At 73.2% G+C, this 44557-nt stretch carries 41 protein-coding genes (1 of these 41 cut by a window edge); 18 read left to right on the top strand and 23 right to left on the bottom strand.

Features of this window, described 5'->3' with window-relative positions:
- The 3 genes from PV364_RS41235 to PV364_RS14840 all read right to left on the bottom strand — a co-directional run.
- A partial coding sequence (locus PV364_RS41235; protein WP_415924555.1) for a wax ester/triacylglycerol synthase domain-containing protein occupies window positions 1–605 on the bottom strand: 605 nt, incomplete at its 3' end.
- 162 nt (window positions 606–767) lie between these two features.
- A complete protein-coding gene (locus PV364_RS14845) occupies window positions 768–2366 on the bottom strand; it encodes a threonine/serine exporter family protein (protein ID WP_319660385.1) in 1599 nt (532 codons plus the stop codon).
- Window positions 2367–2511: 145 nt separating this feature from the next.
- Window positions 2512–3243: a DedA family protein gene (locus tag PV364_RS14840; RefSeq protein ID WP_319660384.1), complete on the bottom strand. Its 732-nt coding sequence runs from the start codon at window positions 3241–3243 to the stop codon at window positions 2512–2514.
- 214 nt (window positions 3244–3457) lie between these two features.
- On the opposite strand from PV364_RS14840, the gene PV364_RS14835 reads away from it, so the two are divergent.
- Window positions 3458–3829 (top strand): YbjQ family protein, encoded by a 372-nt coding sequence (locus PV364_RS14835; RefSeq protein ID WP_319660383.1) that lies wholly within the window; start codon window positions 3458–3460, stop codon window positions 3827–3829.
- Here PV364_RS14835 and PV364_RS14830 read toward each other — a convergent pair.
- Window positions 3810–4583: a MerR family transcriptional regulator gene (locus PV364_RS14830; protein ID WP_319660382.1), complete on the bottom strand. Its 774-nt coding sequence runs from the start codon at window positions 4581–4583 to the stop codon at window positions 3810–3812. The two genes, PV364_RS14835 and PV364_RS14830, sit on opposite strands and share 20 nt — an antisense overlap.
- Before the next feature lie 54 nt (window positions 4584–4637).
- On the opposite strand from PV364_RS14830, the gene leuE reads away from it, so the two are divergent.
- From leuE to PV364_RS14815, 3 genes are read left to right on the top strand one after another with little or no spacing between them, the layout of a single operon-like run.
- A complete protein-coding gene (leuE, locus tag PV364_RS14825; protein ID WP_319660381.1) occupies window positions 4638–5312 on the top strand; it encodes a leucine efflux protein LeuE in 675 nt (224 codons plus the stop codon).
- A gap of 45 nt (window positions 5313–5357) precedes the next feature.
- Window positions 5358–6761 (top strand): glutamate decarboxylase, encoded by a 1404-nt coding sequence (locus tag PV364_RS14820; protein WP_319660380.1) that lies wholly within the window; start codon window positions 5358–5360, stop codon window positions 6759–6761.
- Between the two features lie 28 nt (window positions 6762–6789).
- Window positions 6790–7788 (top strand): cation diffusion facilitator family transporter, encoded by a 999-nt coding sequence (locus PV364_RS14815; protein WP_319660379.1) that lies wholly within the window; start codon window positions 6790–6792, stop codon window positions 7786–7788.
- Between the two features lie 50 nt (window positions 7789–7838).
- Here the strand turns inward: PV364_RS14815 and PV364_RS14810 are convergent, their stop codons facing one another.
- The 3 genes from PV364_RS14810 to PV364_RS14800 all read right to left on the bottom strand — a co-directional run bounded on the left by PV364_RS14810 (window position 7839) and on the right by PV364_RS14800 (window position 12357).
- Entirely contained in the window at window positions 7839–9494 is a 1656-nt protein-coding gene (locus PV364_RS14810) for a carboxypeptidase-like regulatory domain-containing protein (protein ID WP_319660378.1), read from the bottom strand.
- Window positions 9484–11163, bottom strand: a complete 1680-nt coding sequence (locus tag PV364_RS14805) for a hypothetical protein (RefSeq protein WP_319660377.1) — start codon at window positions 11161–11163, stop codon at window positions 9484–9486. Before PV364_RS14805 ends, PV364_RS14810 begins: the two co-directional genes overlap by 11 nt.
- A gap of 114 nt (window positions 11164–11277) precedes the next feature.
- Window positions 11278–12357 carry a M23 family metallopeptidase gene (locus PV364_RS14800; protein WP_319660376.1) on the bottom strand — a complete coding sequence of 360 codons (1080 nt, stop codon included), beginning with the start codon at window positions 12355–12357 and terminating at the stop codon, window positions 11278–11280.
- A gap of 91 nt (window positions 12358–12448) precedes the next feature.
- Between PV364_RS14800 and PV364_RS14795 the strand changes: the two genes are divergently transcribed.
- Together PV364_RS14795 and PV364_RS14790 are read left to right on the top strand one after the other, a co-directional pair.
- The gene (locus PV364_RS14795; protein ID WP_319660375.1) at window positions 12449–13009 is read left to right on the top strand and encodes a SpoIIE family protein phosphatase; all 561 of its coding nucleotides are present in this window, start codon (window positions 12449–12451) and stop codon (window positions 13007–13009) included.
- A 59-nt stretch (window positions 13010–13068) separates the two neighbouring features.
- Window positions 13069–14097, top strand: coding sequence for a rod shape-determining protein (locus PV364_RS14790; RefSeq protein ID WP_319660374.1), 1029 nt, complete (start codon window positions 13069–13071; stop codon window positions 14095–14097).
- A 14-nt stretch (window positions 14098–14111) separates the two neighbouring features.
- Here PV364_RS14790 and PV364_RS14785 read toward each other — a convergent pair whose 3' ends face one another.
- The 3 genes from PV364_RS14785 to PV364_RS14775 all read right to left on the bottom strand — a co-directional run bounded on the left by PV364_RS14785 (window position 14112) and on the right by PV364_RS14775 (window position 16568).
- On the bottom strand, window positions 14112–14333 hold the full coding sequence (locus PV364_RS14785) for a 2Fe-2S iron-sulfur cluster binding domain-containing protein (RefSeq protein ID WP_319660373.1): 222 nt from the start codon (window positions 14331–14333) through the stop codon (window positions 14112–14114).
- Between the two features lie 401 nt (window positions 14334–14734).
- Window positions 14735–15538 (bottom strand): metal-dependent hydrolase, encoded by an 804-nt coding sequence (locus PV364_RS14780; RefSeq protein ID WP_415924554.1) that lies wholly within the window; start codon window positions 15536–15538, stop codon window positions 14735–14737.
- A 130-nt stretch (window positions 15539–15668) separates the two neighbouring features.
- A complete protein-coding gene (locus PV364_RS14775; RefSeq protein WP_319660371.1) occupies window positions 15669–16568 on the bottom strand; it encodes an alpha/beta fold hydrolase in 900 nt (299 codons plus the stop codon).
- An 830-nt stretch (window positions 16569–17398) separates the two neighbouring features.
- On the opposite strand from PV364_RS14775, the gene PV364_RS14770 reads away from it, so the two are divergent.
- Window positions 17399–18925, top strand: coding sequence for a vWA domain-containing protein (locus PV364_RS14770; RefSeq protein ID WP_319660370.1), 1527 nt, complete (start codon window positions 17399–17401; stop codon window positions 18923–18925).
- An 18-nt stretch (window positions 18926–18943) separates the two neighbouring features.
- Window positions 18944–19459: a pyridoxamine 5'-phosphate oxidase family protein gene (locus PV364_RS14765; RefSeq protein ID WP_319660369.1), complete on the top strand. Its 516-nt coding sequence runs from the start codon at window positions 18944–18946 to the stop codon at window positions 19457–19459.
- On the opposite strand, the gene PV364_RS14760 is transcribed toward PV364_RS14765, so the two are convergent.
- Window positions 19456–20199 (bottom strand): class I SAM-dependent methyltransferase, encoded by a 744-nt coding sequence (locus PV364_RS14760; protein ID WP_319660368.1) that lies wholly within the window; start codon window positions 20197–20199, stop codon window positions 19456–19458. The genes PV364_RS14765 and PV364_RS14760 overlap by 4 nt on opposite strands.
- 214 nt (window positions 20200–20413) lie before the next feature.
- Window positions 20414–21535: a DUF2786 domain-containing protein gene (locus tag PV364_RS14755; protein ID WP_415924558.1), complete on the bottom strand. Its 1122-nt coding sequence runs from the start codon at window positions 21533–21535 to the stop codon at window positions 20414–20416.
- A 95-nt stretch (window positions 21536–21630) separates the two neighbouring features.
- Between PV364_RS14755 and PV364_RS14750 the strand changes: the two genes are divergently transcribed.
- From PV364_RS14750 to PV364_RS14730, 5 genes are all read left to right on the top strand, one after another.
- Window positions 21631–22437, top strand: coding sequence for an alpha/beta hydrolase (locus PV364_RS14750; protein WP_319660366.1), 807 nt, complete (start codon window positions 21631–21633; stop codon window positions 22435–22437).
- 203 nt (window positions 22438–22640) lie between these two features.
- Window positions 22641–23975 carry a polyprenol phosphomannose-dependent alpha 1,6 mannosyltransferase MptB gene (gene mptB, locus PV364_RS14745; RefSeq protein WP_319660365.1) on the top strand — a complete coding sequence of 445 codons (1335 nt, stop codon included), beginning with the start codon at window positions 22641–22643 and terminating at the stop codon, window positions 23973–23975.
- A gap of 14 nt (window positions 23976–23989) precedes the next feature.
- Window positions 23990–25195: a glycosyltransferase 87 family protein gene (locus PV364_RS14740; RefSeq protein ID WP_319660364.1), complete on the top strand. Its 1206-nt coding sequence runs from the start codon at window positions 23990–23992 to the stop codon at window positions 25193–25195.
- A 47-nt stretch (window positions 25196–25242) separates the two neighbouring features.
- Entirely contained in the window at window positions 25243–26529 is a 1287-nt protein-coding gene (locus tag PV364_RS14735; protein WP_319660363.1) for a S8 family peptidase, read from the top strand.
- Window positions 26530–26607: 78 nt separating this feature from the next.
- Window positions 26608–27099: an RrF2 family transcriptional regulator gene (locus PV364_RS14730; protein WP_401973226.1), complete on the top strand. Its 492-nt coding sequence runs from the start codon at window positions 26608–26610 to the stop codon at window positions 27097–27099.
- Between the two features lie 126 nt (window positions 27100–27225).
- Here PV364_RS14730 and PV364_RS14725 read toward each other — a convergent pair whose 3' ends face one another.
- The 8 genes from PV364_RS14725 to PV364_RS14690 form a co-directional block, all read right to left on the bottom strand.
- Complete coding sequence (locus PV364_RS14725) at window positions 27226–27660, bottom strand: GNAT family N-acetyltransferase (protein ID WP_319660362.1); 435 nt, start codon at window positions 27658–27660, stop codon at window positions 27226–27228.
- 53 nt (window positions 27661–27713) lie between these two features.
- Window positions 27714–29066, bottom strand: coding sequence for a cytochrome P450 (locus PV364_RS14720; protein WP_319660361.1), 1353 nt, complete (start codon window positions 29064–29066; stop codon window positions 27714–27716).
- 28 nt (window positions 29067–29094) lie between these two features.
- Window positions 29095–30228, bottom strand: a complete 1134-nt coding sequence (locus PV364_RS14715; RefSeq protein ID WP_319660360.1) for a selina-4(15),7(11)-diene synthase — start codon at window positions 30226–30228, stop codon at window positions 29095–29097.
- Window positions 30229–30550: 322 nt separating this feature from the next.
- Window positions 30551–31978, bottom strand: coding sequence for a cytochrome P450 (locus tag PV364_RS14710; protein WP_319660359.1), 1428 nt, complete (start codon window positions 31976–31978; stop codon window positions 30551–30553).
- Window positions 31975–32601 carry a GTP-binding protein gene (locus PV364_RS14705; protein WP_319660358.1) on the bottom strand — a complete coding sequence of 209 codons (627 nt, stop codon included), beginning with the start codon at window positions 32599–32601 and terminating at the stop codon, window positions 31975–31977. The genes PV364_RS14710 and PV364_RS14705 overlap by 4 nt, the downstream gene beginning before the upstream one ends.
- Complete coding sequence (locus tag PV364_RS14700; RefSeq protein ID WP_319660357.1) at window positions 32582–32941, bottom strand: DUF742 domain-containing protein; 360 nt, start codon at window positions 32939–32941, stop codon at window positions 32582–32584. Before PV364_RS14700 ends, PV364_RS14705 begins: the two co-directional genes overlap by 20 nt.
- Window positions 32938–33324 carry a roadblock/LC7 domain-containing protein gene (locus PV364_RS14695; RefSeq protein WP_319660405.1) on the bottom strand — a complete coding sequence of 129 codons (387 nt, stop codon included), beginning with the start codon at window positions 33322–33324 and terminating at the stop codon, window positions 32938–32940. Before PV364_RS14695 ends, PV364_RS14700 begins: the two co-directional genes overlap by 4 nt.
- Before the next feature lie 23 nt (window positions 33325–33347).
- The gene (locus tag PV364_RS14690; protein WP_319660404.1) at window positions 33348–34913 is read right to left on the bottom strand and encodes a sensor histidine kinase; all 1566 of its coding nucleotides are present in this window, start codon (window positions 34911–34913) and stop codon (window positions 33348–33350) included.
- A 945-nt stretch (window positions 34914–35858) separates the two neighbouring features.
- On the opposite strand from PV364_RS14690, the gene PV364_RS14685 reads away from it, so the two are divergent.
- Together PV364_RS14685 and PV364_RS14680 are read left to right on the top strand one after the other, a co-directional pair.
- Window positions 35859–38306 (top strand): SpoIIE family protein phosphatase, encoded by a 2448-nt coding sequence (locus PV364_RS14685; RefSeq protein WP_415924557.1) that lies wholly within the window; start codon window positions 35859–35861, stop codon window positions 38304–38306.
- A gap of 117 nt (window positions 38307–38423) precedes the next feature.
- Window positions 38424–39410, top strand: a complete 987-nt coding sequence (locus PV364_RS14680) for a sigma-70 family RNA polymerase sigma factor (protein WP_319660355.1) — start codon at window positions 38424–38426, stop codon at window positions 39408–39410.
- Here the strand turns inward: PV364_RS14680 and PV364_RS14675 are convergent.
- The 3 genes from PV364_RS14675 to rho all read right to left on the bottom strand — a co-directional run bounded on the left by PV364_RS14675 (window position 39312) and on the right by rho (window position 41672).
- Window positions 39312–39710, bottom strand: a complete 399-nt coding sequence (locus PV364_RS14675) for an STAS domain-containing protein (protein WP_319660354.1) — start codon at window positions 39708–39710, stop codon at window positions 39312–39314. The two genes, PV364_RS14680 and PV364_RS14675, sit on opposite strands and share 99 nt — an antisense overlap.
- 109 nt (window positions 39711–39819) lie before the next feature.
- Entirely contained in the window at window positions 39820–40488 is a 669-nt protein-coding gene (locus PV364_RS14670; protein ID WP_415924553.1) for a histone deacetylase, read from the bottom strand.
- A gap of 20 nt (window positions 40489–40508) precedes the next feature.
- Window positions 40509–41672 carry a transcription termination factor Rho gene (gene rho / locus PV364_RS14665; protein WP_319660353.1) on the bottom strand — a complete coding sequence of 388 codons (1164 nt, stop codon included), beginning with the start codon at window positions 41670–41672 and terminating at the stop codon, window positions 40509–40511.
- A gap of 376 nt (window positions 41673–42048) precedes the next feature.
- Here rho and PV364_RS14660 point away from each other — a divergent pair, with 376 nt between their 5' ends.
- The 3 genes in view from PV364_RS14660 to PV364_RS14650 are tightly spaced (at most 3 nt apart) and all read left to right on the top strand, a layout consistent with a single transcriptional unit that may run on beyond the window.
- On the top strand, window positions 42049–42342 hold the full coding sequence (locus PV364_RS14660; protein WP_319660352.1) for a CU044_2847 family protein: 294 nt from the start codon (window positions 42049–42051) through the stop codon (window positions 42340–42342).
- Between the two features lie 3 nt (window positions 42343–42345).
- Entirely contained in the window at window positions 42346–43140 is a 795-nt protein-coding gene (locus tag PV364_RS14655) for a serine protease (protein WP_319660351.1), read from the top strand.
- On the top strand, window positions 43137–44557 hold the 5' portion of the coding sequence (locus PV364_RS14650; RefSeq protein ID WP_319660350.1) for a hypothetical protein. Its footprint extends 331 nt past the window's final position; the window shows 1421 of its 1752 coding nt (coding positions 1–1421); the start codon lies at window positions 43137–43139; its stop codon lies off the right edge, out of view. The genes PV364_RS14655 and PV364_RS14650 overlap by 4 nt, the downstream gene beginning before the upstream one ends.

The raw sequence follows: 44557 nt of genomic DNA, 5'->3' as shown, positions 1-44557 counted from the left end.
GCCCTCCGAGACAAGCCGTAGGACTTCGACCTCCCCGCCAGACAGCGGCCAGTAACCCGACCCGTGGCCGATGGCGCCGGGGGGCCGACGCTGAACGGGGCGGCCGGGGCCGCCGCGGCGCGCGGCGCCGGGGCGGCCGGCCGTGCGCCCTGGTCGAGCAGGACCGCCCCGAACTCCACGGCGCGCAGACCGTCGGCGAGCGCATGGTGGAGTTTGACGAGTACGCAGACGGGCGCGTCGGGCGCCCCCTCGATGACGTACACCTCCCACGGCGGGCGCTCGCGGTCCATCGGACGGGACATCAGCTCCGCGACGGCCGCGGAGGTGTCGGCGCGCCGGACGGCGTGCACGTGCCGCCGGGCGTCGAAGTGCTCGTCGGGGGCCCAGGCGGCGCCGCCGACGCCGTACCAGACGTCGCGCACGCGCTGGCGCATGCGCGGCGCGTTCTCGGCGCGCGCGGTGATCAGGGCCGCGAGGCCCTCGGCGTCGACCGGGTGCCCCGGGTCGCGTTCGAAGACGGCGACGGCGCCCAGGTACATGGGGTGGCCGGGTGAGTCGAGATTCCAGAAGGCGAGATCCAGCGGGCTCAACAGCTCGTCAGCCAAGGCTCCTCGCCTCCGAAAGTTCGGTTTTGCCCCGGATCGGACACCCACGTACGCAGTGAAACGCCTGGGAATGATTACAGTCAACTACGACCACGATACGGACAGTTAACATCAGATTTCCCGACGCATCATCAGGAACGGCCGTCCGGGGGTCCGCAGAGCTCAGAATCCGCGCGTGCGCTTCGCCGCCGCGCGGCGTCGTGCCTGGTCAGCGCCCCCGGGCAGCCTCAGGAAGAGCCGCGCGATCTCGCCGCCGAGGTTCACTCCGATGGCCACCGCGAGCGCCAGCGCGGCGGCCTTGGTGAGCGAGGCGAAACCCTGGTCCAAATGGCCCCGGGTGAGCCCGAGGAGTCCGTAGTACGTCGCCGAACCAGGCAGCAGCGGCCCGATCGCGGCCGTCACGTACGGCAGCGCGGAGGCGAAGCGGTAGCGGGAGAGCATCTGCCCGAAAAGGCCCACCAGGCCGGCGGCGACGGCGGTCGCGGCCACCGGCGACATCCCGATGCCGACGGACTCCTGGTGCAGCGCCGCGTAGACCGTCCAGGCGACACCGCCGTTGAGCGCGGCCAGCGCCAGCACTCCGCGCTCGCACTGCAGCAGCACCGCGAAGGCCAGGCTCAGCACCATCGCCGCCACCAGTTGCAGCGGAGGGTTCTCGTACGCGCGCAGCGCCTGGTCCGGGTCCAGCTGCGCGCCCAGGCTGACCCCGGCGTACAGGATCAGGGTCACACCGATGACGATGCCGGTGAAGAGGTACATCACCTCCAGCAGCCGGGCCGAGGCGGTGATGTAGAAGCCGGTCAGGCCGTCCTGCACGGCGGCCACCAGGGCCCTCCCCGGGATCAGCGCGAACAGGCCACCGGTGATGACGGAGGAGGCCTGCAGCGTGCTCGTGCCGGGCAGCACATGGCCGAAGCGGGCGATGAGCACACCCAGCGCGGCGGCCGGCATGGCCGCCGCGACGAACTGGTAGAACTCCGGCAGGCCGCGTCCCGCGCACAGCCAGGCCAGCCGGTCGCCCAGCACGGCCCCGAGGGCGGCGACCGCGAAGACCACCGGGCCGCCGCCGCCCACCAGGAGGCTCGCCGCGCCGGCGAGCATCCCCGCGGCGGCCGTCAGCAGCCAGCCGGGGTAGGGGTGGCGGTTGCGCCGGATCAGCCCGAGACGTCGGTAGGCGTCCTCGAGGGTCAGGTCGGCCGCGGTGATGTCGTTGATCAGCCGGAAGACGGCCGCGAGGCGCGTGTAGTCGGTGGCCCGGCGGCGCACCGTGCGGTTGGCCGTGGCCGGCGGGTCCACCAGCGAGGGCTGGTACGAGATGCTCAGCAGCGTGAAGGTCACGGTCGGCTCCACCCGGCCGAGCCCGTACGCGTGGGCCACGCCCAGCATCGCGGCCTCGACGTCCTCCGCACCCTCGCCGCCGGCGAGCAGCAGTTCCCCGATGCGCAGTGTCAGGTCGAGCACGCGCGGCACGGCGGGCCCCGTGCCTGCCTCCGGCTGCACGGTGGGCTGCTCCGGCGCCGGGCGCTCGCCGAGCGGCATGCGCAGCATCGTCCGCATCCGGTCCGGCCAGGGGGCCTCCTTGGAGAGGCTGACCACCGGGACCCCCTCGGGGGGCGTGAACGCAGGGTGCGACAGCTGCGGGGAGGTCCTGGGGCGCGTGAAGGCGGAACCCCGCGGTTCCGGCTTGGGCAGCTCGACCCCGAGCGGCGGGGTGAATTCCGAGCCGCCGGTCGGCTGCTCGGGCTCCTCCGGGTGCGCCACGGCGTTCCTCCTCTCGGCTTTCGGCTCTCGGCTCTCGGCTCTCGGCTCTCGGCGTGGTCCCGGGCCGGGCGTGGCTGGGGGAGGGTGTCGCCACCCTCCCCCAGGCACAGTGGTTCGACTGCTTGACTGCCCCTGACCCCGGACGTTAACGCCGGTTCGCACGGTGGCGCCCGCCGCCGGAGGCGGTGGGGTTCTGGACGGGCGGCTGCATCGGCCCGGCGCCGTCGGCCGGGGACTCCGGCCGCGGCGGGGCCTTCTTCGCCGCGGAGCGGGCCCGCAGGAACTCGATGGCGATCGGGACGACCGAGACCAGGACGATCGCGACCAGGATCAGCTCGATGTGCCCGCGCACGAACGCGATCTGCCCGAGCCAGTAGCCGAGCAGCGTCACCCCCGCGCCCCACAGGGTGCCGCCGACGATGTTGTAGGTGACGAAGGTGCGGTAGTTCATCCGGCTGACGCCGGCCACGATGGGCGTGAACGTACGCACGATCGGCACGAAACGGGCCAGGACGATCGACTTCGCGCCGTATTTCTCGAAGAACTCGTGCGCCTTCTCGATGTTCTCCTGCTTGAACAGCTTGGAGTTCGGGCGGCGGAAGAGCGAGGGGCCGACTTTGCGGCCGAAGAGGTAGCCGACCTGGTCACCGGCGATGGCGGCGAGCACGACGAGCAGGCAGACGGCCCAGATCGGCCAGTCCAGCTTGCCGCCGGCCACCAGCAGGCCACCGGTGAACAGCAGGGAGTCACCGGGCAGGAAGAACCCGATGAGCAGACCCGACTCGGCGAACACGATCGCCAGCAGGCCGATGAGGCCCGCGGACGAGATGAGGTAATCGGGGTCGAGCCATTGCGGGCCCAGGGCGATAGTCGTCACGCGCCAAAAGTATCAACGCGGTCGCGACCGAACCGTTCCCCGTACGCGAACGGCCGGCCACGGTCACCCCACGCGTTCCGCGGTGCGGCACCGCACATCGCCCGCCGCCGACGGAATCACCGCCTTCGGGGGGAACCGGCGGGAAGCATCCCCTTTCCGCGGCGGCCCGGCGTGCGTCCCGCGCGGGACGGCGATCGCCGCGCACGATGCCCCCATGGATATCGACGAGTACGGCGGCGGACAGCGGCAGGGGTCCGACGTCCTGGTGGTCACCACGAACGACGTCCCCGGCTTCCGGGTGGAGCGGGTGATCGGTGAGGTCTTCGGCCTCACCGTCCGCTCCCGCCATCTGGGCAGCCAGATCGGCGCGGGCCTGAAGTCCCTGGTCGGCGGCGAGCTGAAGGGGCTCACCAAGACCCTGGCGCAGACCCGCACCCAGGCGATGGAGCGGCTGGTCGAGCAGGCGCGGGCACGCGGCGCGAACGCCGTGCTGACGATGCGCTTCGACGTCAGCGAGGCTGCCGACGTCGGCACCGAGGTGTGCGCCTACGGCACGGCGGCGGTCATCACCCCCGAACCCGCCTAGCGTTGGCGACGATCGCGTCGTGCACGTACTGGGCGGTGCCCGGCGCGATCGCCTCGTAGAAGGCGTTGAAGCGCGGGTCGGCCAGGTACATCCCGGCGAGACCGGTGTGGATCTCGTACGTGCAGTCGTAGTAGTGGTCCACGATGAAGCGCCGGTGCTCCTCGGCCAGGTCCATCGCGGCCTCGCCGTCGGCCGGGGCGCCGGACTCGCGGAGCGCCACGAGCCTGCCGCCCCAGTCGTCCTGCTCGGCCTTGATCCGCAGCCAGTCGTCCTTGGTGTACGAGGCGGCGCGGCGCTGCGACTGCTCGTACGCCGCGGTGTTCCCCCAGCGCTGCCGGGTCTCCTCGGCGTGCTGGTCGGGGTCGTAGTCGCCGAAGACCTCGAACTTCTCCTCGGGCGTGAGGTTGATGCCCATCGTGCGTGCCTCCATGGCTCGTTGGACGGCGTCGGCCATCTCCGTCAGCTTCCCGATCCGCTCGGTCAGCAGGGTGTGCTGCCGCCGCAGGTGCTCCCGCGGGTCCGCGGCCGGGTCGTCGAGGAGGACCGCCACCTGGTCCAGGGGAAAGCCGAGCTCCCGGTAGAAGAGGATCTGCTGCAGCCGGTCGAGGTCGGCGTCGCCGTAGCGGCGGTGGCCCGCGTGGCTGCGGTCGCCGGGCGACAGCAGCCCGATCTCGTCGTAATGGTGCAGCGTGCGGACGGTCACGCCGGCGAAATCCGCCACCTGCCCGACCGAGTAGCCCGTGCTCGTGTTCATGACCACACCCTCCGGCCTCACGCCACGTGAGGTGCAAGTGCCATATTGGTGCCCATGCTGGGTATCACCGACCTGTCGACCTACGTGCTGGGCACCGTACTGATCGTGCTGCTGCCGGGGCCCAACTCCCTCTACACCCTCTCCGTCGCGGCGCGGCGCGGGGTCCGTACCGCCTACCGCGCGGCGCTGGGCGTCTTCCTCGGCGACACGGTGCTGATGACCGCCTCGGCGGCCGGGGTGGCGGGCCTGCTCACCACCAACCCGGTGCTCTTCGGCGTCGTGAAGTACGCGGGCGCCGGCTACCTGGCGTGGATCGCGTTCGGCATGGCGCGGGCCGCCTGGGGGATGTGGCGGGCGCGTCCCGGCGAGCCGGAGCAGGAGCCGGTGCCGGTGGCCGCCGTCGTGGTCGAGGGGCCCGCGCAGACCGAGCAGCCGTTCCGGCGGGCGCTGGTGATCAGCCTGCTCAACCCGAAGGCGATCCTGTTCTTCATCTCCTTCTTCGTGCAGTTCGTCGACCCCGGGTACGCCCATCCGGCGCTGTCCTTCCTGGCGCTGGGCGCGATCGCCCAGGTCTTCAGCTTCAGCTACCTGACCCTGCTGATATTCGGCGGCACCCACCTGGCCGCCCAGTTCCGCCGCCGCAGGCGGCTCGCGGCCGGGCTGACCTCGGGCGCGGCGGCGCTGTTCCTGGGCTTCGCGGCGAAGCTCTCGATGGCCTCCTCGGTCTGACGGCTCGACCTGCCGAGGCGCCGCGTCGCGCTTAGTGTGAGCGCTATGTCGCTGCACAAGGGTGCCGAGGGTCTGCCGAAACTCGCCGTCAACCCCTTCTACGCGGGGGCCGATCCGGTCGCGGGCATGCGCACCGCGCCGCCCAAGCACCAGCTCCCGGACGGCCCCATGCCGCCCGCGACGGCGTACCAGCTGGTCCACGACGAGCTGATGCTCGACGGGAACGCCCGGCTCAACCTGGCCACCTTCGTCACCACCTGGATGGAGCGCGAGGCCCAGGTGCTGATGGCCGAGTGCTTCGACAAAAACATGATCGACAAGGACGAGTACCCGCGCACGGCCGAACTGGAGCGGCGCTGCGTGTCGATGCTCGCCAACCTGTGGAACGCGCCCGACCCGGAGAAGGCCGTCGGCTGCTCCACCACCGGCTCCTCCGAGGCCTGCATGCTCGCCGGGATGGCGCTCAAGCGGCGCTGGATGAAGCGCCAGGGCGACCGCTATCCGGCGCAGGCCCGGCCCAACCTGGTCATGGGCGTCAACGTGCAGGTCTGCTGGGAGAAGTTCTGCAACTTCTGGGAGATCGAGGCGCGCACGGTGCCCGTCGAGGGCGACCGGCTCCACCTGGACGCGGAATCGGCCCTGGCACGGTGCGACGAGAACACCATCGGCGTCGTCGCCGTCCTGGGCTCCACCTTCGACGGCTCCTACGAACCGGTGGCGGAGATCTGCGCGGCCCTGGACGGCCTCCAGGAGCGCACCGGCCTGGACATCCCCGTGCACGTCGACGGGGCCTCCGGCGCCATGGTCGCGCCGTTCCTCGACGAGGACCTGGTCTGGGACTTCCGGCTGCCGCGGGTGGCGTCGATCAACACCTCCGGCCACAAGTACGGGCTGGTCTACCCGGGCGTGGGCTGGGCGCTGTGGCGGGACACCGAGGCACTCCCCGAGGAGCTGGTCTTCCGGGTCAACTACCTCGGCGGCGACATGCCGACCTTCGCCCTGAACTTCTCCCGGCCCGGATCGCAGGTCGCCGCGCAGTACTACACCTTCCTGCGGCTGGGCCGCGACGGCTACCGCGTCGTCCAGCAGACCGCCCGCGACGTGGCCACGTACCTGGCCTCGCGGATCGAGGAGTACGGCGACTTCCGGCTGATCACCCGGGGCGACCAGCTGCCGGTGTTCGCCCTCACCACCGCCGACCACGTCACCGCCTTCGACGTCTTCGACGTCTCCCGGCGGATGCGGGAACGCGGCTGGCAGGTGCCCGCCTACACCTTCCCCGCCGACCGCGAGGACCTGGCGGTGCTGAGGATCGTGGTCCGCAACGGCTTCTCCGAGGACCTCGCGGACCTCTTCCTCGCCGACCTGGAGCGCTACCTGCCCCAGCTGCGCGAGCAGGAGCACCCCCTGCACCCGCCCGGCACGGCGCCCACGGCCTTCCACCACTGAGTCGCCCCGCCCCGGGCAGACGCACCCCATGGGCAAGGACACTCAGACCAAGGGCACCGTCTTCGTCGCGCTCGCCGCGAACCTGGTGATCGCCGCGGCGAAGGCGGTCGGAGGCCTCCTCAGCACATCGCCGGCACTGCTGTCCGAGGCGGCGCACTCGGTCGCCGACACCCTCAACGAGATCTTCCTGCTCGCCGCGCTGCGCCGCAGCCGGCGCGAGCCCGACGCGCAGCACCCCTTCGGCTACGGCAAGGAGCGCTGGTTCTGGTCGCTGCTCGCCGCCGTCGGCATCTTCGTCATGGGCGGTTGCTTCTCCTTCTACCAGGGCATCACCGCCTTCCACGAACACGAGCCGCACACCCTCAAGGCCTTCCTGATCGCCACCACCGTGCTCGTGGTCTCCCTCATCGCCGAGGGGTCGTCCCTGGTCAAGGCGCTGCTCCAAGTACGGGGCGGGGCACGCGAGCACGGTCGCGCCTTCCGCACCGAGCTGCGCGAGGGCGACGACCCCACCTTGCGCACGGTGATCGCCGAGGACAGCGCGGCGGTGCTCGGCGTCCTGCTGGCCCTGGCGGGCGTGGGGCTGCACTGGGCCACCGGCGGGCGGCAGTGGGAGGCGTGGGCGTCCCTGGCCATCGCCGTGCTGCTGATGTTCGTGGCCTACCGGCTCGGCAAGGACTGCCGCGACACCCTCATCGGCGAGGCCGCCGACCCGCGGCTGCGGCAGCGGGCGCACGAACTGCTCGGGCGGCAGCCGGAGATCGACACCGTGACCGCGCTGCTGACGATGCGGCTCGGCGTCGACTCGGTGCTGCTGGCCGCCCGGGTCGACCTGACCGGGGGCATCGACAGCGAGACGGTCGAGGAGGCCGCCGTCCGGATCAAGAAGACGCTCGCCGAGGAGTTCCCCGAGCTGGACCAGATCTTCCTGGACGTCACCGACGCCACCGCGGAGGACCGCCGCGAGGCGCACGAGCTGGGCCGGTCGCTGCGCACCGAGGCGTCACGGCACGAGGGCGGGGACTGACCGGTCGCCCGGCCGGTCCCCGCCCTCGTGCCCTCGTGGTGGTGCGGGCGTTACCGCACGTCGACGAAGACCGCGGTCCCGTCGCTGTCGAAGTGCTTCGCGTCACCGAAGTACTGGATCAGCCACTTGCCGTCGGAGGCCGGCTTGCCCTTGAGGGTGGCCTTGCCCGTCGAGTTCGTGGTGCCCGAGGAGATGTACGTCCACTTCGTCGAGCCCTTCTTCTGGAAGAACAGCTCGACGTGCCCGCTCCTGTACGGCCGCCAGGTGCCGGAGACGTACTCCTTCAGGGTGCCGGTGAAGGTGACCGCGGCCCCCTTCTTGACCTTGGTGGAGGACGCCTTCATCGAGTACAGCCGCGTGTTGGTGCGGGTCAGCCGGACCGGCTTGCTGGCGGTCTCGGCCAGCTGGTCCGAGGTGTAGTGGTGCAGACGGTAGTAGCCGTCGAGGTAGCCCCACTTGCTGATGGTGACCGTGCCGCCGTTGTTCGGCGCGTACCCGGTGCCGAGGTCCTTCCAGCCCGACTTGCCGTCCTTGGAGTACTCCAGGTGGACGAACTGGTGGTCGTAGATGCTCGTCACGCGGTCGTACGCCGCGAACAGCCGGGCCGACACGGTCACCTTGACGTCGGCGCCGATCCTCGAGGTCACCTCGGTGAAGACGGAATCCGCCGGGAGGAGGATCGAGCCACTGGCGGCCGCGGAGGCGGTCAGGTAGGGGTCGTCCTCGGCGGCGGACCAGCCGCCCCAGTCGTTCTGCCCGCGGGCCGCGACCACCTTGCCGCTGAAGGAACCCGTGGCGCCGGTGACGACCGTGACCGGCTGCGCCGCGCCGAGCGCCAGTCGCACGGACGCCCCGGCGACCGGGGTGCCCGCGGTGTCCTTGACGGTGCCGCTGATGGTCACCGTCTGGCCGGACACCGCGCGGGTGCGGTCGGCCTTGGCGGTGACGACCACGTTCGTCTGCTGCATCTGCGGGTTCCCGGCGGCCGACTGGGCGGTGCCGTGCACCTGCGCGTCGTCCGCGGAGAACGCGGCGGACAGCCCTGCCCAGGTGACGACGGGGAACTCCGGTGAGGCGAAGGAGCCGTCCGCCCCGGTGACGGCCTGCCAGGTGCTGTCGGGGCGTCCGTCCACGGAGTAGTAGGTGCGGGTCACACCGACCGTGGCGCCCTCCAGGGGCACCTCGTCGCCGCTGCCGGGCTGCACCCCGAGGAGGGTGCCGGTGACGCCCGCCGTGCGGTGGTCCCTGTCGAGCAGCGTCCGGGTCAGAGCGGTGGTGAGGACGGGCCGCAGGGTGAAGTCCAGGGTGCCGGCACCCGTGCGGACGAGGGTGTCGCCCTGGTCGTCGGTGGCGGTGACGTCGATCGCGTACCGGCCGAGGTGCGGCATGACGCCGCCGTCCTCGGTCAGCTTCAGCACGGCGTCGGAGGGCACGGACCACTGCTCACCGGAACCGGCGAGCCGCAGACCGTCCACCACGACCGCGTCACCGTCGCGCACGGTCGCCGTGACCGAGGTGACCGTGCCGCCGGGGGCGTCGGTCCACACCGGCACGGTGAAGGACCCGCGCTGCGTGTCGACCGTCCGCGCCACGCCGATGCCGAGCGGGCCGGCGTCGGCGGCGAGGGCAGGGGCGACGGCGAGCCCGCCGGAGAGCGCGGCCACCGAGGCGATCAGCGCGAGAAGGCGCCGGGACTCAACGGGCATTGATGTACTCCGTCTTCGACTCGCTGTAGAAGTGCGTGGAGTCCGCCTCCAGGTACGCGCCCCACGTGGCGTCGGCGTACGCCTTGGTGCCGAGGCTGAAGTGGCCCGCCGCGTCGGTCTTCCCCTTCACCGTCCAGTACCAGGAGCTTTCGCCCTTGGGCTTGAGGACGATGACGATCTTCCCGCCCTTGTACGCCCTCCACTTGCCGCCCGACAGGTACTGCAGCGTGCCCTTGGCCTTCAACGCCCCGCCCAGACGCGGGCTGTTCGGCGTCATGTCGAAGGACACGATCCGGGTCACCGTGCGGTGCAGGCGCTTGGTGGCCGACGCCACCGCGAGCATCCCGTCCGACTCGGAGTGGTAGACGCGGTAGTAACCGTCCGTGTAGCCCCAGGCGCCCATCGAGAAGGAGCACTTGCCCGTGCCGTTGTCGCTCGCCTGGACCGAGGTGAGGGACTTCCAGCCGGTCCGGCCGTCCTTGGAGTACTGCAGCCAGACCTTGGCGTTCCAGCAGGAGCCCTTCAGAGTGCCCTTGGCGGTGACCTTCCCGTAGGCGTCCAGCGACATGCTGACGCCCGAGTAGGTGCCGGCCGTGGGCACGTTCACAAAGTGCTCGGCGTACGCCACGTCGGCCAGGTACTCCGACGGCCTGACGTAGGTGTAGTGCCAGGTGCTCTTGGTCGCCGTCACCGGGAACGCGAAGTTCCCCGAGGCGTCCACGGTGCCCGTGCCCATCAGGCCGGGCACGCTGTAGCGGTACACGTCCGGGGGCTGCGGGGTGGTGACCAGGGGAGCACCGGCGAAGGGCTTCCACCCCTGGTCGGTCAGGCGCTGGACGGTACCCCGCATCGTGAACGTGCTGCCTTTGTGGACCCGCTTGGCCGACGGGTCGGCGCTGATCCGGTACTGCACGGCGCGGGCCGACAGTTCGGGCAGCGCGACCGCGGCCGCCGGGTCGGTGTCGGCCCTGCCGAGGACGACGGCGCTGCCGGAGGTGACCGCACCGCCGGGCGTCACGCTCACCGAGAAGGCGCCGTCGGTGCCGGAGGTGGCCGTCGCCGAGCCGGACTTGGCGTCCACCCCGACACGGGCGGTCCAGTTCACCCGTACCTGCGTGCCGGGCGCGGCCGGACCGGTCGTCCCGGTCGCCGGGTCGAAGGTGGTGACGGTGCCGCTGAGCACCGCCGTTCGGTGGTCGAAGTCGGTGCTGTCACGGTCGTAGCCGAGCTTGCCGACCCCGGTGTGCAGCCGGTAGTCGAACTGGCCCGCCGTACCGTGCTCGGCACCGGTCCAGTGCTGGACGGTGCCGCCGGGCAGGCGGTAGTCGACGTCCACCGGATAGTCCCCGTACGCCTTGCCCTCGGGCAGGGCGAGCGGCTTGACGGTGGACCAGCCGCGCTGCCAGGACCAGGTCAGGTCGTCGGTCGAGGCGAGCACCGCGGCGTCCGACGCGGCGGACTCCCGGACGCTCACCTTGACCCACAGTGCCTCGCTGGTGTCAAGGCCGACGGCGAGTGTGCCGTCGTCGCCAGTGGACAGACCGCGGACGGTCTCCCCCTCGGCGAAGGCCGGCGCGGCGGCCAGCGGTCCGGCCGCGAGGCCGGCGGTGAGAAGAAGTACGGCTCCGCTACGGATGACGGCAGGCCGATGTGCGCGGGATGTGCGCATGCAGGACCCCCCACAGGTCAGAAAGAACCGGCGGCGGCAAGATCGCACGCCGGAGGCCGAACAGTAACGGACCTGTGCGACAGCTGTGACGAGTGGGGGTGGGGTGCCGGGAGTTCAGCCGTCCGGGCCGGGCACCCGGACGCCGTGCCGGGCCAGCCAGGGGAGCGGGGGGACGGCCGAGCCCATCTGCGGGGTGACGCGGACCTCGAAGTGCAGGTGAGGGCCTGTGGAGTTGCCCGAACTGCCGGACAGCCCGATGAGCTGACCGGCGCGCACCCGGCGGCCCGGCGCGGTCTCGATGACGGACAGGTGGGCGTAGTGCGTGCAGTAGCCGTCGTCGTGCCGGACGACGATCTGGTTGCCGAAGCCGTCGCCGCAGCCGGCCGCCACCACGGTGCCGTCGCCGACCGCGCGGACCGGGGTGCCGGAGGCGACCGCGAAGTCCTGGCCGGTGTGCCGGTGCGCCCAGTGGGACCCGGCGTCGTCGAAACCGGCGGACAGCCGGTAGTGGGCCACCGGGCTCACCCAGCGCGCGACGCCGCGGCGGGCGGCGGCCTGGACCGGAACGTCACCGGGGTCGGTGTGCGGGCAGCGGTCAGGGACGTCGCCGCCCAGTAGGGCGAGGTAGCGGGCGGCGAGCCCGGCACCGGCGCGCACCAGCTTCTCCTGGATGCTCCGCCGGAGTTCGGCCTGCCGCCGGGCCTGGCGGTCCAGCGCCTCCAGCGCGGCGGTCACGGCCGCCGTGTCCTCGGCCAGCCGGCGCTGTGCGACCCGGTGCGCGGTCAGCAGCGCGGCCTCGGCGTGCTCGCCCTGGCGGACCAGGGTGACGTCCTCCAGCAGGCGGTCCGGGCTCCCCGACAGCAGCAGCCGCGCCGACGGGCTCAGTCCCGCGTTGCGGTACTCGGTACGGGCCATGGCCCCGACCCGGTCCCGCAGCAGCCGCAGCCGGCGGCGCTCCCCCCGGGTCGTCGCCCGCAGCCCGCGCAGCTCGGCGCGCTTGCGCTCGGTCGCCAGCTCCACCGCCTGGTACCGCTCCACGGCGCGTTCGGCCTCCGCGTACAGCCGGTGCACTCCGGGGCTGTCCGCGGGCCGGTCCGTCGCCGCCGGCGCTGTCGTCGCCACGGCCGTCCCCCGCAGCGCGAGGGGCATCGCCAGCAGCAGGCACAGCACCGCGGCCACCGCCTTGCATCGCATCGGGCCGATCGTGCGGCCGGCCGCGCGCGGCACTCCGGCGACACGCCCCGCCGGGGCCCATAGCCACCCGCCGGGGTGATCGCATCCGGGCGTGCGCCGAACGGCCGACCGCCGGATCACGGGTACGGGCGCACTCGGCGGACGGGAGGATGACCCGGGTGAGCGCGTGACAGGGGGCCCGGCGGCTGGTCACCACTGGACCTCGAGGTTCTGCGGCAGGTGCTGGACGGCACGCCGGCGGGCGTGGGCATCCGCCGGGCACCTGCCGCCCGCCCCGATCCGCCCGGACGGCTCAGTGGAGCTGATCCGGGTGCCGGTCGGCCCTCCGCTGGGCACCGGGCACGGCGGCTACGAGATCGTCTCGGGCCGGTGCGGGCGCGGCGACGTCCTGCTGCTCAACACCGACGGCCTGGTCGAGCGGCGTGGCGAGGACATCGACGTGTCCCTCGAACGGCTCGCCCGGTTGCGGTTGCCCCCGGACGGGGATCTGGGGCGGCCTGGTCGACCGGATCCTGTCCTTGTTGGTCTCCGAGCCCGCCGAGGACGACATCGCGGTCCTCGCGGCACGCATCGTTCGCTAGGCCGCAGGAGGGACGCGTCCTCCGGGCGGCGCAACACTACAGGCGAAATCGGGGCAATACCGTCACGATGATCATACGGGACTGCCACCGGGGCGGTCCCGGGAACCGGCTCCCTCGGGGAGGACCTGCCGTGACCGTCAGCCTCGCGCAGTTGCGCCGTTGCTCCGTAGCCGTCGATCTCGGCGCCTCACGGACCCGCGTCTACATCAAAGGACAGGGACTCGTCGTGGACGAGCCCAGCGTGGCCGCCGTCAACGCCCACAGCGGGGCCCTCATCGCCGTCGGATCGCTCGCCGAGCAGATGACCGGGCGCACCCCCGACCACATCCGCGTCGTCCGCCCCATCCAGGCCGGCATGGTCGTCGACATCGACATGGCCCAGCGCATGCTCCGGCACCTGCTCGGCGGCCGGCTGCGCAAGGCGTGGCGGCGCAAGCCGATGCTGCGCGCCGCGGTGTGCACCCCCAACAGCAGCAAGCCGCTGGCCCAGCGGGCGGCCATCGAGACGCTGTACGGGCTCGGTTCGCGACGGGTCGAACTCGTCGACTCCGTGATCGCCGCGGCGGTCGGCTGCGGGCTGCCGGTCGAGCAGCCCGAGGCGACGATGATCATGCTCAGCGGGGCCGGCACGACGCAGATCGCGGTCCTGTCGCTGGGCGCCATCGTCGCGGCCGAGACCATCCCGGTCGGCGGCGACGCGATCGACCACGTGGTGGTGCAGCACGTGCGCAACGCGCACGAACTGGTGCTGCCCACCCAGTCGGTGCGGCCGCTGCACGAGATCCTGTCCGCGCCGGGGCCGATCGCGCCGAGCACCGAGGTCCAGGGCCGGGACGTGGCCAGCGGCATCGCGCGCACGGTCACCGTCGACATCGAGAGCGTCCGCCGGGCCATCCGCATGCCCATGGCGGCCCTCGTCGACGGCATCGGCACCGTCCTGCGGCGCTGCCCGCCCGACCTGGTCGCCGACCTCACCGACCGCGGCATCATGCTCGCCGGGGGCAGCGCCCTGCTGCCGGGCCTGGACATGATGCTCCGTCAGGCCACCGGGATGCCTGTGACGATCGCGGACCGCCCGGACGTCTGCGCGGTGCGCGGGCTCGGGGCGATGATGGAGGGCGAGGTCCTGCCCATGCCGATGGACCCGCTGTCGGCCTAGCCGGCCCGGGCCCGTCACACGTCCAGCACCAGGCGCGCGCCCGCCTCGGCACGGGAGACGCAGACGAGCATCGCGTCCCGCGTACGGCGGGCCGTCGAGCTGCCGTGGTGCCGCACGCTGTCGCCGCCGGACAGGACACCCACCCGGCACGTGCCGCAGAAGCCCTGACGGCAGGAGTACGCCGTGTCCGGACGCGCGGCGCCGAGCACGGACAGCGCGGACCGGTCGGCCGTCACGGGCGCCCCGCCCCGGCCGAGCTGGATCTCGAACGCCGAGCCGTCGGTGATCGGTGGCGGCGAGAAGCGCTCCAGGTGCAGCGCCGGGACGAGCGCGGGCGGCCCGCAGAAGTAGACAGCGGTGTCCGGCCCGGCGCCCGCCAGCAGTCCGGCGGCGGTGGGGACCGCCGGCCTCCGCGTCGCTGCGCACCCGCACCCGGGCGGGGTCCGGCGCCGCCAGTTCCGCCACCTCGTCCAGGAACGGCAGGCGGGCCCGGTCCCGCCCTGCGTACACCAGCCGCCAGTCCGCGCACGCGGCGGCAGCGGCGCGCACCATGGGCAGGATCGGTGTGATGCCGATCCCGCCCTCGCCGTCCGGGACGAGCCGGACGGCCACCCGGTAGGCGTCCGGGTCGGCCGGGTCACCGGCACCGGGCCGCCAGCCGGGCAGCGGCGCGGTGCCGCCGTCCGCCCGCACCAGACGCAGGGCGACCACGCCCTCGGCCTCCACCGTGACGCCGGCGACGCGCAGCGAGAGCGAGCGGTCGACCACGACCGGCTTCCGCGGCGCGCTGCGCGCGCTGCCGCGCACCAGCAGCGGCGTGATCCGGGCCAGCAGCGCGAGCAGCGGCTCGGCGGGGCGGTGGGGCGGTGGGACACGCAGGTCGTACGGGGACACGGGCGGGAACCCCGTTAGTGGAGCGCGGCCCGCGCCGCGGGCGAGGCAGGCCGCGGCGGGCACCGCGGAACCAGTCCCGCCAGCGCGGCTTGCCCGCCCCCAGCGGGTCCTCGGCCATGAGGCAGCGCAGACCGCGCACCCACCAGTACAGGAGGACGGGGAAGGCGACGAGGTGGGCCCGCACGCGGTGCAGGTAGCGGCCGTCTAGGTGCGTGAAGAGGTCGAGGACCGCCTCGGCCTTCTCGTGCTTGTCCAGCGTGTCCAGTCCGCGGGCGCCCAGGATCCAGTCGCCGAGGAACGACGTGACGTGCTCGATCGCCGCGATGATCGCCACCCGCTCGATCAGCCAGCCGTGCGCGGCCTTCCCGCTCAGTCCGCGGTCCCCCAGCATCTCCTCGAAGAACCAGCGCAGTTGGGCGATGAAGCCGTCGGTGTCCAGTCCCTCCGCGCTGAAGTAGCCCAGCAGCGACTGGTGCGCCTGGGCGTGCATCGCCTCCTGCCCGATGAACCCGATGACGTCCTCGCGCAGCCGGTCGTCCGCGATCATCGGCACCGCCTGCCGGAAGACGGTCAGGAACCGTGAGGAAGGCGTCGTCGTCCAGGTAGCGCAGCGGCAGCCCCGTCCCACTCCCACCGCACGTCACGGGGCCTGAGGACGATGTGCTCGGGCTCGGCGGTCATGCGGCGGCCCCCTCCTCCTCGACGCGCTCGACCAGCCGCGCCACGAACTCGGCGACGAGGCCGGGGCGGTGGCTGGGCAGCCAGTGGCCGCCGTCCACGTGGTGGATCTCGGCACCGGGCGCCCAGTCGGTGATCTCCGTCTGCCACGGCGGCAGCACGAACACGTCCATGGACGGGGCCAGTACCTGCGCCGGCAGGACGGCGTGCCGGACCCGCGGACGGAGCACGCGGGGCAGCACATTGGCCCGGTAGAGCTTCAGCCCGGCCCGGTTGCGGGCGGCCGGCCCCGGCCCGTACCCCTGCGGGGGCTCACCGGTCTCCAGGCGGCGCAGCCTCTTGGTGACACCGTCCAGGATGCCGCTGCGGCACGCCAGTTCGGCGACACCGGGCAGATGGAAGAAGCCCACGTACCACGAGGCCAGCGACTGCCGCACGAGCTTCCCCAGCCGCGCGGGGGTCGGGCGGCGCAACTGGGCCCGGTACCAGCGGCCGGTGTGGTCGAGGTCCGGGCCCGAGATGGACGTCATCGAGGCGTAGCGGTGCGCCAGTTCGGGCGTGCTGACGGCGTGCCAGCTCTGCACGGAGCCCCAGTCGTGCGTCAGCAGGTGCACCGGCGCAAGCGGGCTCACCGCGTCCGCCACGGCGGTGGTGTCGGCGGCGAGCTGCGGCAGCCGGTACGCGCGGGTGCGGCGCGGCACGCCGGACGCGCCGGAGCCGCGCACGTCGTAGGTGACGACGTGAAAACCGCGGGCGGCCAGGCGTGTTGCGACGCCGTCCCACACCCCGTGGTCGTCGGGAAACCCGTGCACGCACAGGACGGTGGTCCCGGCGGGGTCGCCCTGCTCGTACACCGCCAGACGTACGCCGTCGGAGGCCGTGACCCAGCGCTGCGCCATGCTTGCCGCCCTTCGGTCGGTGCGCCGGCCTCACGATGGCAGCTTGTTGACGCCCTGTCTACCAGTGCGCTGCGCTTGCGGTCCGGGTAGGTTTTCTCCCCGCCCGCCCGCCCTCCCCCAACCTTCGGCCGGGGGTGCCCCCAGCCCTGTGAAGTCAGTGACCCCGGCGCGCGTTTCGTGGGGTGCCGGGGTCGGGGCCTCCGGGGCCGGCCATTCTGGACAGCACATTTAGGTGCCTCGGGTACCTGCTCATCTCGTCCCGGGTCATGCACCCAAATATGCTCCACAGTCCAGAACACCCACCCCTACGACCCCGCCCCCTCCGTTTCGTCATGCGCCTGATCCCCGGAGGGTGGTGATGGCGGCACCGTGCTCGGGCCACCGTTGGCGCGGCGCCGTCCAAGGGCCCAGCCGTCACCGCCCACACACCGGTGGGGGGATCCAGGCAACCGCAGCCGCCCCGGACCGCCTTCTCACCCCCCACCGGGGATCAGGCGCGATACGAGACGGAGGGGGCGGGGTCGTAGGGGTGGATGTTCTGGACGCTGCGGGATATTTGTGCGCACCATCCGGGCAGGGACGGGATGAGCAAGTGCTGGAAACGCGCGTAAATATCCCAGTCCAGGACGTGCAGCCCCGGAGGCCCCGCACCCGGCCCACCCCACACGCGCGCCGGGGCGCCCAGACCTTGCCGGGCACACGGGAGGGCGGGCGGGGAGAAAAACCAACGGCGCGTTGCGCGAACGAGACGGATCCGCAACGCCACCGAAGCCCCCCTGGGAAGGCCCCGTACGTCACAGTCACAGAAGCCGGACGGGGAGGGGACCCACATGAGGCGAACCGCGGGAACGGTCACGAAGGCGGTCACGGCGGCAATCGCGGTGACCGTCACGACAGCGACACTCGCCGGGTGCGGCGCCGTGGGCCCGCGTGGGAACAGCCACGACGCGGGGCCCCGCCCCGCCCCCGCGCGCGTCGCGCAGGGCACGCAGGCGCCGGACGGCGAACGCGCCCCCGCACGGGACGAGTTGTCGACGTTCGCACTGGACGTGGACACCGCCTCGTACGGCTACGCCAAGCGGCAGCTGGGCAACGGGGAGCTGCCGGAACCGTCGGCCGTGCGGTACGAGGAGTTCGTCAACAGCTTCCGCCAGGACTACCCGAGCCCGGACGGCGACGGCTTCTCCGTCACCGCGGACGGCGCCCGCACCCCCGGGGCCGGCTCGCGCTGGTCGCTGCTGCGGATCGGTCTGGCCACGCGCCCCGCCGACAAGGCGGCACGCAAGCCCGCCGCGCTGACCTTCGTGGTGGACGTCTCCGGTTCGATGGCCGAGCCGGGCCGGCTCGACCTCGTGCAGAAGGCGTTGCGTTCGGCGGTCGGTGAGCTGCGCGGGGACGACTCGCTGTCCGTGGTGACGTTCAGCGAGCGGGCGCGGGTGGCGCTGCCGATGACGCGGCTGGGCGCCGACGGCGCCCGCGCGCACGCGCGGGAGGTGATCGACGGGCTGCGGCCGGAGCAGTCCACCAATCTGGAGGCGGGTCTGCGGGCCGGCTACGACGTGGCGCTGGAGGGCGCCCGCGCGGGGGTCACGAACCGGGTCGTGCTGCTCTCGGACGCGCTGGCGAACACCGGCGAGACGGAGCCGGACGCCCTGCTGGAGCGGATCGACCGGGCCCGCAGGGAGCACGGCGTGACGCTGTACGGGGTCGGGGTCGGCAGCGAGTACGGCGACGCGCTGATGGAGGAGCTGGCCGACAAGGGCGACGGCCACACCTCGTACGTCTCGACCGAGGGCGAGGCCCGCGCGCTCTTCGTGGACCAGCTGCCGGCCAATGTGGAGCTGCGGGCCCGCGACGCCAAGGCCCAGGTCGCCTTCGACGAGCAGACGGTGGAGCGGTACCGCCTGATCGGCTTCGAGGACCGGGCCGTGGCCGACGAGGACTTCCGCGACGACGCGGTGGACGGCGGCGAGGTGGGACCCGGGCACACCGTGACCGCGTTGTACGCCGTGCGGCTCAGGCCCGGTGCCCGCGGTCACGTCGCCACCGCCACCGTGCGCTGGCTGGACCCCGCGAGCCGCGCTCCGCACGAGGAGTCGGCGGCGATCGAGGCGGACCGGCTGGCCGCTCCGCTGTGGGACCCCGCCACCTCGCCGCGGCTGCGGGTGGACGCGGTGGCCGCGTACTTCGCCGACGCGCTGCGGACGTACTCCACCGGTGACGAGCAGCTGCCCGGTGCTCCGGGGCTGGCCGAACTCGCCGACCGCGCTCGCGCCCTGGCCGACACCACCGAGGACCCGGCCGTGGCCGACCTGGCGGAGTCCGTCGACCGCGCGTACGCGCTCCGCGCGGCCTGATGGAGTATCAGTGGAGTCATGGCAGCAGAAAAGGAACCCGAGGCCGAACTCGACGCCCGCTACAGCAGTGACGGCGCCGACCCGACGACCTGGAGCCAGGCGCGCCGCTTCCTGGCCGATGCCGAGATCTACTGGCTGACCACCGTGCGCCCCGACGGGCGTCCGCACGTCACCCCGCTCATCGGGGTCTGGCACGAGGACGCCCTGCACTTCAGCACCGGTGCCGACGAGCGCAAGGCGCGCAACATCGCCCGCAACGCGAAGGTGGTGATCACCACCGGCAACAACGCGCTGCGCGAGGGCCTGGACGTGGTCGTCGAGGGCGAGGCGGCGCGAGTGCGCAGTGACACCCAGCTGCGCCGGATCGCCGCGGTGTACGAGGCCAAGTACGGGGAGGAGTGGCGCTTCGAGGTGCGAAACGAGATGTTCCGCGGGGAGAGCGGCAACGAGGCGCTCGTCTACGAGGTCGAGCCGAAGACGGCCTTCGCCTACGGACGGGGGACGACGTACAGCCAGACGCGCTGGCTGTTCTAGGGCGTGTTCCGGAACAGGGCGGTCCACAGGAAGGGCTCGCCGAAGTGCGGGGAGTCCGGCGGCTCGTCGCGCATGCGGCGCAGTTCGACCTCGGTGAGCCCGGAGAAGATCGCGCGCAGCGACTCGGGGGTGTAGGCGAGCCCGCCGTGCAGGCGGGCCTGCCGGTAGAAGTCGGTGTCCGGCAGCTCCGAGCCCATGCCGCCGGCGGCGAAGCAGGTGAGGGCGAGGTGGCCGCCGGGGGCGATGACCCGGTCGAGCAGGGCGAGGTAGCTGACGCGGCGGTGCGGCGGAAGGTGGTGGAAGCAGCCCGAGTCGTGGACCAGGTCGTACGGGCCCTCCAGCGGGCCGCCGGCCGCGGTCAGGGCGAAGGCGTCGCCGCGGTGGAAGCGCACGCCCCGCGTGCCGGTCTCGCGGGCCCGGTCCTCGCCCCAGGCGACGGCCGCGGGCGAGAGGTCGACGGCGTCCACGGCGAAGCCCCGGGCCGCCAGGTGCAGGGCGTTGCGGCCAGGGCCGCAGCCGAGGTCGAGGGCCCGGCCGCCGGGGGCGAGCAGGCCCCGGTCGAGGTAGGAGACCAGGTTCTCGTCCGGCTTCGGCACGAAGAACGGCACCGGCCTGGAGCGGTCGGCGTAGAAGCCGTCCCACCAGTCGGCCGCGCCGTCCGTCCAGCGGTCCGCCTCCGGCGCGAACAGGCCGTCCAGCAGCTCCAGCACATCCTCGACCGTACGGATATGGCGATCCATCAGACCCCTTCCGGCGATGTCCGCAGCCTAGCCGCGAGAGGCGCGAAAGCCCAGCTCAGGACGGGTATGGCGGGAGCCTGTGCGGGTGCCTGCGGGGCTGGCCCGGCCCCGGCCGGCGACTCCCTCAGGACCGGGTGCGCACGGCCGTCCGCGCCCCCGCCAGGGGGTGCCGCGGGCCCTTTCCCGGCGGCGCGCGGGCGGCTTTCCGGCCCGTTTACAACTGCGCGCCGTCCGCCGCGGCCGTGCCGTGCTCCCAGCCCTCGCGGTCGCGGCCCTTGAGCCGCTGCGAACGGGTCTGCGGGAACATCTGGTCGGCCGCCCGGCCCACCGCGACCTCGCGGGCCGCGAGCACGGGCAGCACCTCCGCTGCCGCGCCGCTCTCCTCGCCGGCCTCGCGCGTGGCGTCCCGGGTGGCCGTGGCGAGACGGTCCCCGATCCGGCCGGCGTAGGCGATCAGGAAGGACTCGCGGAAGTTCCGGGACAGGTTCTTGCGGCCCTTGGGACGTGTCGTGCCGCCGCCCGCCGCCGGGGCGCCGCCGCGGAGCATCGCGGCCTCGGCCTGGACCAGCAGCGAGGTGTACAGCACCTCCACGGCCTCCAGATCGGCCTCGTAGCCGACCACCGTCGAGAAGCCGAACTCCGCCGACCACACCGCCCGGCACCGGTTCGCCGCCGCGACGGCGTCCAGGAGCAGCGCCTTGGGGGCCTCGTACGGCCGGTCCACGCCGACGCGCCGCGCGCCGGGCCCGTCGCCGGGGGCGGTCCCCGCCACCAGGGCCTCGTCGACGCTGTAGCGGGCCATCAGATGCTGCGCCTTGGCGCTGAGCGCCTCGGCCTCCTCCGGGTACGGGGTCGACTCGGCCTTCGCCAGCAGCGCCCGGATGCGCCCCAGCTTGGAGCCCGCGCCGCCCCCCGCCGAGGGCCGCGGCGGCGCGGCGGTCAGCGGGGTGATCCGGGGGAGACGGCCGAGCAGGCGGACGAGTTCCAGCACGGCGGTCGCCGCCCCGAAGCGGTCCATCCGCTCCTCGCGGGCGTACCCCGTCAGCAGGGCGGCCGCCTCCGTCCGCGGCCCTCCGTCCGCGGCGAGCAGCCGCTCCGCGAGCCGCACGTGCTCGGGGCCCAGCTCCCGGCGGGCCATCCGCACCAGGTCCGGGTCCCCCCAGCCGCGGGCCCGGCAGCCGCTCAGCAGATCGTCCGCCGCGGCCACCACCGCCGGACCGGCCTGCTCCCAGCCCGCCGACGCCAGCGCCGACGCCCCCGCGTCCACCGCGAACTCGGCGTCCTCGCCGGCCGCCCCCACGGCGCCCGCGAACGCCTCCCGTACCACCGTCGTCACGTCCCGCACGCCGTCCAGGATCGCATCCCGGCGACACGCCGCGTACGGAGCACGGTGGTCGCGCGACCAGGGCGGCGGCACCAGGGTGGGGCCCCGTGAGCACCGAGACCCGCCCCGCGGACTGGGACATCCGGACCGCCGGACCGGCCGACGCCCGGCACAGGGCGCTGCTGCTGCCCGGCGGCATGTGCACCGCCGAGTTCTACGCCGACGTCATGGCCGAACCGGCGATCGCGGACGCGCGCCTCGGCATGACCGCCGTCACCCTCCCCGGCTTCGGGCGCACCCCGGCACCGGAGGACGTCTCCGTGGAGAACTACGCCCGCCTGCTCGGCCGGCTCGCCGCCGAACGGGACTGCGACCTCGTCGTCGGGCAGGGCCTCGGCTCCACGGTGGCCATCGAGATGGCGGTCACCGGCGCCTTCGCCGGGCCGCTCGTGCTGCTCTCCCCCAGCTTCTCGCGGGACGACGAGGCCCGGGAGTTCGCGCTGCTGGACCGCCTCGGCCGGGTCCCGGGACTGGGCGGGGCGGCCTGGGCGGTCGCGCTGCGGCTCTTCCCGCGGGCCGCGCGGGACGGCCTGCCGCCCGGACGCCGCGACACCCTCGCCGCGGTCCTGGCCGACAACGACCCCGCCTTCTGCCACCGCGCGCTGCGCCACTACTACGACCACCTGGACCGGCACGGCTCGCTCGTCCCCCGGCTGTGCGCCACCGCCCTGCCCGTCTGGGTCGTCCGCGGCGACGCGGACGACATCGGCCTCACCGACGGCGAGCGCCGTGACCTGGACGCCTGCCCCACCATCACCCTGGTCCCCGTCCCCCGCGCGGGCCACGGCGTCCTCGTCGAACAGCCCGCCCGCGTCGCGTCGATCATCGCGGAGGCCGCGGCGCGCCTCGGCTGACGCCGCGGTACCGGGCGCTCCGTGGGAAGCCCGGCGCCCTCGGGCGCGGGTCCGCGGAGGCCGATCGCGCCGTATCCCGCGCCCCCCAGGGCACACACCCGCACTCGGACCCACCGCATCCGCGACCGGCCCCGGGATGATCGGTCACTCGCCCGTCGCTCGCGCGTCGTTCGACGGTCACCCGGCGATGCGATCGTGCGGTGGTGACTCGCACCACGGCCCTCGGACTCGCCGGGACGGTCGCGCTGGCCGTCGGCGGAAGGGCCGCAGGGGCGCTGCCCGTTCGGGACGGGATCGCGCTGCCGCGAGGCGAGGCGGCGATCGGGCTGCTGGTGGCCTACTTCGGGCTCGGGCTGCTGATCGCGGCGTGGTGGCAGCTGGGCCGGCTGGTGCGCGGGCCGCGGCCGCCGACGACACGGAGCCTGCTGACGACGTTCGCCGTGTGGGCCGCGCCGCTGCTGCTGGCACCGCCGTTGTTCAGCAGGGACGTCTACAGCTACCTGGCGCAGGGCGCGATGGTCAGCAAGGGCATCGACGCCTACACGTACGGGCCGAGCGTGCTCGGCGGCGCGGCGGCGGCCGAGGTGCCGGCCATCTGGCGGGACACCCCCGCACCGTACGGTCCCGCCTTCCTGGCGCTCGCACGGCTGAGCGCGCACGCCGGCATCACCGGGATGCGGGCGCTGGCGCTGCTCGGAGTGGCGCTGCTGGCGACGCAGTTGCCGCGGCTCGCCCGGCGCTGCGGCGCCGACCCCGCGCAGGCGGTGTGGCTGGGGGCGCTCAACCCCCTGGTGCTGCTGCACCTCGTGGCCGGCGCGCACAACGACGCGGTGATGCTCGGCCTGCTGGGCGCCGGTCTCGGCGCCGCGCTGGCGCGGCGGCCGGTGGTCGCGGCGGTGCTGGTGACGCTGGCCGCGCTGGTGAAGGCCCCGGCCGCGCTGGGACTGCTGGTCGTGGCGACGCTGTGGGCGGAACACCTGGAAGGACGCTGGCGGTTGGCCCGCACGGGCGCCGGCGTGGCGGCGGTCGCCGGGGCCACGACGGTCGGCATCACGGCGGTGACCGGCGTGGGGTACGGCTGGATAGGCGCCCTGTCCACGCCCGCCTCCGCCTCCAACTGGTCGCTGGTCAACACGATGGCCCGCTTCATGGGCACCCCGCACACCTGGCGGGTGCTGAGCCTGGTCGCCGTCGCGCTGGCGATCGGGGCGGTGTGGCTGTTCCGCCGGCGGCTGGGCCCGGTGTACGCGCTCGGCCTGAGCCTGCTGGCGGTGGCCCTGCTCGGCCCCGCGATACGCCCCTGGTACCTGCTGTGGGGGCTCGTGCCGCTCGCCGTGGCCGCGCCTGACGGGCGGGTACGCCGGACGGCCGCCGTCGGCAGCGCGGTCCTGGCCCTGGCGGTGCTCCCCAACGGCTTCCCGGCCACCGTGCACCAGGTGGTCCTGGCGACCGCGGGAGCCGCCGCGGCCCTGCTGCCGATCGTCCTGCTCCATCTCGTGCGGCTGCTCCGGCCGACCCGCCCGGCCCCGGCCCCATGAACGTCAGGACCTCCATGCCCCGTCCCCCTCGCGCACTCGGCTCCCTCGGATCGCCCGGCACGCGACGCGTGGTGAGCGCCGTCCTGGCGGTGACCGCGACCGCCGTCTTCCTGGTCACGGTGCCGCTGCACCGGCACTGGTTCGACGTGGCCGTCTACCACGGGGCGGTCAACTCCTGGGTGCACGACGGCGGCGCGCTCTACGCCTACCTGCGGCCGGGTACCGTGTACGGCTTCACCTATCCGCCGTTCGCCGCGCTGTGCATGCTGCCGATGGCCTGGGTCGACTGGCCGACCACCGTGGTGCTGGCGGCCACCCTCAACATCGTCGCCGGGCTGCTGGTGCTGCAGTGGACGGCCGGACCGCTGATCCGCCGCCAGGGCTGGCCGTACTGGTACGCGATGGTGCTGGCGGGCTGCCTGCTGTCGCTGCTCGAACCGGTCCGGGACACCTTCACCTTCGGGCAGGTCAACCTCGCGCTGCTCGCGCTGGTGCTGCTCGACGCCGAACTGCTGCGCCGCGGCAGCCGTTGGGCCGGGTACGCCACGGGCCTGGCCGCCGCCGTCAAACTGACCCCGGCCCTGTTCATCGGCTGGCTGCTGCTCGCCGGGCACCGCCGGGCCGGTCTCACGGCGGCGGTCACGGCCGCCGCGGCGACCCTGTTCGCCGCGCTGACCGCGCCGGGCGCGTCCCGTACGTTCTGGACGAGGGCGCTGTGGGACACCGACCGCGTCGGCTCGCTCTCGTACGCCGGCAACCAGTCGCTGCGCGGCACCCTGGCCCGGCTCGACGCGCCGGAATGGGTGTGGGCGGTCGCGGTGGTGGCCGTGCTGGCGGTGTGGGCGTACAAGGTGCGGCGCGCCGACGTCACGCACGGCGTGGCGCTGACCGGTGTCGCGGCCTGCCTGGTCAGCCCGGTGACCTGGGTGCACCACCTGGTGTGGATGATCCCCGCGCTCGCCGTGCTGGCGGGCGAGGCGCTGCGGGTGCGGACCCGGGCCCGGGTGGCGGTGGCGGCCGGTGCGTACGTGATCCTGTGCAGCAGCATCGTGTGGCTCTGGCTGGACGACCCGGGCCGGGGCGGCGTGGGCTCGCTCGTCGGCGGCAGCGCGTACGTCTGGATCGCCATGGGACTGCTGCTGGCACCCCGGCACGGATGGCGTAGCCGGGCGCGCACCGGTCCGATCTTGGCTGACAGGGTGGGAGAGCGGGCCGGCTGACGGCCCGACGGCTCACGCGGCCCCCCTGACGACCGAGGAGTTCACGCATGCGTGTGTCCCTGCGCCGGACGTTGACCATGACCGCCGCGTGCGTGAGCGCCCTCAGTGCCGTGTGTGTGCTGCCCATGGCGGCCGCCGCACCCGTGCGGGCGCCGGCCCCGCTGCCCGTCCTCGCCCCGCTGCTGGGCGCGAGCGCGCCGAACGCCATCCCCGGCGCGTACATCGTCACCCTGGTCCCCGGCAGCGACCCCGCGGGCGTCGCGCGCGACGCCGGGATCACCCCGCACCACCTGTACCAGGACGCGATGGTCGGCTTCTCCGCGCCGCTGACCGAGCCGCAGTTGGCGCAGGTGCGGGCGCTCCCCCAGGTCCGCAAGGTCGAGCAGGACACCAAGGTCACCCTCGCCCCGGAGGACCGGGCCGGCTCGCCGCGGCGGCTGCTCCCGCGCCCGGGCGCGCACGACGGGCACGGGACCGACGGTCCGGGCGCCACGGACGCCGAACTCGCCGCGCCCGGCATCTTCTGGGGCCTGGAGCGCATCTCCCACCGCACCCCCCACACGCACGGCTTCACCGTGAGGGCCACCGGCTCCAAGGTGACGGCCTACATCATCGACAGCGGCATCGACTTCGCGCACGAGGAGTTCGGCGGCCGCGCCACACCCGGCATCGACGAGGTCGACGACGGCCTGGACGGCGAGGACTGCGCCGGTCACGGCACGCACGTCGCGGGCACGGTCGGCGGCGCGCACGCCGGCATCGCCCGCGCGGTCCACCTGGTCTCCGTCCGGGTCCTCGACTGCGACGCCGCGGGACCCAACTCGGGGATCATCGCGGGTATCAACTGGCTGGCGCGGAACGCGGTGAAGCCCGCCGTGGCCAACGTGTCGCTGGGCGGCATGTACTCGCCCGCGATGAACGACGCCCTGGACGGCCTGGCCCGTGCCGGGGTCTTCCCGGTCGTCGCGGCGGGCAACGACGACATCAACTCCTGCGTGATCTCCCCCGCCAGCGCGACCGAGGCGTTCACCGTGGCCGCCACCGACCGGGCCGACCACCTGGCGTCCTTCAGCAACTTCGGCAGCTGCGTCAACCTCACCGCGCCCGGCGTGGACATCGCCTCCGCCTGGCCCGACGGGTCGTACGCCCTGATGAGCGGCACGTCGATGGCCGCCCCCCACGTGACCGGGATCGCCGCGCTCTACAAGGACACGTACGGGGACGCGCCCTTCGACGTCGTGAAGAAGTGGCTCATCGCCCAGGCCACCCCCAACGCGTCGGCCGGTGCCCCCTGGGGGACGCCGACGCTGCTGGCCTTCACCGGCGATCTGTGAGCGAGGTCCGCCGAGGTCGCGGAATCCTGGACTCCATATGTCCGTGATCGTGGGTTCTGGACATGTAGCATCGAGAACATGCGGATGAACGAGGGCGTGGAGTGGGCACTGCACTGCTGCCTCAACCTGGCCTGGGCCGGTCCCGAGGAGGCCGTCACGGCGGCCCGGCTCGCCGCCTTCTACGAACTGCCCACGGCGTACCTCAACAAACAGCTCCAGGCGCTGGCCCGCGAGGGCATCGTCTCGTCCACCCCCGGGCCGCGCGGCGGCTTCCGGCTCGCCCGGCGGCCGGAGGAGATCACCGTCCTGGACGTGGTCACGGCCATCGAGGGACGCGACCCGGCCTTCCAGTGCACCGACATCCGCCGGCAAACCCCCGGCCACGGCCGGATGCTCGGTGACGACTTCCGCCAGCCGTGTCTGGTGCACCAGACCATGTCCCGCGCGGATCTCGCCTGGCGGCGGGAACTGGCCGGCCAGACCCTCGCCGACCTCAAGGTCTCCGTCGAGGCCGTCGCCCCCCAGGCCCCGGAACGCACTCGCGGCTGGCTGCGGGAGGCTCGGGCCTGACGCCCGCTCGCTGCGCCCGCCCTCCCGGGTGCCCGGCGCGGTCCGGCACCCCGGCGCGCGTTTCGTGGGGTGCCGGGGCCGTGGCCTCCGGGGCTCGCCGGCGGAGACGGGGTCGGGGGGCGAGGGTCAGGTCAGGTCGCGGGTGAAGTGCAGGGCGGTGATCGCCATCCGGCACGTGTGGAAGAAGCGGTGCGCGCCGTGGTTGGTCACGCCCGAGTGGAGCTCGATGCGCTCGCAGCCCGCCTTGCGGGCTCTGATCTCCAGATCCTCCAGCAGCCGGGCCCCCACCCCGGCCCGGCGTGCGTCGAGGGCGGTCACCAGGTCGTCCACGAAGAGAGTGCGGCCCCGGCTGGTGGCGAGCACGCGGTGCGTCGCGACGGCGAGGTACCGCCCCAGGTCGTCGCGTGCAGCGGTGAAGACCAGGCCCTGCGCATGCGCCTCACCGGCGAAGGCGGCGAAACCGTCGGCGGTCAGAGCGGGCCTCAACGTCCGTATGAGCGGGCCCACCTCGGCCGTCATGTCCGGATCGCCGGGCCGTACATCCACGAATGTCAGCTCCATGCGCAGATCCTAAGAGGGCCTGACGGACACCCGGCGGGCCACGAGCTTCTGTGCTAAGGCGCCTCCGTGGCGTGCCGTGCCTCGACGACCATCGGAAGGCGGTCGGGGTGGGGCACGGCGGCGGCCACCTCGCGGGCGAAGTGGCCGGTGGGGCGCAGGCGGCGGTGGGAGAGGAGCGTGGCCAGCGAGACGATCATCTGCATCCAGGCGAACGAGTCCCCGATGCACTTGCGGGTGCCGCTGCCGAACGGGACGAACGCGCCGCGCGGCCGGTCCGCGCTGCGCTCCGGCAGCCATCGGTCCGGGTCGAAGCGCTCCGGGTCCGGGAACGAACGCGGATCGCGGTGCAGCGCGTAGAGGCTGAACGCGATCTCGGTGCCCGCGGGAAGCAGCACCCCGCCGAGTTCCACCGGTTCGACGGAACGGCGCATGAGCAGGGTGACGCCGTGCAGCCGGACCACCTCGTTGATCACCCGCGGCAGGTACTCGTACTTCGCTACGGCGTCCACGGTGACGGGGCCGCCGCCCGACACAGCGGCGATCTCGTCCAGGAGGCGCTCCTCCACCTCGGGGTGCCGGGCTATCTCGTGGAAGGCCCAGGTGAGCGTCGTCGCGGTGTTCTCCGCGCCGGCGAACAAGATGGTGCTGAGCTCGTCCCGCACCTCCACGTCCGTGAGCGACTCCCCGGTGTCCGCGTCCCGCGCCGCGAGCAGCGTCGACAGCAGGTCGGGACGGTCGGTGTCGCCGGCGGTGCGGGCCGCGGCCACGACGTCGTCGATGACCCGCAGCAGCTGACCCGCCGCCGCGTCGAAGCGCCGGTTCGCGGGGATCGGCACCCGGTCGAGGAAGCTGGGCGAGGCGGTGCGCAGCAGCAGGGTGTTGACGATGACCGGCAGGTGCACGCGGATGGCGTCGACCGCCGGCTTGCCGATGTCGGTGGAGAACATCGTCCCCGAGAGGGTGTTGACCACGAGGGCGGCCATCTCCCGCTCCACCGCCACGGTCTCGCCCGGCCGCCACGACTCGGCGAGCGCCAGCGCCTGGGCGTTCATGATCTCGGCATAGCCGGCGATCCGGGACCGGTGGAACATCGGCTGCATCAGCTTGCGGTGCCTGCGATGGGTCTCGCCGCCCGCGGTGACCAGGCCGTCGCCCACCAGGATCTTCAGGCGGTCGAAGAAGCGGCCCTTCTCGAAGCTGCGCCCCTTGGTGACCAGGAGCTCGTTGACCAGCGCGGGGCTGTTGACGAAGTAGACCGACATGGTGCCGACGTCGACCCGGACCAGGTCGCCGGTGTCCCGGAGGGACTTGACGAAGCCGAGCGTGTCACGCGCCAGCGGCCACACATGGCCGAGCAGGGGTAGCCGCCCAGGGGCGCGCGGGACGGAGCGCAATTCAGCATTCACCCCGAAAACTCCTCTTCTTTCGTGGAATCTATGCCGTGCGCTGTGCGATCGGGTGTAGGAAAGAGTCGACGGATGCCTGTGCGATTCCCTGTGACGGACGGGACTCGTCCTGCTCCGGCAGCACGTCCCACCACCAGGAGATCGCGGGGATGTCCAGGGGCTCCGGGCTGTCGTCGCTCGGGGTGTCACGGAAGGTCGAGGGGAGGTTCGCCGGATCGTCGGGTGTGGTGTAGCGGATCGAGCTCACTCCCCAGTCCTCGGCCCCCCGGATGAAGTGACCGAGACTGTCGAGGAATTGGCGCAGTTGAGGGCTGCCGTAGGTCTGCAGGTACTCGGCGGTGCGCAGGAAGAGGTTCATCACGCGGTCGCGCTGGGCGATGGCCATGCTCAACGCCTGGTCCCGCGGGATGTCGTGCTCCACCTCCAGCACACGAACGGCGTTGAGGTAGAAGCCGCCCGCCCGCGCCTCCTTGTGGTGGGAGAAGACGTCGTTGTCCCAGCAGATGATGAAGTACGCCATCTCCGCCGCCGCTCGCACGGCCGTGAGGTCCCGCTCGTGCGCCTGGAGTTCGTAACCCTGCCCCATTTCCAGGAGCGGCATCATGACGGACGTGGCGCCGTCGTAGATCCGCATCAGGGTGTAGTCGTTGAGATCGGGCACGGTGCCGGCGCTCCGGAAGGACGCCTCCCAGACGACCGAGGAGAAGTACTCCCGCAGGGCGTCGATCCAGCGGGCGACCTGGCCCGGCGTGCCGTACAGGTCCATCCGGTACCGGAGGTCGCGCAGGCCCTGCGCCAGCGGGTCCTCGGCCAGCATGGGGACTTCGGGGTTCTGGGCGATGCGGAGCAGCCGGGAGAGCGCTCCCATGAGTTCGCCGGGACGGGTGCCGAGCTCGCCCTCCTCGCAGTAGCCGTCGTCCACGCCGAAGAGCCAGATGATGAAGTCCGCGGCGATGGCCACGACTTCCTCCCTGCCCTCGGGCAGGACCCGCGCGGCGAACGTCCCGATGTCGTGTTTCACCAGCCGGCCGCGCAGTTCCTCGGAGCCGATACGGAACTGCTCCGCCCAGGCTGCCGCCCGTGCGTCGATCGCCGCGTGGTGCGGGTGGATCGCCGGCTTGAGGGGAGAGTAGATCGGTGGAACTACCAGGTCAGGCCCCACTGACGATCACCTCTCAGTTGTCCGCGCACTGACCACCACGAAGGTCCGCACGGCACGTGGCCGCGCGGAGTGCGAGTGGATCAGCTTCAGCGACCATTACCCCGGCATATCGCCACCCCGTCAAGGCGCGAAATCTCGCCATGCGAACGGCAGTTGGCGCACCCCCTCCTTGCGCTGGGCGTGCGCTTCATGTGCGCCGGGCGCATGACCCGGTCACGACCAGGGGACATGGCCGCGCCGAGCACGGACAAGCGCACGGCGGGCGCACAGGCGCATTCGCCCGTGCGCCCACCGTGCGCGGGTCACAGAATGAGACGATCGCCTAGCGCCTCAGCCACCCCGTGAGAACCCGCCACCACGAGCGCCTCGGCGCGCGGGGCGGGAAGGCCGGCTGCGGCGGAAGCGTCTGCTGCGGCACCGGGGACGGAGCGGGCCGGGGGACGGCCTCCGGCTCGGCCACCGGGCGCGAGGCGGCGGCAGCGCCCTCGGCGTCCTCGTCCCGCTGCGGCCTCCGCGGGGTGAACTCCACCGGGAGCTCCAGCAGATGACGGGAGGTCCAGGACGGGACCCGGACCAGCGCGTCCTCCTCGACGGCCAGGTTCAGGTCCGGCAGCCGGCCGAGCAGCACATCGATGCCCGTCTCGGCGATGGCACGGCCGATGTCCTGACCCGGGCACTCGTGCGGACCGCCGCCGAAGGCCAGGTGGGACCGGTTGCCGTGCATGGAGGCGGCGAGGTCCGGGCGGATCGCCGGATCGGTGTTCCCGGCGGCGAGCCCGAGGAGGAGCATGTCGCCCTCCTCGATGTGCTGGCCGCCCAGCTCCATGGGGCCCGTCGCGTACCGGCCGGGCATCACCCACAGCGGGGGCTGGTCCCAGAGCACCTGCTCCAGGCCGTCCGGCAGCGTCATGTGGCCACCGGAGAGGTTCCCGCGGAAACGCGGGTCGGTGAGCACCAGCTTGATCATGTCGGAGATCAGATTGGCCGTGGTCTCGTTGGCCGCGACCAGCACCAGCCGCAGGTGCTGCACCACCTCGTCGTCGCTGAGCCCCGCCTCGTCCTCGATCAGCCAGGAGGCCAGGTCGTAGCCGGGCGAGGCGTGCTTCTCCGCCACCAGCTTGGTCAGCGCCTCCAGGATGTAGCCGTAACTGGCGAGCGAGGTCTCCGTGCCCTTCATGAGGTCACGGCACGCCTCGGCCAGGCGCGGGCCGTCCTGTTCGGGCAGGCCCAGCAGGTTGGTGAGCACCAGGACCGGGAGAAGCTCCGCGAACTGCCCGACCAGGTCCGCCCGGCCCTTCGCGCAGAACTCGTCGGCCAGTTGGTGCGTCACCCGGGTGACGTGGCGCCGGATGCCGTGCCGGTTGAACCGGCTCAGGCCCCGGCTGACCGCACCGCGCAGACGCTTCTGGGCGTCGCCGTCGTTGAAGTTGACCAGCGGCTGCCACATGACCGTCGGGGCGATCGGGTGCTCCGGCGGCACCTTGCCCTCCTGGAAGGCGTGCCAGCGCCGGGAGTCGGAGGAGAAGCGCGACGGTGTGCGCAGCACCTCCAGGTTCTCCCGGTAGCCGAGCACGAGCCAGGCGGGCAGGTCCCCGTGGACCAGGACCGGGGCGATCGCCCCGTGCTCGGCGCGCAGCTTCTCGTACACGCCCATCGGGTCGGCCTCGGCCTCGGCGCCGTACAGCCGCCGCGCGCCGCCGGCGCCGAATCCCGCGGCGTGGGCCGGGCATTCGGGGGGTGGAGTGGTCACGATGCCTCCGTGGTAACGGCAAGGGAGTGCAGGTATCGCATCAAGGTCATCAGCACATCGCGGCTGGACTCCCGCTTGCGGGCGTCGCAGTCGACTATCGGTACGTGCGCGGGCAGGTCGAGCGCGGCCCGCAGGTCGTCGACCGGATGGCGGGGCGCCTCGGGAAAGGTGTTGATCGCGACGACGAAGGGCACTCCGCGCTCCTCCAGCCGGCCGATCACGTCGAAGCTGACCTCCAGCCGGCGGGTGTCCACCAGCACCACCGCGCCCAGGGCCCCCTCGAACAGGCCGTTCCACAGGAACCAGAAACGCTGCTGGCCCGGCGTGCCGAAGAGGTAGAGCACCAGTTCCCTGTTGATGCTGATCCGGCCGAAGTCCATCGCGACGGTGGTCGCCGTCTTGCGTTCGACCCCGGCGATGTCGTCCACGCCGACACCCGCCTGGGTCATGGTCTCCTCGGTGGTCAGCGGACGGATCTCGCTGACCGAGCCGACCAGGGTCGTCTTGCCGACCCCGAAGCCTCCGACGATCACTATCTTGACCGCGGCGGCGGCGGATTCCGGGAGTACGTCCTCGCTTCGCGGTCCCGGGACCACCCGCGGGTCAGAGCTTCTCAAGTCCATGTATCACCGCCTCGATAAGAGCGACATCGGGAAGTTGGGCAGGGGGGATGGGCGACCGCGCCTCGACCCGCTTCTCGGCCAGGAGGTCGAGCAGGAGCACCGTGACCACGCTCACCGGCAGGCCCAGGTAGGCGGAGATCTCCGCGACCGAGAGCGGTGAGCTGCACAGCCGCACGATCGCCGCCTGTTCGGGGGGCATCCCCGGCGGTGGCCCGGTCCGCGACCGGACGAGCGTGACCAGGTCGAGGGCGGAACCGCCGGACGTCCCGCTGCGGCCCCGGGTGATCACGTAGAGCCGCTCGGGGCTGCCTTCCTCCCATCCCTGATCCGCTTCACTCATCCTGCCTGCCCGTCACTACGGGGAGGGCTGCTGAGGTGCTCGCCGATGCGGGCGACGAGGTCGCGCATACGCTGCCCCATCAGTCCGGCGTCGACGCCCTCGTCCGCCAGCACCGCGAGATACGCCCCCGCCCCGGCCGCCATCAGGTAGAAGAAGCCGCCCGACATCTCGATCACGACCAGGCGCATGCGCCCGTCACCGTGCGGGAACTCGGTGGCGACGGCCGCCGCAAGGCTCTGCAGTCCCGCGCAGGCGGCGGCGAGCCGGTCGGCCGTGTCCGTGTCCGCCCCCCACTGGGCCATGCGCAAACCGTCCGCCGAGAGCACCACCACATGGCGGGTCTGCGGAACGCTGGTCGCCAGGTCCTTGAGCATCCAGTCCATGTTGGCCCGCTGCTGAATCACGGCTACTCACCCTTATCTAACGACTCGTCACTCTTGACGGGAGCGGCAGGCGGCGTCTCACCGGACACGCCGCTCTGGAAGGCGGCCAGCCACATGCCCGGCTGCACCGGCTCATCGGCCGGCGGCTTGGCATGGGAAGCGGTGACGGAACCGGCGGCGGACCCGGACCCCGCACGAGCAGCCGGAGCCGGGGGAGTCGCGCGCCGGCGGCGTTGCGGCAGTCCGTTCGCGGTGCGCTCGTGCACGACGGGGATCTCGTCGGCCATCTCGGCCGACACGGTCCCGGTCTCCACCGTCTCCGACCGGCGGGGACCGGTGGCCGGGCGGGTCTCCGGAACGGTCCTCGAACCCCCGGGGCGGGGTGCCGGCACCGGACGAGGACCGGACGTGGCACCGATGCCGTGGGCCAGCCCCGTCGCGTTGGTCATCGTCGTGATCAGGTCCTGCGGTACGACCAGCACCGCGCGGACACCGCCGTACGCCGACGTCCGCAGGGAGACCTGGAAGCCGTACGCCTTGGACAGCCGGCCGACGACCGCGAGGCCGAGCCGCGGGGTCTCGCCCAGGCCGTTGAGGTCGATGCCCGCCTGGGCCTCGGCGAGCATCTGCTCGGCCCGCTGCCGGGCCTCCTCGCTGAGGCTGACGCCGCCGTCCTCGATCTCGATCGCGATACCGGACTGCACCTCGACCGCGGTGACGTGCACCCGGGTCTGGGGCGGGGAGTAGCGAGTGGCATTGTCCAGCAGCTCCGCGGCCGCGTGGATCAGCGGCTCCACGGCGGGGCCGACGATCGCCACCTCGGAGACCGAGTGCAGCTCGATGCGCTGGTAGTCGATGATCCGCGACATCGCGCCGCGCAGCACGCTGAACAGCGGTACGGCCTTGCTCCACTGGCGGCCGGGACGGGCACCGCCGAGGACCGCGATGCTGTCCGCGAGCCGGCCGATCAGCGCGGTGCCGTGGTCGAGCTTGAGCAGGTCGCCGAAGACCTCGGGGCTCTGCCCGTGCCGGTCCTCCATGTTCCGCAGGTCACTGGCCTGCTGGTGGACGATGGCCTGCACGCGGCGGGCGATGTTGACGAACGCGCGCTGCGAGGACTCGCGGATGTCCTCCTCCGCGGAGACCGCTCCGAGTGTGGCGCGGATCAGCGCCTGGTGCGCGCCCAGGAATTCGGGGGTGAGTCCCTCGGGCCGGGTCTCGATCTCCTTGAGCACGTCCTCCATGAAGTCGCCGCGCTGCAGGCGGGCCATCGCGGCGGGCACCTGCTCGCGGGCCAGCCGCAGCGTCTCGGCCTCCTGCTGGGAAAGCCGGTACTGCAACTCGGCGTTCTGCCGCGCGGCTTCCTCGCGCAGTTCCTCGTTGAGGGCTCCGCGGCGGGCGACTTCGACCGCCAGCACGGCGACGGCGACGGTGGCGGTCACACCGCACCAGAAGACCGCCTCCCTCGCCCCGGCCGGGACGGTCCATACGGCGACGGCCGTGACCGCCGCGACTACGACGGCCGGCAATAACCACGCGGACGTGGCGGCAGGCCGGCGGTCTCCGGGGGACGATCCAGCACGAACCATCAGCATCCTCAGGTGATCGCTTGACAGGGACGACAGCACGAGCACGAGCACGGATTCGGCAGCGGCGGTGCGCAAGCGCCGGACACATCGCCACAAGTGCCGTGACCAGGCGTAATTGCTACAACACGCTGAGCCGCAAGTAGCATAGCCACTTCCGATCGTGGCCGATGCCCCGTCAAGATGCCTATGACACATGCCGGTTGACGTATCGATACCGGCTGGGGAGCGCTCGCGCAAACCCCCCGCGGCGATCACGCCACACCCGGCCCCCGGACCCGCCGGTCCCGGCGGTGACGGATCCCGGCCGCGGCGCCCTACCGGCCGGACGGGACCGGGGACCGGACGTCGCGATGACCGGAGCCCCCCGCGGACCGCGGCCGCACACCCGCACGACCAGCACTTCCGCAGGTGACGCGCCCGCGACCGCGGCAGCCCGGCCAGGGAGCGGAACGCCGCGAGGGAGCCCCCGGGCGGCCGGTCCCGGCCGCCCGGCGCAGACCTGCGGACCCGCGGGCCCGGAGGTCCGGTCGTGGGGAGCCGACCGCTGGAGGCCGCCCCCGCCCCGCGCGCGGACGGACCGATCCGGGCCGACGCCGCCCATCCCACGCCCCCGCGCCGCCGCCGGGCCCGCCACGCGGGCATTCCCCCGCTTCATCCGTAAGAGTGATGGGGACTTGCGCCCGGCCGGAATCAGTGGGATGCGGACCCCGGACGACCGCGCGGCGACCGCCAACGCCACACGTGATCATTACGTCGTCCGGTGAGCGACGCGCACGGCGACCACTCGGCCTACGCCACCCCGCCCGCCCGGGCTCCCCTCCGCGACCACCCCGCCGTACGCCTGGCGCGGCGGACCGCCGCGACACCGCCCCACGCCCCGGCAGGCCCCGTCCGCCGCGAAGACCTAGCATGAAAGACACGTTTCCGCAGAAATGGGGCACCGTGATGGTCACCCCGAAGGAAGGTGGGCCGGACCCGGCGACGGCGCCGTTCGACATGGGGTTCGCCGCGTCCATGGTGGTCGACGCCGACGGCGCGGTGGCCGCCTGGACGCCCGCGGCGGAACGCCTGCTGGGCTGGCCGGCGGCCGAGGTGGTGGGCCGGCCTGCCGAGACGCTGCTGGCCGACCCCCTGCACGCCGACGGGGCCACGGACATCGCCCGGCAGTGCCGGGTCCGCGACGGCTGGGGCGGTCTGGTGGCCGCCCGACACCGCGACGGACGGCGGCTGGAACTGGGCGTACGCGTGTCGGCGCTGTCCGGCACCGACGGCGGCGAACGCTGGCTGCTGTCCGGCATCGACCTGGCCCACAGCCCCTCCTGGGCGGTCAGCGGCACCGTGCTGGAGGCCTTCCTGACCCAGTCCCCGCTCGGCATGGCCGTCCTGACCCCGGAACTGCGCCTCGTGTGGATGAACGAGACCCTGGAGCGCTTCAGCGGTGTTCCCGTCGAGCAGCGCATCGGCGGCCGGATGGGGGACGCGCTGCCCGGCATCGACACCGCCCCCATCGAGAAGATCATGCGCAAGGTGCTGGCCACCGGCAGGCCGGTGGTCGACTACGAGTACCGGGGCTGGACCCTGGCCGCGCCCCACCAGGAGCACGTGTACTCGACCTCGTTCTGCCGCCTGGAGGACTCCGAGGGCCGTGTGACGGGCGTCTGCTACATGGCCATGGACGTCACCGACCGGTCGAAGGCGCACGAGCGCCTCGCTCTCCTCAACACGGCGGGCGCCTGCATCGGCACCACCCTCGACATCGGCCGGACCGCGCAGGAACTGGCCGACGTGGCGGTGCCCCGGCTCGCCGACTTCGTCACCGTGGACCTGCTGGAGGGGGTCCTGCGCGGCGACGAGCCGCCGCGCGGCCTCGCGCTGCGGGCGACCGCCCTGCGCCGCGCCGGGCTGAGCTCGGTGCGCAAGGGCGCCCCGGAGGCCGTGGCCCGGATCGGGGAGCCGATCCGGGCGCCGGAGGACTCGCCGTACGTACGCTGCATGACCGAGGCCCGGTCCCTGCTGCGACACGACTTCGACGTGGACCAGGCGACCTGGCTGACCGCGGACCCGGCCCGGCGGACCAGGATCCGCGAGTTCGGGATGTGCACGGCGATGTGGGTGCCGCTGCGGGCGCGCGGCAACGTCCTGGGCGTGGTCACCTTCTTCCGTGCCCGGCGGCCCGAACCCTTCGAGCAGGACGACCTGCTGCTGGCCGAGGAACTGGCGGCGCGCGCATCGGTGTGCGTGGACAACGCCCGCCGCTGGACCCGCGAGCACGAGGCCGCCCTCGCGCTGCAGCGCAGTCTGCTGCCCCACGCGCTCACCGGCGGCACCGCCGTGGAGGTCGCCTCCCGCTATCTGCCCACCGACGTCCAGGACGGCGTCGGGGGCGACTGGTTCGACGTCATCCCGCTCTCCGGGGCCCGGGTGGCCCTCGTCGTGGGGGACGTCGTCGGGCACGGCCTCAACGCGGCGGCGACCATGGGGCGGCTGCGCACGGCCGTGCACACCCTGGCCGACATGGACCTGCCGCCCGAGGAACTCCTGGCCCACCTGGACGACCTGGTCATCCGGCTCACCGAGGAGGACAGCGCCGACGACGCGGTGGCCACCGCCGTACTCGGCGCGACCTGCCTGTACGCCGTGTACGACCCGGTGACCGCCCGGCTGACCGCGGCCCGCGCGGGCCACCCGCCGCCGGCGATGATGACGCCCGACGGCACCGTCACGTTCCCCGAGCTGCCCCCCGGACCACCGCTGGGCCTGGGCGCGATGCCCTTCGAGTCGGCGGAGCTGAACCTGCCGGAGGGCACCGTCCTCGCCCTCTACACCAACGGGCTGTTCACGTCCTTCGGCGAGGACCCCGACATCGGCCTGGACAAGCTCGCCCACGCCCTCGACCGGCCCGGCCTGCCGCTGGAGGACCTGTGCGCGTCCATCACCGGCTCGCTGCTCACCGGTCCGCCGGAGGACGACGTCGCGCTGCTCCTCGCCCGTACGCAGGCCCTCGGGCCCGGCCGGGTCGCCACCTGGGATCTGCCCTGCGATCCCGAAGTGGTCAGCTGCGCCCGCGGTCTGGCGGTCCGTCAACTCGCTGCCTGGGAGCTGGAGGAGGTGGCCCCGATCACCGAACTGGTGGTGAGCGAACTGGTCACCAACGCCATCCGGCACGCGTCGGGGCCGATCCGCCTGCGGCTCATCCGGCACACGGTGCTGATCTGCGAGGTCTACGACGGCAGCAACACCGTGCCGCGGCTGCGCCACGCCCGCACCACCGACGAGTCCGGCCGCGGCCTGTTCCTGGTCGCCCAGCTCACCCGGCGCTGGGGCACCCGCTACACCGGCGACGGCAAGCTCATCTGGGCCGAGCAGGAGCTCCCGGTCGCCGCCGCGGGCTGAGCGGGCCGCGGCGGGCGCGGCGGGGGCGGGATCGGTGAAGCCGGGGACCGCTGTCAGTGGGGTGTGCTGAAGTGGACTCGTGGGCGTTCCCGAAGCGACGGAAGGCGGAGAAGCCCCATGAGCGACCTTGCTGCACCACCGGACGTGGCGACGGAGCTGGAGCGCCACCGCACCGAACTGACCGGCTACTGCTACCGCATGCTCGGCTCCCTCTTCGAGGCCGAGGACGCCGTCCAGGAGACCATGGTGCGGGCCTGGCGCGCGTACGACCGCTTCGAGGGCCGCTCCAGCCTGCGGTCGTGGCTGTACCGGATCGCCACCAACGTGTGCCTGGACGCACTCGGCGGCACCGGGCGCCGGGCCCGGCCGATGGACCTGGCCTCCCCCGGCAGCGCCGAAGGACCGCTGCCCGGCGCGCTCCCGGACACCGCCTGGATCTCACCGGCCCCCGACGGGCGCGTCCTGCCGGAGAACGGCGACCCGGCCGACGTCGCGGACCGGCGCGAGTCCGTGCGGCTGGCCTTCGTCGCCGCACTGCAGCACCTCGCCCCGCGGCAGCGGGCCGTGCTCATCCTGCGCGAGGTACTGGCCTGGAAGGCAGCAGAGGTCGCCGAACTGCTCGACACCACCGTCGCCTCCGTCAACAGCGCCCTCCAGCGCGCCCGCGCCACCCTCGCCTCGGCCGCTCCTGCCGCCGGCGACCCGGCCGCACCCCTCGACGAGGAGCAGCGCGCGCTGCTGGCCCGCTATGTGGCCGCCTTCGAGTCCTACGACCTGGACGCCCTCACCTCGCTGCTGCACGAGGACGCCACGCTGTCCATGCCGCCCTACGAGCTGTGGCTGCTCGGCCCGGCGGAGATCAGGGCCTGGATGGCCGGCCACGGCATCGGCTGCCGCGGCTCGCGGCTGCTGCCCGTCGCCGCCAACGGCATGCCCGGCTTCGCCCAGTACCGGCCGAGCGCGGACGGCGGGCACGAGCCGTGGGCGCTGCAGGTCATCGAGATCTCACAGGGCCGGATCACCGGGCTCAACTCCTTCCTCGACACCCAGCGGCTCTTCCCGCTCTTCGGTCTGCCCGCGCATCTGGAGGCCGGCCGGCCCTAGCGTCCCGCCGAGCCCCACCAGGGCGATCAGCTGCCGCAACGGGCGCCCGGCTCCGCGCAGGACGACGCGGGCGCCCTGACGGCGGGCGGTGAGCTGCAGCCGGGCCAGCGCGTCGATCAGCACCATGTCCGGGTCGGCGGCCGGTCCGCTCACGTCGCAGATCACCGTGGCGGCGCCCGGGTGCCCTGCCAGCAGGCATCGCAGCCGCTCGCACAAGCCCGGGACCGCCTCCCGGGCCACCGTCGCGGGCAGCACGAGCACGGGGGGCCCGTCGTCGGGCCTGGGCACGGGCTGGACCATGGGCGACCTCCTGTGGCGGGCGTTCACCGGTTAGGACCGTGCGCACCGGCGGAATCCATCGGCCCGCCCTGCACCGCTCTGCCTCCGCCCCGCCCTGCCCCGCCCCGCGTCACCGTCGCAGCAGCGCCTCGATCTCCCCGGCCGCCCACGCGCCACCCGTGCAGGCCGCGAGGTAGACCGTGATCCCGGGCAGGTCCCACGCCCCGGACTCGAAGAGCCCCTCGGCGATGTGCCGCAGATAGGGACCCGACGGCCGGACGGGCGCGACGTCCCTCCGCGACCAGGGCGCGGTGAAGGTGAGCACCGGATGCCCGTCCACCTCTCCCGGGTACAGCAGCGTCTCGTACCGTCCGTCGCCCAGGCGCGCCCGGCCGGCCTCCAGCACCGGTGCCAGGTCCAGGTCCCGCCCCGGCGCGCGGTACATCTCCTGCGCCGCGATGTCCGCGAACTGACCGGCCGTCACCAGATGGGCCCGCGCCAGGACCACGCCGTCCGGCACACCGTCGTCGTAGAAGGCCCGGCCGCCCGACCACACGGGCGACCGCGTCGCGAAGTACATCCGCCCCGGCAGCTCCAGCGGCAGCGACCGCAACGGCGGCCGCGCGTCCCGGCAGCCCGGGTAGTCCCGGCCGCCTCCGGGCGGGAAGCCGCCGGCCAGATAGCTGTTCAGGCGGGTCATGTGGGTGTTGGAGCCGTACGAGGCGTACCAGACGAGGCCCGGCGGCTCCGTCCGCGTCCCGGCGGCGCGCCGCGCGTCCACACGTCGGGGTTCGGTCACGGCACCATGATGCGCCGCCGTCAGGCCGCCGGCACCGTGCCGCGGATCTGCCGCAGGAACGCGGCGTTGTCCGGGGTCTCCCGCAGCCGCGCGAGGAGCGTCTCGAACGAGCCGGTACCGCCGCGCAGCGCGCGCCGCAGTCCGTGGGAGGCGGCCAACTCGGCCGGTGAGAGGAGCAGTTCCTCGCGGCGCGTCCCGGAGGGGTGCACATCGACCGCCGGGAAGACCCGCCGGTCGGCCAGGGCCCGGTCCAGGCGCAGTTCCATGTTGCCGGTGCCCTTGAGCTCCTCGAAGAAGTAGTCGTCCGCCCGCGACCCGGTCTCGACCAGCGCCGTCGCCAGGATCGTCAGCGAACCGCCTTCCTCCGCCGCCCGCGCCGCCCCGAACAGCCGCTTGGGTCCGGTCAGAGCGGCGGCGTCCACGCCGCCGCTCAGGGTCCGGCCGCCCGACGACGCCGCGTTGTTGTGCGCCCGGCACAGCCGGGTCACCGAGTCGAGCAGGACCACGACGTCCCGGCCCGCCTCGACCAGCCGCCTGGCCCGCTCGACCGCGAGCTCCGCCACCGCGATGTGCTGCCGGGGCGTGCGGTCGAAGGTGGAGGCGATCACCTCGCCCCGCACCGACCGCCGCATCTCGGTGACCTCCTCGGGCCGCTCGTCCAGCAGCACCACCATCAGGTGGCACTCCGGGTGGTTGTCGGCGACCGCGTCCGCGACGGCGCGCAGCAGCATGGTCTTCCCCGTCTTCGGCGGCGCCACGATCAGCCCGCGCTGCCCCTTGCCGACGGGCGCCAGCAGGTCCAGGACCCGCGTCGCCAGGCCGCCCTTGGGCGACTCCAGCCGCAGCCGCTCCGAGGGGTGCAGCGGCGTCAGGTCCGCGAAGTGCCGGCGCCCGCGCGCCGCCTCGGCCGGCAGTCCGCCGACCCGGTCGACCCGTGCGAGCGCCCGTCCCCGCCCGCTCCCGGCGGCGGCGCCCTCGACGGCGTCGCCCTTGCGCAGCCCGTACCGCCTGATCCGCTCCGGCGGCACGGTCACGTCGTGCGGCCCCGGCACGTAGCCGCCGACGCGCAGGAACCCCCGCCCGCCGTCGACGTCGAGGACCCCGGCGACGGGCGTCTGCCGCTCGCCGTCGGACGGCGCCGCCGCGGCGGCCTGGGGAGATGGTGTGGTGATGGATGTGGTCATGTGGATTCCTCACGTGGAAGGGATCGCGCACACGGCGGCACGGACCGCCGCGACGGGCGCGGAAGCAGAAAGGGCCGGTCGGCCCGGGGAAAGCGAGAGCGGGAACGCGGAGGCGGACGCCGTCGACAGGCGGTCACGCGGTGTCGCGGTCCTGCGGGAGAAGCACCGGCGCCACCAGGGGGCGCACAGCCGTGCCATTCGGAGAGTAGCACCCCGGCCCGGATCGCGGGAGGAGCGATCCGCCCCGGCCCTTCCCTCGCCGCAGGCTCACGCAACTCATCCTTACCCGGATAGAATTGATGGTCCGCGCGTTCGGCTGCCGGACGATGCGGCCGGCCGTGCGTTCATAGGGGGAGCCGTGGCGGATGTGTCAGCAGTGCGCGTCGAAACCGTGGAAATAGATCATTCCGGCACCCGCCAGATCAGCGGCCGGACCCGTCCCACCGTGCCGCTCGCGGAGCACACGCCCCAGGTCCGCGCGGCGATCAGCGCCGCGTCCGAGATCGTCCAGGACTCCCTGGAGAGCATGCGGCCCCGCGCGGGATGGCAGGTCTCCACGCTGGAGGTCACCTTCGGCATCACTCTGGCCGCCGACACCAGCATCATCGTCTCCAAGGCCTCGGCGGCCGCGTCCTTCGAGGTCAAGCTGACCGTCGAACGCACGGAGTAGCCAGTGGACCCCGAGGAGGACTGGGTGGCGATCTCCCAGCGGGGCAAGCGCCTCGGCGGCGGGGTGCGGCTGACCCGGCGACTCGTCCTCACCGCCTCCCACTGCCTCAACGGCATGCAGGGGGACGGCGGTGAGGTCCCCGGTCTGACCCTGCTGCCGGCGCACGGCGGCGAAGTGCCGGGCGTGGTGCACCGGCGCCTGCCCGACGCCGATCTCGCCCTGCTGGAGATGCGGCTTCCCGGGACACCACCGCTGCCTGCGGTGTGTTTCGACAAAGCCGCGATGGGAGACCATTGGGAGGGTACGTACCGGCCGGAGAAGAACGACCCGTACCTGAACGGCGTGGTGGACCACCCGTCGCGTCCGTTCGACTCCGCCGCGAGCACCGAGATCAGAGTCCTCCAGCTCCGCTGCAACCAGTTGCTCGGCGACTTCTCCGGCTACTCCGGGGGGCCGGTCACCCGGCCCACGCCGACGCGCGCCGTGCTCGGCATCCTCACCGTCCAGATGATGGAGCGCATCCAGCAGCTCCTCGAACCGCGGCCGCCCGAGCACAGCACCAACGTTCTGTACGCGACGACGATCGCCGAGGCCATGAAGCGCTTCCCGGAACTCCAACTGGTCCGCCTGCTGGACCTGCTGCGCCCCGACGGCGACCGGTCCGCCGAGGGGCCCTTCTCCATCGAGGAGCGGACCCGCTGGAGCGAGCTCGACGATCCGGCCGCGGCGCCCGACCTCATGGACCTCCAGTACGTGACGGCCATGGGGCCGTTCCCCGCGACCAAGGCCTTCCCGTGATCGAGAACCTCGACGAGGCCCTGGCCGTAGCCGTGCGCGCGGCAGAGGACGACGGGGCGCACCGCCAGGACCACGAGACCGCCCTGCTCGGCTACGTCACCCAACTGCACAGCGAGGACTGCGCGGACGGGGAGGGCGACGGCGACGGATCCACCGCCGGCTTCGCGTCCCGGCTGATCCGGCTGTCGGCTCTGCTCCGGCGGATCTCCCTGCACGACCCGGCCGTCTCGCTGATCGACCTGGCCCGCGACCGGTTGACGGACGCGGAGGAGCAGGGCGAGACCGTGCGCCCCGACGACTGGAACGCCCTGGCCGTCCTGCAGGCCGCCTACGGACGGCTCGACGACGCGCGGGACAGCCTCGGCGCCGCGCTGGACACCGCCCGCACCTGCGCGCCGGCCGGACCGCAGGAGGTCAAGGCGCTGACGAACCTGGCGGTGGTGAGCATGCGCACGGGGGACGTGCGGCAGGCCGCCCGCTGGGCCGGCGAGGCGCGCGAGGCCGCCGACCGTCAGGGCCCGGCCGACGAGGCCGCGCAGGTGGACACCCGTCTCCTCATCGCCTCGGTCATGGTCGGTGCCGCCCGGGCGGTCCGGGGGCCGGACCGCGGGGAGCGGCTGGAGACGGCCGTGAAGGAACTGGAGCGGTGGACCCGCGTCCTGCTCGACGTCGCGGGCCCCGACCACCGGCGCTCCCTGGAGGCGGCGGCCACCCTGGCCCGCGCCGAATTCGACGCCGCCTGCGCCGCCCGGGACACCGACCGCGCCGAGCGGGCGGTGGACGTACTGGAGACCGTGACCCAGCGGATCTCGGCCGGTCTGGGCGCGGACCACCCGCAGACCCTCACCGCCCTGGCCAACCTGGCCGCCGCGGAGTTCGAGGCCGCCGGCCTGTCCGCCCCCTCCGAGGAACGGCGCGCCCGCGCCGAGTCGATACTCGAGACCGTCGCCCAGCAGACCTCGGCCACGCTGGGCCGCGACCACCCCCAGACGCAGGCCGCGCTGTCCAACCTGGCCCGGATGCGGGGGGACTCCACCCAGGTCGTCGAACTGGTGGAGCGTATCGACGCCACGTACACACCGCGGAACAACACGCAGCGCAACCACGCCAAGTCGCGCGCGATCGCCAGGGAGAAGCACCTCGTCCGGCTGATCGCCCACGCGGGCGCCTCGTACTTCCTCGACTCGCCGCAGCGCTTCATGCCGGTGATCGTCCAGGCCCTGGAGAACCGGGTCCACTTCCACGTCATCGTCAGCAGCCCCTGGAACAACCTGGGTGTCTTCATCAAGCGCGAGGCGGCCTGGGAGAAGCCGACCGCGGAGAACGTCATCGAGCTGATCGAGGCGAGCGACTACTACAAGCGCACGTTCCGGAAGGTCATCAAGGAGTACGAGCGGCTGCGCACCGTCTACGGGGA

It is taken from the genome of Streptomyces sp. MI02-7b (assembly GCF_033793585.1).
In the GTDB taxonomy this organism is placed as follows: Bacteria; Actinomycetota; Actinomycetes; order Streptomycetales; family Streptomycetaceae; genus Actinacidiphila.
This window is presented reverse-complemented; position numbering and strand designations above follow the sequence as displayed.

Bases quoted from the DNA above. Each gene is read 5' to 3' on its own strand.
- PV364_RS14805 (WP_319660377.1), bottom strand. From the start codon at position 11,163: ATGCGCACATCCCGCGCACATCGGCCTGCCGTCATCCGTAGCGGAGCC.
- PV364_RS14700 (WP_319660357.1), bottom strand. From the start codon at position 32,941: ATGAGTGAAGCGGATCAGGGATGGGAGGAAGGCAGCCCCGAGCGGCTC.
- PV364_RS14725 (WP_319660362.1), bottom strand. From the start codon at position 27,660: ATGGAGCTGACATTCGTGGATGTACGGCCCGGCGATCCGGACATGACG.
- PV364_RS14835 (WP_319660383.1), top strand. From the start codon at position 3,458: ATGGATATCGACGAGTACGGCGGCGGACAGCGGCAGGGGTCCGACGTC.
- PV364_RS14735 (WP_319660363.1), top strand. From the start codon at position 25,243: ATGCGTGTGTCCCTGCGCCGGACGTTGACCATGACCGCCGCGTGCGTG.
- PV364_RS14695 (WP_319660405.1), bottom strand. From the start codon at position 33,324: ATGGACTGGATGCTCAAGGACCTGGCGACCAGCGTTCCGCAGACCCGC.
- PV364_RS14780 (WP_415924554.1), bottom strand. From the start codon at position 15,538: ATGATCGCGGACGACCGGCTGCGCGAGGACGTCATCGGGTTCATCGGG.
- PV364_RS14675 (WP_319660354.1), bottom strand. From the start codon at position 39,710: ATGGTCCAGCCCGTGCCCAGGCCCGACGACGGGCCCCCCGTGCTCGTG.
- PV364_RS14815 (WP_319660379.1), top strand. From the start codon at position 6,790: ATGGGCAAGGACACTCAGACCAAGGGCACCGTCTTCGTCGCGCTCGCC.
- PV364_RS14705 (WP_319660358.1), bottom strand. From the start codon at position 32,601: ATGGACTTGAGAAGCTCTGACCCGCGGGTGGTCCCGGGACCGCGAAGC.
- PV364_RS14685 (WP_415924557.1), top strand. From the start codon at position 35,859: ATGGTCACCCCGAAGGAAGGTGGGCCGGACCCGGCGACGGCGCCGTTC.
- PV364_RS14730 (WP_401973226.1), top strand. From the start codon at position 26,608: ATGCGGATGAACGAGGGCGTGGAGTGGGCACTGCACTGCTGCCTCAAC.
- PV364_RS14820 (WP_319660380.1), top strand. From the start codon at position 5,358: ATGTCGCTGCACAAGGGTGCCGAGGGTCTGCCGAAACTCGCCGTCAAC.
- PV364_RS14800 (WP_319660376.1), bottom strand. From the start codon at position 12,357: ATGCGATGCAAGGCGGTGGCCGCGGTGCTGTGCCTGCTGCTGGCGATG.
- PV364_RS14830 (WP_319660382.1), bottom strand. From the start codon at position 4,583: ATGAACACGAGCACGGGCTACTCGGTCGGGCAGGTGGCGGATTTCGCC.
- PV364_RS14810 (WP_319660378.1), bottom strand. From the start codon at position 9,494: ATGCCCGTTGAGTCCCGGCGCCTTCTCGCGCTGATCGCCTCGGTGGCC.
- PV364_RS14775 (WP_319660371.1), bottom strand. From the start codon at position 16,568: ATGGCGCAGCGCTGGGTCACGGCCTCCGACGGCGTACGTCTGGCGGTG.
- PV364_RS14770 (WP_319660370.1), top strand. From the start codon at position 17,399: ATGAGGCGAACCGCGGGAACGGTCACGAAGGCGGTCACGGCGGCAATC.
- PV364_RS14760 (WP_319660368.1), bottom strand. From the start codon at position 20,199: ATGGATCGCCATATCCGTACGGTCGAGGATGTGCTGGAGCTGCTGGAC.
- PV364_RS14690 (WP_319660404.1), bottom strand. From the start codon at position 34,913: ATGGTTCGTGCTGGATCGTCCCCCGGAGACCGCCGGCCTGCCGCCACG.
- rho (WP_319660353.1), bottom strand. From the start codon at position 41,672: ATGACCACATCCATCACCACACCATCTCCCCAGGCCGCCGCGGCGGCG.
- PV364_RS14765 (WP_319660369.1), top strand. From the start codon at position 18,944: ATGGCAGCAGAAAAGGAACCCGAGGCCGAACTCGACGCCCGCTACAGC.
- PV364_RS14680 (WP_319660355.1), top strand. From the start codon at position 38,424: ATGAGCGACCTTGCTGCACCACCGGACGTGGCGACGGAGCTGGAGCGC.
- PV364_RS14740 (WP_319660364.1), top strand. From the start codon at position 23,990: ATGCCCCGTCCCCCTCGCGCACTCGGCTCCCTCGGATCGCCCGGCACG.
- leuE (WP_319660381.1), top strand. From the start codon at position 4,638: ATGCTGGGTATCACCGACCTGTCGACCTACGTGCTGGGCACCGTACTG.